This window comes from Pseudomonas sp. R1-6, from assembly GCF_051132115.1.
In the GTDB taxonomy this organism is placed as follows: domain Bacteria; phylum Pseudomonadota; class Gammaproteobacteria; order Pseudomonadales; family Pseudomonadaceae; genus Aquipseudomonas.
The window spans coordinates 744032-800481 of record NZ_CP071662.1 but is presented as its reverse complement, the minus strand read 5'-3'; the positions used below and the strand labels follow the sequence as shown (position 1 = coordinate 800481).

Here is a 56450-nt window from a genome sequence, read left to right as displayed (position 1 = left end):
CCACCGCAACTTCCTGTTACAGCTCAGTGATAATCTCGACCTTCCCATCACCGGACCCCGTCACAGATGCCCAGCCAAGCGCCCCTTCTGCTCCGTCACCATCGTCCCTTCATTGCTTTCTGGCTGGCTCGGATATTCACCGCCAGCGGTTTCCAGATGCTGACGGTGGCCATCGGCTGGAACCTCTATCAACTGACCGGCAATGTCCTGGACCTGGGGCTCGTCGGCCTCGTGGAGTTCGCCCCACGGGTGCTGTTCATGCTGCATACCGGGCACGTGGCGGATCGATACGATCGACGTAAAGTCGCGGCCATCTGCCAATCGTTGCAAGCCATGATCGCCCTCACCCTGGCGATTGGCAGCGCCAGCGACAACGTTACGCGCGAGATGATCTTCATCCTCGCGTTCCTGCTCGGCGCGGCCCGCTCCTTCGAAATGCCGACCACCCAGGCGCTGTTGCCGAGCATTGTCCCTGCAGCGTTGTTTCCCCGGGCAGTGGCCGCCGCGCAATCAGCACAACAATCGGCCACCATCGTCGCCCCGGCCCTGGGCGGTTTGCTGTACGCCTTTGGCAGCGTCTGGGTCTATGGGCCAACCGTGTTGCTTTATGTCATCGCCTGCTGCCTGATGCTCAACCTGCCCGCCCGGCAGACACCGCTGAATAAAGGCAAGGCGACCCTCGACTCGCTGTTGGCCGGTATTCGCTTCATTCGCAGCCGCCCGGACATCCTAGGGGCGATCTCTCTGGACTTGTTTGCGGTGCTGTTGGGCGGCGCCACCGCGCTGTTGCCGGTATTCGCCAAGGACATCCTGCTCACCGGCCCCTGGGGCCTGGGCCTGTTGCGTTCGGCGCCGGCGGTCGGGGCCTTGCTGATGTCGCTGTGGCTGGCGCGGTTTGCCGTGGAGCGCAAGGTCGGCCGGGTAATGTTTACCGCCGTGGGCGTGTTCGGCGTCGCCACCATTGCGTTCGGCCTTTCCACGTCGTTCTGGTTCTCCCTGGCGGTATTGGTGGTGCTGGGCGCGGCGGACATGATCAGCATGGTCATCCGCGCCTCCTTCGTGCAGTTGGAAACGCCCGACGAGATGCGCGGTCGGGTCAGCGCTGTGAATGGGTTGTTTATCGGCGCCTCGAACCAGTTGGGCGAATTCGAGTCCGGGATCACCGCCCACTGGTTCGGCACGGTACCGGCGGTGGTCATGGGCGGCGTCGGCACGCTGCTGGTGACCGGGGCCTGGATCAAACTGTTCCCGACCCTGGCCAACCGTGACCGGATGCACGAACCGGTGGACGAGGCGAAAGCCTAGAGCAACTTATCCAGGGTGATGGGGAAATCCCGCACCCGTTTGCCCGTGGCATGGTAGATCGCATTCGCCACCGCCGCGGCCACGCCGACAATGCCGATTTCGCCGACACCCTTGGACCCGAGGGCGTTGACGATCTCGTCATGCTCTTCGACAAATATCACGTCTATCTCGCCAATGTCGGCATTCACCGGCACATGGTACTCGGCCAGATTGTGGTTCATGTGGCGGCCAAGGGCATGGTCGGTCAAGGTTTCTTCGTGCAGTGCCATGCCAACGCCCCAGACCACCCCACCGAGGATCTGGCTGCGGGCAGTCTTCGGATTGACTACCCGGCCCGCCGCGATGGCGCTGACCACTCGGTTGACCTTCACCGTGCCAAGGTCTTCATCCACCAACACCTCAACGAAAACCGCCGAATGCGTGGCGGTCGCATAGGCCTGGCGTTTTTCATCCGGTCCGGTGGCGACCTCCGCCTGCAACGGCATTTCGCCGCTTTTTTGCGCCAGCTCCGCCAGGGCGACACGGGCCTCGCCCATGCGCAGTTCACCGTCGATGAAGGTTACCTGCTCAAGGGTCGCGCCGCTGAAGGCAGGACAGGACTGACGGGCCACGGCGAGCAGCTTTTCCCTGAGCGCTTCGCAGGCTTTCTGCACCGCGGTGCCCACCGACGAGACGGTAAACGAACCACCCTGCAATGGTGCCGTTGGCAGCGACGAGTCGCCCAGGACAAAGGTGACGTCCTCAAGGGAAACGCCTGACGCCTCGGCGGCAATTTGAGTCATGACGGTATAGGTGCCGGTGCCGATGTCCGTCGTTGCGCTGCTGACGGTCAACTTGCCGTTGGCGTCCAGCGAGGCGCGGGCACTGGCTTTTTGCTGCATGGCTTCCCACACGCCGCCCGCCATGCCCCAACCCACCAGTTGCCGGCCGCTGCGCATGCTGCGCGGTTCGGGGTTGCGCTTGCTCCAACCGAAACGGTCGGCGCCCTGGGCGTAACAGGCCCGCAGCTCCTTGCTGGAATAGGGCTTGCCTTCGTTTTCGTTGCGTTCGGCATAGTTGATCAGACGCAACTGCACTGGGTCGATCGCCAGGGCGCAGGCCAGCTCGTCCATGGCACACTCCAGGCCGATCAACCCGAGGGCCGCGCCCGGGGCGCGCATGTCCAGCGGTGTGTAAACGTCCAACGGCGCCAGTTTGTACGTCAGTGTCACGTTATCGCAGTGATAGAGCATGCCGCTCCACTCCACCACGTGCTCGGTAAAATCTTCGAAACGCGAGGTCTGGCCAATGGCGGTATGCGCTACCGCGAGCAATCTTCCGTTGGCCGCAGCACCCAATTGCAAGCGCTGGAATGTCCGAGGCCGATAGCCAAACGTAAACATCTGCTGGCGCGTCAGGCTGACCCGTACGGAACGCTTGAGATGCAGCGCGGCCATCACCGCGAGCGCCAATTGGTATTGCGGACGCAGGCCGGAACCAAACGCGCCGCCCACGTAGGCGGCAAATACCCGCACTTGCTCCTTTTCCAGCCCGAATACTTTTTGCACGTACGCCTGGCAGTTCTGCGCGCCTTGGGTCTTGTCGTGGATATGCAGGCTTGCGTCGGGTTGGTACAACACGGTGGAGGCATGGGGCTCCATCGGGTTGTGGTGTTCTATCGGCGTGCTGTAGGACACGTCCACACTCAGGGCTGCGCTCGCGTACTCGCCCTGAAAATTCCCACGGGGCTTGGGCAGTTCTGCAGGTGCTGGATGGGCTTCGTTTTGCAGGATTGTCAGATCGGTCTGATGCCCCTCAGCCTCGTATTCAATCTCCACCAGCGAGCCGGCATAACGGGCCAGCTCCAGGTTTTCGGCGACCACCAGGGCCAGCGGCTGGCCGCTATAGAGGATCTGGTCGTTGAACAGTGGCCGGAACGGCGAGCCCTCCGCTGCGTCGGCATCCTGATAGGGTTCGTCGTAGCTGGCGATTTTGGGCCGATTGGTATGATCGATCACAGCAACGACACCCGGCAGCGCCAGGGCGCGGGAAGCATCGATACCCACCACCCGCCCCCGGGCGATGGCACTGGATACGACACTGCCGTGCAACAAGCCATCTTCCGGATATTCCCCGGCGTAACGGGCCCGACCGGTCACCTTGAGGAGGCCATCGACCCGGTCCAGCGGCTGGCCTATGGTTTTGCTCGGTGCATTCATCGGGCGGTTCCTCCCACCAGTGCGGCATCGCTCAAGGCGCGGACAATCGCCCGGCGCGCCAACTTGACCTTGAAACCGTTGTGCTCCAACGGCTCGGCGTTTTGCAGCAGCGCATCCGCGGCGGCCGTGAACGTCTCGCGGCTGACCGCCTGACCCACCAACCAATTCTCCACGGATCGATCACGCCAAGGCTTGTGGGCCACGCCACCCAAGGCCAGGCGAGCCTGGCGAATCACCGGCCCGTCCAGCTCCAGCACGGCGGCGACCGAGACCAGAGCGAAGGCATAGGACGCGCGGTCACGGATCTTCAAGTACTGGCTGTGTTCGGCGAAGCCTGTGGGCGGCAGCTCGATATAGGTGATCAGTTCATCATCGGCCAGTTGGTTGTCCCGGTCCGGAGCGTCGCCGGGCAGGCGATGGAAGTCGGCGAATTCGATGGTCCGTGGACCACCCCGGCCCAGCACATGGACCACCGCGTCAAGCGCGGCCAGTGCCACGCACATGTCGGAGGGATGAGTCGCGACGCATTGATCGCTCGCCCCAAGAATCGCGTGAATACGGTTCAAACCGGTTCGAGCCGGGCAGCCACTGCCGGGCCGGCGTTTGTTGCACGGCACACCGGCGTCATAAAAATAGTAACAGCGGGTACGCTGCAACAGGTTGCCACCCGTGCTGGCCATGTTGCGCAGCTGTGGCGAAGCACCGGCAAGAATGGCCTGGGAGAGCAACGGATAACGGCGCTCGATCCAGGGATGCCAGGCCAAATCGGCGTTACTCACCAACGCGCCAATCATCACCCCGCCCGATGGCGTTTCGCTGAGGTCGGCCAAGGGCAGCCCGGTGATATCGATCAGGTGCTGGGGGCGGGTGAGGTTTTCCTTCATCAGGTCGAGCAGGTTGGTGCCGCCAGCGATGAAACGCGAATCGGCACTCGACAGCTCGACGGCGGCCTGCAGCGTGTCGGGCTTGCTGTAGCGAAAGGGATTCACGACTCACCTCCGGTCTGCTGGCAGAGCGGCAGGGCTTCTTCGATGGCATCGCGAATGTTGTTGTAGGCACCGCATCGGCAGAGGTTGCCGCTCATCAGCTCGCTGATTTCGGCGCCAGTGCTCGCCCGCCCCTCGTGGGCCAGCGCCACTGCCGAACAGATCTGCCCGGGAGTGCAATAGCCGCACTGGAACGCGTCATGCTTGATGAATGCCCGTTGCATCGGATGCAACTCGTCGCCATTGGCCAGGCCTTCGACGGTGGTCAACTCGGCACCGTCGCACATCACCGCGAGGGTCAGGCAGGCGTTGATCCGCTTGCCGTCGCGCAGCACCGTGCAGGCGCCGCATTGGCCGTGGTCACAGCCCTTTTTGCTGCCCACCAGGTCCAATTGTTCGCGCAGCAAATCGAGCAACGTAGTCCAGGGCAGCACCTGCAACTCGCGCACCGCGCCATTGAGTGTCAGACGTATGGGATGACGGACGAAGGACGCCTGCGTCGCTTCGGACAAGGTCGCGCTCATGGAACACCTCACGGTTGGTCGTACACGCGGCGTTTTGGAAAACCGCCGTCATAAGGGGTACGACTTCGGGGTGGGATGAGCGTTCCAAGACAATTGCCCGCCCCCAATGCACGAGTCCAGCGCGCCTGTGCGGTACATATGTATCGCACAGACTGTAATGTATCGCCTTACACTCTATTCCATGATGAAATCCTTCCAGCACAAAGGCCTCAGGGTCTTTTATGAAACGGGTTCGACGCGGGAATTCGGCAGACCACGGGAAGCGGCTGGCTCGCATGCTTCAGTTCATGGACAGGGCATGCATGCCAAGCGACCTGGACATCCCCGGGTGGCGATTGCATTCGCTCAAGGGTGATCTGGTCGATTATTGGTCGCTGAGCGTTTCAGGGAACTGGCGAATTGTCTTCCGCTTCATCGAGTCCGACATCTAACTGGTCGACTACCTCGACCATCACTGACAGGAGGCTGGAACATGCCAATGCACAATCCGCCACATCCTGGCGAAACATTGCTGGTGGACGTATTGCCCAAGCTGGGCATCACGGTGACCGAACTGGCGAGACACCTCGGTTTCGCTCGACCGCACCTTTCTCGGGTACTGCACGGCCATGCACCGGTCAGCCCAGACCTGGCAGTACGCCTGGAACGCGCAGGCATCGGCAAGGCACGCGTCTGGCTGGGCGTCCAGACCGACTATGACCTATGGCAAGCCGAGCGGCGCGAACAACCAATGATCGAACCCCTTGCCCATCACATTTGACGCTGTCACGCCAACAACTCCGCCGCCACCACGCTCCTCACCCCTTTACCGGCTAATGCTTCCACCAGCGCAAGGGCAAACACCAAGGCGGCGGCGGAACCCTGGGCGGTGATGCAATTGCCGTCCACCACCACCGGCTGGTCGACGAAGCTGCACCCGGACAGTTGCTGGCTCACGGCGGGCAGGCAGGTCATCCGGCGCTGGCGCAGCACGCCGAACGCCTGGAGCACCAACGCCGGGGCTTCGGCGATGGCGGCGAAGATGCGCCCGGCGGCCGCCTGGTCTTTGATCAACTGTTGCAAAGGCGGGTGGGCCGCCAGGTGTTGCACGCCGATGATGCCGCCCGGCAAGACGATCAAGTCGAAATCCTGCACCAGCACGTCCACCAGCATGCCGTCGGCGGTCAGGCGCGTTCCGCGTGCGCAGGTGAGCATGCGACGGCCTTCGATACTCGCCACGACGACTTCAAGCTGCGCCCGGCGCAACACGTCGATCAGCGTCACCACCTGCAAATCATCAACGCCTTCAGCCACGGCGATCAGGACTCGGGGGATCTTGGTTCCAGGCATCATGGGCACTCTCCGCTGGGTGATCCTTCAAGACTAGTCAGCTTTGCCGGGCCCTGTCAGCCGAAGGTCGTCCACGGCATGTCATTTGATGTACAACTGGGTCGACATCCGGTTACCCGGTGCGTTGATCGACACGTTGCTGAAGCTGAAGGTGCCTTCCTGCTTGCCCTTCAGATCGAAGATATACAAGTAGCCGACCGTTCGCCGGGCTCCGGTCGAACAATCATTGAGATTGCCATTGTCGTATGCACACACCGGTGAACGGGTGCCGTCGACCTCGAAGCCGTCCAGCGTGACATTCGGCTGGTGGCCTATGCCGAGCTCCAGCACGTAGACCTTGATATGCGGGCCACTGTGGTCGCAACGGGTTTGCGCCTGACCCGCAGCGATGTCCTCGAAACCACAGGCCGGCGACTCGACCTTGAGCACCTTGACCTCGCTCAGCGGTGGTGCCGACGCGGCGTGCGCGACCGGCACGGCCAGCCCCAGGCCGAACACCCAGGCCCATGCAATGTTTTTCATGCGATACATCCCGACCGTCCGAAATCGGGCGCAGTATGGCCCAACTTTTGCCTGCGCACACTTATGCGACGCACACCGAGGATCGCAGCCACATCGCCGCGCTGCTATGATGCGCGGCTTTTTCCGACCTGCAGAAAATCCCGGCGCCCCTGGCGACCTGTGCTTTGCTGTTGAGGTCGATACATTCACGGCGCCGCGCGCGCCACGGGGAGCAGACATGCTGGAAAGGCTGTTTCAACTCAAGGCACACAATACCAACGTGCGGACCGAGATCCTGGCGGGCGTCACGACGTTCCTGGCCATGGCCTACATTCTGTTCGTCAACCCGAGCATCCTCGGCGAAACCGGCATGGACAAGGGCGCGGTATTCGTCGCCACCTGTCTGGCGGCGGCCATTGGTTCCACAGTCATGGGCCTGATCGCCAACTACCCGATCGCCCTCGCGCCGGGCATGGGCCTGAACGCCTTCTTCACCTACACCGTGGTCCTGCACATGGGCCATACCTGGCAAGTGGCGCTGGGGGCGGTGTTCGTCTCCGCCGTGCTGTTCTTTCTGCTATCGATCTTCCGCATCCGGGAATGGATCATCAACAGCATCCCGCTGCCACTGCGCTCGGCCATCGCCGCCGGTATTGGCCTGTTCCTGGCGCTGATCGCCCTGAACAACGCCGGCATCGTGGTGAAAAACCCAGCAACCATGGTCGGCCTCGGCGACCTGAAGCAACCGGCGCCGATCCTGGCAACCCTGGGCTTCGTACTGATTGTCGCTCTGGAGGCGCTTAAAGTGCGCGGCGCGGTACTGATCGGCATCCTGGCGGTCACCATCGTCTCGATCCTGATGGGCTTCACGCCCTTTGGCGGCATCATTTCCGCGCCGCCATCCCTGGCCCCGACCTTCCTGCAGCTGGACATCAAGGGCGCCCTGGACATCGGCCTGGTCAGCGTGATCTTCGCGTTCCTGTTCGTCGATCTGTTCGATAACTCCGGCACCCTGATCGGCGTCGCCAAGCGCGCCGGGCTGATGGGCAAGGACGGCCACATGCCGAAAATGGGCCGTGCGCTGATTGCCGACAGCACCGCCGCCATGGCCGGTTCGCTGCTAGGCACGTCGACGACCACCAGCTACATCGAATCGGCGGCGGGCGTCAGCGCCGGCGGCCGCACCGGCCTTACGGCGATCGTGGTCGCGATCCTGTTCCTGCTGGCGCTGTTCTTCTCGCCGTTGGCCGCCAGCGTCCCGGCCTTCGCCACCGCGCCGGCCTTGCTGTTCGTCGCGGTATTGATGACCTCCGGCCTGGCTGAAATCGACTGGGACGACGTTACCGTTGCCGCTCCGGTGGTGATCACTGCCCTGGCGATGCCGTTCACCTATTCCATCGCCAACGGCATCGCCTTCGGCTTCATCGCCTGGACCGCCATCAAACTGGTGTCCGGCCGCGGACGTGAGCTGAACCCGGCGCTGGTCATCCTTTCGATCCTGTTCGTTATCAAGTTGGGTTGGTTCAACGCATGACTTTTGATTCCCAGGCCTACACCACCCAGCTGCAAGACAAGGTCGTGCGCCTGCGCGACCTGCTGGCTCCGTTCGAGGCCCCCGAGCCCGAGGTGTTCGACTCTCCGCTACAGAACTTCCGCCTGCGAGCCGAATTCCGCCTGTGGCGCGAGGCCGGCGAACGCCATTACGCGATGTTTTCCCAGGAAGACAAGCGCACGCCGATCCTCATCGAAGCGTTCCCCATCGCCAGCCTGCGCATCAACCAATTGATGCCGCAGCTCAAGGCCGCCTGGCAAGCCAGCGCGCCGTTGAGCCACAAGCTGTTCCAGGTGGAGTTCCTGACCACCCTGGCCGGCGACGCGATGATCACCCTGTGTTACCACCGTCCGCTGGATGAACACTGGCACGCCGCAGCTTCGAAACTGGCGGCCGAGCTGGGCGTAAGCATCATCGGCCGCTCCAAGGGCAAACGCGAAGTGATCGGCCACGACTACGTGGTGGAGAAACTCGACGTGGGCGGCCGCACCTTCAGCTATCGCCAACCCGAAGGCGCCTTCACCCAGCCCAACGGCACGGTGAACCAGAAGATGCTCAACTGGGCTTATAAAGCCCTGGGCGATCGCAATGACGACCTGCTGGAGTTGTACTGCGGCAACGGCAACTTCACTTTGCCGCTGGCAACCCGTGTGCGCAAAGTGCTCGCCACTGAGATCAGCAAGACTTCGGTCAACGCCGCACTGAGCAACCTCAGCGAGAACGCGGTAGACAATGTCACGCTGGTGCGCCTGTCCGCTGAAGAGCTGACCGAAGCCCTGAACGAAGTTCGGCCGTTCCGGCGCCTACAGGGCATCGACCTGAAAAGCTACGAATTCGGCAGCGTCTTCGTCGACCCGCCTCGCGCCGGCATGGACCCGGACACCTGCGAGCTGACCCGGCGCTTCGACAACATCCTCTACATCTCTTGCAACCCCGAAACCCTCGCCGCGAACATCGCGCAACTGAACGATACCCACCGCATCACGCGCTGCGCGTTGTTCGACCAATTCCCTTGGACCCACCACATGGAATCCGGGGTTTTGTTGACGCGGCGCTGACCTGCGCAATCCTTCGTGGCGAGGGAGCTTGCTCCGCTCGGTTGCGTAGCAACCGCAAATGCTTGGGGCTGCTGGCCCGATGCGTCGGACCGGCCCAGCGGTAGCAAGCTCCCTCGCCACAGTTGCCTTCCCCAACCTCCCGACTGGTGCAATGTTCGATCATCGAACACTTATTGCCCGACAACCGCTGCTTTATTTGACCAAATTAACCATCTAGTACAATTTATCTCCACCGGCTGAAACCCGCCGAGACCAACAATAAAAATGTGGAGATTGTGCGATGCCTCCGATCGTTCTGGTGCTCAACGGCCCGAACCTGAACCTGCTCGGCACCCGCGAGCCGGCGACCTATGGCCACGAAACCCTGGCCGATATTTCCGCGCTGTGCGGCCGCGCCGCCGAGGAGTTCGGCCTGGCCGTGGAATTTCGCCAGACCAACCAGGAGGGTGAATTGATCGACTGGATTCACGGCGCCCGAGGCCGGTGCGGCGGTATCGTCATCAACCCGGCGGCCTGGACCCACACCTCCGTGGCGATCCGCGATGCCCTGGTGGCGAGCGAAGTGCCGGTCATCGAAGTCCATCTTTCCAACGTCCACGCCCGCGAGACGTTTCGCCACCACTCCTTCGTCTCATCCGTCGCCATCGGCGTGATGTGCGGGTTTGGCAGCCATGGTTATCGCCTGGCCCTTGAACATTTCAGTCATCGGTTGAAGGGTTGAGCGCATGCCGAACGTCACTGTACTGGCCGGCCTGATCGGCGCGGGTATCCAGGCGTCTCGCACGCCAGCGCTGCATGAGCGCGAAGGCGATGCCCAAGGCATGCGTTACCTGTATCGACTGATCGATCTCGACGCGCTGAAACTCGACAGCAGCGCCCTGCCCGACTTGCTGATGGCCGCCGAACGCATGGATTTCACCGGCCTGAACATCACTTTTCCTTGCAAGCAGGCGGTCATCCCTCTGTTGGATGAACTTTCGGCGGAAGCGCGGGGAATCGGCGCGGTGAACACCGTGGTGCTCAAGGACGGCAAGCGCATCGGCCATAACACCGACTGCCTGGGTTTCGCCGAAGGTTTTCGTCGAGGCCTGGGCGATGTCGCGCGCAACCGCGTGGTCCAGATGGGCGCTGGCGGCGCTGGCGCAGCGGTGGCCCACGCCTTATTGGTGGAGGGCGTGGAGACGCTGAGCATTTTTGATGTCGAGGTCAGCCGTGCCGAGGCATTGGCCAACAACCTGAACCAACACTTCGGCGCCGGTCGCGCCCGCGCCGGGCATGATCTTCCCGCTGCCATGGCCGAAGCCGACGGCTTGGTGAACACCACACCCATGGGCATGGCAAAACTGCCGGGCATGCCGGTGCCGGTCGAGTTGTTGCGGGGCGACCTGTGGGTGGCGGAGATTGTGTATTTCCCGCTGGAAACCGAACTGCTGCGCAACGCCCGCGCGCTCGGCTGCCGCACACTGGACGGCGGCACCATGGCGGTGTTCCAGGCGGTGAAGGCGTTCGAACTGTTCAGCGGCGTGGCGCCGGATGCGGGGCGGATGCTGGCGCATTTTCAGAGCATGAATCCCTGAAGCCAAGCCAAAATCCCTGTGGGAGCGAGCCTGCTCGCGAAAGCGGTGTGTCAGTAAGCGAATTCGTGACTGACACACCGCCTTCGCGAGCAGGCTCGCTCCCACAAGGTATGCGTTAGGTTCACGGTCAGGCTTGCAGATATCTCAGCACCGACTCACACACCATCTGTCGGTGTCGCTGCTTGACCGCTTCGTCCGACAAGTCGATCTGAAAGATCTCACCAAACGTCTGGCGGTTCGACACCCGATAGAAGCAGAACGAACTGATCAGCAAATGTACATCCAGCGGTTCCAGGCCGGCGCGGAACACCCCTTCTTCGGCGCCGCGACGCAGGATCACGCCCAGGGAGTCGAGGATGGTATTGGTCATCGCCTTGATTGCACCAGACTGTTTCACGTACTCGGCGTTGTGGATGTTTTCAATGCAGACGATACGCACGAAATCCACGTTGCGGTCGTGGTGATCGAAGGTGAATTCCACCAGGCGCCGGATCGCCTCGACTGGCGCCAGCTCTGCCAGATGCAGGCGGCTTTCGGTGGTGCGGATATCGCCGTAGAGTTTCTCCAGCACCTCCACGTACAGCTGTTCCTTGCTGCCGAAGTAGTAATAGATCATGCGCTTGGAGGTGTGGATGCGCTCGGCGATAGCGTCGACCCGAGCGCCCGCCAGGCCTTGCTGGACAAACTCGACGATGGCTTCCTGGAGAATGTTCTCCCGGGTTTTCTCCGGGTTGTTCTTGCGACTCTTGCGCGGCGCGGCGACAGGTTCGTCGAGGGCTGCGGAAAGCTCTGGATTCATAGTCATTGCGGGCTCACGGCCGTCACTGCACAGGTTGGCGATTATGGGCCGCACCGGGCAGTGAAGGAAGCCAAGGCACTGCCCTTTACCGCCATCGTTACGATTTCCCTACAACTTGGCGTGCCGCACGCCGCCACTGCGGGACTTGGCCATGGCCGCCAGGCGCACCGCGACGTTGGCGGCGCCGTACCCCGCGTAACCGTTCTTGCGCTGGATGATTTCGAAGAAGAAACGCCCTTCGAACGGCTCGGTATAGACATGAAACAGCTCGCCACCCTGGGCATCCCGGTCGTACAGCACGTTGAAGTATGCCAGCTCGCTGAGGAACTCATCGTCGAAATCGAAACGCGCCGCCAGGTCGTCGTAGTAGTTGAGGGGGATGTCCAGCAACGGCACCCCGGCCTCCTTGGCACAACTGACCTGGGCAAAGATGTCATCGCAATCGAAGGCAATGTGATGCACGCCGGAACCGCGATAACTCGACAGCGCATGTGAGATTGCGGTGTTGCGGTTCTCGGAAATGTTCAACGGCAAGCGAATCGAGCTGCAGCGGCTGCGCAGCGCACGGCTTTTCACCAGGCCATACGGGTCCGGCAGTACCACTTCGTCGTCGGCCTCGAAGTCCAGCAGGCTCTTGTAGAACAGCACCCAGCTGTCGAGGCTGTCGGCCGGCAGCGCCATCGCCATGTGGTCGATGCGCTTGAGCCCGGCGCCGATGGCGGCAGCGGGCTGCAGATTGAAGTCGGTGCCGTAGACGTCGGCGTCCTGATCCACCAGGTAGATCAGGCTGCTGTCCGGCGCGCGTACCGCCGCCAGCTCCAGTTCATTGGGCCCGACGAGCCCGCGATACGGCTGGCCCTTGTAGGCCACGGCCCGTTTCAGGGCGCTGGTGCTGTCCTTGACGCGTACCGCCATGGCGCACAGCGAAGGGCCGTGGGCCTCGAAAAAACTATGGGCGAAGGAATACGGCTCGCAATTGAGGATCAGGTTGATATCGCCCTGGCGCAACAGGCTGACGTTCTTGGAGCGATGCTGGCCGGCCTTGACGAAGCCCAGGCGCTCCAGCCAATGGGCGAGCTTGGCGCCGAGATTGTCGTCCACGGCAAATTCAAGGAACTCGATGCCGTTGTATTCGCTGGCCGCAGGGGTCTCGAACAGAATTTCAGGCGTCTGCGCGGGCGCTTCCTCGGCCAGGCGCTGGCGCGTCTTCTCTTCCAGGTACAGCAGTGAACGCAACCCATCGGCCGCATTGGCCCTGGGCGGCGCGGCGCGAAAGCCGTCGTTGAAGATTTCCAGCGACAGCGGCCCGGTGTAGCCGCTCTTGATGATCGGCGCGAGGAATCCCGGCAAATCGAATTCGCCCTGACCCGGGAAACACCGGAAGTGCCGGCTCCATTCCAGGACGTCCATCGCCAGGATCGGCGCATCGGCCATTTGCACGAAGAAGATTTTCTCGCCTGGAATCTCGGCGATGGCGCTGGGGTCGCCCTTGAGCGACAAGGTATGGAAACTGTCGAGCAGCACGCCCAGGTTCGGGTGATCGGCTTGGCGGACGATGTTCCAGACCTGTTGATAAGTATTGACGTGCCGGCCCCAGGCCAACGCTTCATAACCGATGCGCAAGCCTCGGGCGCCGGCCCGCTCGGCCAGCAGCCGCAGGTCATCGATCAGTATCCGTTCGTCGCCGACGCTGTCGGCCGAAGCATTGCTGCACACCAGCACCAGGTCGGTGCCCAACTCCTGCATCAAGTCGAACTTACGCTCGGCTCGCTCCAGGTTACGCGCCAGGCGATCCCGGCGGCATCCTTCAAAATCTCGAAAGGGTTGGAACAGCGTGATGGCAATGCCCAGGTCGGCGCACATCTGCCTGATTTCCCGGGGGCTGCCGTCGTAGTAAAGGAGATCGTTCTCGAAAATCTCCACACCGTCAAAACCGGCGGCGGCAATGGCTTCGAGTTTTTCCGGCAGGGTACCGCTCAAGGAAACAGTGGCAATGGAACGCTGCATGACTTCGGCTCCCGGGACTGGCGTCGGCTACAAAAAATGCGCCGCTTTTTAAAAGAGTCGGGGGATTATTGAGCTGCCGGTTTCTTTGGGCAATTTAATATGTACCATCCGGTTAGTTTTTTGGGCGATTATCGAACACTATGCCCGATCAGCGAATTGACGATTTTTTGTCCACTGCCCACCATCGACATCACATTGTTGCCAAGCCTCAATGCAGACCCAGACCACACCATAAGAATTTCAAGAACGGGTGACCCTATGATTCCTTCCCAAAGTTCCCGCCTGGCCCACGGCCCGGTTGTCGCCAGCGGTGGCATCGGCGACAAGATCCGTGGCGCGATGGCCGTGGGCAAGACCCGTTGGGGCATGCTCGCCCTGGTATTTTTCGCCACGACCCTGAACTACATCGACCGCGCCGCCCTCGGAGTCATGCAGCCGATCCTGGCCAAGGAGATGAGCTGGACGGCGATGGACTACGCCAATATCAATTTCTGGTTCCAGGTCGGTTACGCGGTCGGTTTCGTGCTGCAAGGGCGGTTGATCGACAAGATCGGCGTCAAGCGCGTGTTCTTCTGCGCCGTGCTGCTCTGGAGCCTGGCGACCGGCGCCCACGGCTTGGCTACCTCGGCGGTGGGCTTCATGGTCTGCCGCTTCATCCTTGGCCTGACCGAAGCCGCCAACTACCCGGCCTGCGTGAAAACCACGCGGTTGTGGTTCCCGGCGGGCGAACGCGCCGTGGCCACCGGCATCTTCAATGCCGGGACCAACGTCGGCGCGATGTTCACCCCAATGCTCCTGCCGCTGATCCTGCACGTCTGGGGCTGGCAGGCCGCGTTCCTGTGCATGGCGGCCCTGGGCGGTATCTGGCTGGTGTTCTGGGGCCTGAAATACTTCAACCCCGAAGACCACCCGAGCGTGAAGCAGTCGGAACTGGACTACATCCAGGCCCAGGAAGAACCGGACCCGGTAAGTGTTCCGTTCTCCCGCATCCTGCGCATGCGCGGCACCTGGGCATTCGCCCTGGCCTACTCGATCACCGCGCCGGTGTTCTGGTTCTACCTTTACTGGCTGCCGCCGTTCCTGAACCAGCAATACAACCTGGGCATCAACGTGACCCAGATGGGCATCCCATTGATCATCATTTACCTGACCGCCGATTTTGGCAGTGTCGGCGGGGGGATCCTGTCGTCATTCCTGATCGGCCGCGGGGTCAATCCGATCAAGGCGCGACTGATGTCCATGCTGCTGTTCGCTTGCTGCATTGTCGGGGTGATCATGGCGGCCGGCTCCAGCAGCCTGTGGGTGGCGGTGTTTGCCATCTCCCTGGCCATCGGCGCGCACCAGGCCTGGACCGCGAACATCTGGAGCCTGGTCATGGACTACACGCCCAAGCACATGATGAGCACGGTGTTCGGCTTCGGCGGCATGTGCGCGGCCATCGGCGGGATGTTCATGACTCAGTTGGTGGGGCACATCCTCACCATCACTAACAACAACTACACCGTGCTGTTCACCCTGATCCCGGCGATGTACTTCATCGCGCTGGCCTGGATGTACTTCATGGCGCCGCGCAAAGTGCCTACCCTGGAGAATCGATAGGCTATAACGCCCCGTGGCGAGGGAGCTTGCTCCCGCTCGATTGCGCAGCGATCGCAAAAAAGCGAGGGCCGCTTCGCAGCCCAGCGGCAGCAAGCTCCCTCGCCACAAACGTCAGCGCCAACCCTCAGGGGTGTGTGCAGCCCGTTATCTGCGCCGCTGTTGCCACGCCGCCGCCAACCCGCTCAAGCAGATCAGCGTAATACCCACCACCGTCGTCAGCGTCGGCGTATGGCTGAAAAACAACCAGCCCAGCAGCCCGGCAAAGATGATCTGGCAATACCCGAACGGCGCAAGCAGCGCCGGGGCGGCGAAGCGGAAAGCCTGGGTCAGCATCAAATGCGCGGTCATCCCGCACGCCCCCAGCGCCAACATCATCAAGCCGTGGGTCACGCTCGGCACCTGCCAGAAGAACGGCACCAAGGCGCTCATCACTAGCGTATTGCACAGTCCGGCGAAAAAATTGCTGGTCGTGGGGCTGTCTATCTCGGCGAGTTTGCGCGTGAGCAGTTGATAAAAGCAGAAGAACAGCGCCGAACAGAACGGCAACAACACCGCCGGCGTGAACAAATCGCCACCGGGGTGAACAATGATCAACACCCCGATGAAACCGAAGATCACCGCGATCCACTGACCACGTGTCACATGCTCGCCCAGCAGCGGTACCGACAATGCCGTGACCAGCACGGGGGCGAGGAAGTTGACCGCCGTCGCTTCCGCCAATGGGATGAACATCAGCGAGGTGGTAAAAAACAAACTGGTGCCTAACAGGCATATAGCCCGGGCAACCTGCCACAACGGGCGCTTGGTACGCAGCACCCGCAACCCCGAACGTGGCAGGAAAATACCCGCCATCAACAAGGTGTGCACCACGTAACGGGCCCATACCACCATGATGATGGGATAGAAACCCGAGAGATATTTGGACAACGCATCGTGACTGGAGAACAAAAACGTTGCGACCAGAATAAGCACGATGCCCTTGAAAGCCTGATTGACGCCGGAGAGCGGAGTGCTGATGGTCATGAAGGAAACCTGCGTTGCTTGATATTGAGGCCGGACGCACAGTGCAGTTATTGGGCCAGCGAGGGTTCCGATAAGTTCTGGATCCCAAGTGTAATGAAAAATCCACAGCCGGACAGGATCGGCTCGCCGATGAACCAAAATCCCCGGCGGTTGCCTGACTGCTCAAGCGCGACGCGCGCCTTGAACGCCTGAGGGCTAGACTCATCGCCACGGCAGTCATTTCTTCGCAGGGCCATTCAGAGGATTTCCCACATGTTATGGAAAAAAGGTCGCCGCAGTGACAACGTGATGGATGCCCGGGGTGACGGTGGGGGCGGCGGCGGGATGCGTTTCGGCGGTGGCAAGGGGCTGAGCCTGACGGCCATCATCCTCATCGTCGGCATCGGCTGGATCACCGGCCAGGACCCGATGCAGATTCTCGGACAACTCACCGGGCAGATGGAACAAGGTTCCGCGCCCACCTCTTCGCAATCCCGCCAGGCGCCACCGGCCAACGATGAGCAGGCGGAATTCGTGCGCTCGATTTTGGGTGATACCGAGGACACATGGGGCCAGGTCTTCCAGCAGGCCGGGCGCCAGTACCAGCAACCGAAGCTGGTGTTGTTCAGCGGTCGGGTCAATTCTGCATGCGGCCTGGCATCCTCGGCCACCGGACCGTTCTATTGTCCGGCAGATCGACAGGTCTACCTGGACATGAGCTTCTTCCATGAAATGTCCCAGCGTTTCTCCGCCGCCGGGGACTTCGCCCAAGCCTACGTCATCGCCCACGAGGTCGGCCACCACGTGCAGACCCTGCTCGGCGTGTCGGCGAAAATCCAGGAGGCGCGCCAGCAAGGCCGGCAAATGGAAGGCGACGGCGGTTTGCTGGTGCGCCAGGAATTGCAGGCCGATTGCCTGGCCGGCGTCTGGGCCAATCACGCGCAGAAACGCCTCAACTGGCTTGAGCCAGGGGACATCGAGGAAGCCTTGACCGCCGCCAATGCCATCGGCGACGACCGCCTCCAGCAGCAAGGCCAGGGCCGCGTTGTGCCGGACTCCTTCACCCACGGCACTTCGGCCCAGCGGGTGCGCTGGTTCAAGACCGGTTTCGCCCAGGGCCAGGTCAGCCAGTGCGACACCTTCGCAGCGAAAAACCTGTAGATGAAGTGGGCGGCGTTGATCGGGCTGGTGCTCTGTTGCGCCGTTGCCCAGGCCGAGGAACACGGCGTCCAGGCGGTCGCCCAGGGGCGCCTGCTGCTCAAGGGCGGGATCATGGCCGTTGCCGTGAGCCCGCCGCCGGCTTCGATCGAGCGGGTGTTGATCATCCTTCACGGTCGGCTGCGCAATGCCGACACTTACCTTCACAGCGGTGAAAAGGCCGCCGCGCAGGCCGGTCAATCGACCACGACGTTGATCATCGCCCCGCAGTTTCTCAACGAACTGGATGCGGCACGTCATCAGTTGCCCGCCGACCTCCTGCGCTGGCAAGGCAACGACTGGATGGCGGGCGGCTTGTCCATCGGACCGAATCCGGTCAGTTCATTTCAAGTGCTGGACGACATCGTGGCGCGGGTCAGCGACCGACAGCAGTTTCCAGAAGTGAAGGAAATCGTCATCGCCGGCCATTCCGGTGGCGCCCAGGTGGTGCAGCGCTACGCCCTGCTCGCCCACGGCATGTATCGCATCGCGCCTCGGTTCGTCATCGCCAATCCATCGTCGTATGCCTATCTTGACGCGCAACGGCCCATGGCGTTCGACCCGGCCAGTTGCCCGGCTTTCAATCGCTGGAAATATGGCTTGGAGTACCTGCCCGCCTATGCGTCCGGACAAACCGCCACGCAGCTCGAAGATCAATACATCAAGCGCGACATCACTTATTTGCTGGGACAACAGGACATCGACCCGGAGCATCCGGCGCTGGACAAAGGCTGCGAGGCTCAGACCCAAGGGGCGTATCGCTTACTGCGCGGGCATTTCTTTTTCGACTACCTGACGCGGCGCCATCCGCAAGGACTCAATCAGCGGCTGATCGAAGTGCCAGGGGTTGGGCATGATGGGGATGGGATGTTCAATTCGCCGGAGGGGCTACAAGTATTGTTTGGGCAGTAAGTCTTGTGGCGGCGTATCGGGCCTCATCGCGAGCAAGCTCGCTCCCACAGTGGGCCTGGTGCAGACACAAATCTTGCGCTCGACGGAAATCTCCTTGTGGGAGCGAACTTGCTCGCGATGACGATCAATCAGCCAACCGACCTCTCAAGCCGACAACATCTGCCGCAACTCCTCGCAATCCCGCGCATGCCAGTCCGTCAATTCAGGCCAGGGATTGTCCGGCAGGTTCACCAACACCGTCCGCGCCCCCGCTGCACGGCCGCAGTCCAGGTCAAAGCGGTAATCCCCCACCATCACCATCGAGCCGGGCGCCACTTCCCACGCCTCGGCCAGTTTCAACAGGCCACCGGGGTGCGGTTTGGGCGGTGCCTCGTCGCGGCCCAGCACGTCTTGCACCGCAAAACAGTCAGCCAGGCCGATGGCTTCGAGGGTGATATGCGCCAGCTCGCGGGCATTGCGGGTCAGGATGCCCAGGCGGTACCCACGCCCGGCCAGCTCACGCACCAATTCGACCGCCCCCGGCGCGGGCTTGGAGCCCAGCGCCAGGTCCCGCTCGTGCTCCAGCAACCAGGCGTGCTTGGCGGCGGCTTCTTCCGCGGGCAATGCCGCCAGGTGCGTAAGGATGTCGTCTTCGGCCGGAATCGCCAGGGCGACGCGGATCGCGGCGAAATCATGCACGGCAATGGTCAGCGTGCCATCCATGTCGAACACCCAATGGCGCACATCGGACAGGCTCATGCCCAGTCCTTGCGATGGCGGATGAGGCCTTCCTGGGTCACCGATGCCACCAACAGCCCGGCGCGGTTGAACACGCTGCCTCGGGAGAATCCACGGGAATTTCCGGCCCACGGGCTGTCCATGGCATAGAGCAACCAGTCATCGGCGCGCAGGTCGGCATGGAACCACAACGCGTGGTCAAGACTGGCGACCTGCATATCCTTGTGCCACACCGACTTGCCGTGGGGCAGCAGCGAGGTGGTCAACAGGCCGAAATCCGACGCGTAGGCCAGCAGGTATTTGTGCAGGGCCGGGATGTCCGCCAAGGCGCCATCGGCACGGAACCACACGTATTTGACCGGATCGGCCGGTTGCGGGTTGTAAGGGTCTTTTTCGGTGACCGGACGCACCTCGATCGGCTTGGGGCAAAGCAGTTTTTCGCGCATGTGCTCGGGCAGCAGATGGGCGCGCTGCTGGGTCAGCTCCAGCTCGGACGGCAGGTTCTCCGGCCCGACGACTTGCGGCATGGTGCTCTGGTGCTCGAAACCCTGCTCGTCATATTGGAACGATGCGCTGCAGGTGAAGATCGGATTGCCCTTTTGAATCGCCGTGACCCGCCGGGTACTGAAACTGCCGCCGTCCCGTACGCGGTCTACCTGATAGACCACCGGCAGGGCCGCATCGCCCGGACGCAGAAAATAACCATGCATCGAATGCACGTGGCGCGCCTCTTCCACGGTCTGGCTGGCCGCCGACAACGACTGGCCCAATACCTGGCCGCCGAACAACTGGCGAAACCCCAGGTCCTGGCTACGACCGCGAAACAGGTTCTCTTCGATAGGTTCCAGGGTCAGCAGGTCGACCAGATCTTCCAACACGTGGCTCATTCAGACTTTCCTCACACAGCGCAAAAACCGCGCAGTCTACGCTGCGGCGGCGGATCGATAGTGGCCCGGGCCATTTTGGTGGGCATTGTAACGTCCGTGTCGGCTAACCGTGCAGAGTCTGCAACCACTGCTCCCGGTCAATGCGATAGAGCACATGGTGACGCAATGGATGACCGACCGCGAGCTTTGGATGTTCGAAGTCATCGGCCGGGTCGTGGTGCATGCCGATGGCCTGCATGACCTTCTGCGACGGCAGGTTGTCGGTGGCGGTAAACGCCACCACCTCGTCCAGCCCCAGGCGGTCGAAGGCGCAACGCAACGCCGTCCACGCCGCTTCGCTGGCATAGCCGAACCCCCAATGCTCGCGGGCCAGGCGCCAGCCGATTTCCACGGCCGGGGTAAAATGCGCGGCGAATCCGACCACGCCCAGCCCGGTAAAGCCAATGAAAGCGCCAGTATCCTTGCGCTCCAACGCCCACAAACCAAAACCATGCTCTGCAAAATGCCCGCGCACGCGGCCGATCAACGCAGCGCTTTCCAGGCGACTCAAGGGTGCCGGAAAATAACGCATCACTTGCGCATCGGCAGACATGGCCGCGAACGTGGGCAAATCATCGTCGCGCCATTGCCGCAGTATCAACCGTGCGCTTTCCAGTTCCAGTATCGGCTCCATCTTCACTCCCTTTCCATGCCCCAGAGTCTACATCGCTGGTAGGATCCGTGGCTCAACCACCACTGAAAACACCATGCCGCTACCGTTGATCTACCACGAAGACTACAGCCCCGAGTTCCCAGCGGAACACCGCTTCCCCATGGACAAGTTCCGCCTGCTGCGCGATCACCTGGTGGAGAGCGGCCTGGCCCAGGACACAGACCTGCTGCGTCCCGCCCTGTGCCCGCCGGAGATTCTCGCCCTGGCCCATGACCGCGCTTATATCGAACGCTACATGGGCGGCGAGTTGTCCCGCGAAGACCAACGGCGACTTGGCCTGCCCTGGAGCGAAGCCCTGGCGCGGCGAACGGTGCGCGCCGTGGGTGGCTCGCTCCTGGCCGCCGAAAAGGCGCTTGAACACGGACTGGCCTGTCATCTGGCCGGCGGCACCCATCACGCCCACTACGACCACCCGGCCGGCTTTTGCATTTTCAATGACCTGGCCGTGATCAGCCGCTACTTCCTGGCCAGCGGCCGGGTTTCGCGAGTGTTGATTTTCGACTGCGACGTGCACCAGGGTGACGGTACGGCTCGAATACTCCATGACACTCCAGACGCCGTGACAGTTTCCCTGCACTGTGAAAAGAATTTTCCCGCACGCAAGGCGCAGAGTGACTGGGACATTCCACTGCCGATGGGCATGGAAGACGCTGCGTACCTTAAAGTCGTGGACGATGCGCTAAATTATCTGCTGCCGCTCTACCAGCCGGACCTGGTGCTGTACGACGCCGGCGTCGACGTACACAAGGATGACGCCCTCGGTTACCTGAAACTTACCGACGAAGGCCTCGCCGCCCGGGACGAAAGCGTCATGCGCCATTGCCTGGGGCGGGACATTCCGGTAGTGGGCGTCATCGGCGGGGGCTACAGCAAGGACCGCAAGGCCCTGGCCCGGCGCCACGGGATCCTGCACCACAGCGCACAAAAGGTCTGGGCGTCATCAGGCTGTCATTGAAATCTGGGCGCTTTACCCACAATGCCTGTGGAGCGGCCTGTGGATAACCTGAGCGAAACGGCTTACAGCCTATGGCGCGTATAGCTTGCGTAGATGTGGTTGTTTTTTGATCACGTATTCAGAAGGCATCACATTCAAATGTGGGAGCGAGCCTGCCCCCGATAGGGGCATGTCAGTCGACATGGATGTTACTGATCCGCCGCTATCGCGAGCAGGCTCGCTCCCACAGGAGTTTGTACTGATAGAATGCCGCGCTATTCCTTGTTTCCGCAGTTCACACCATGACCTCGACCACCCAGCCCTCCTCCCCACACATAGCCATCATCGGCGGCGGCCCCGCCGGCTTGATGGCAGCCGAGGTGTTGAGCCAGGCTGGTGTCCAGGTCGACCTGTACGACAGCATGCCGTCGGTGGGCAGGAAATTTCTATTGGCGGGCGTGGGCGGCATGAACATCACCCACTCCGAAGCGTTCCCGGCGTTCCTGTCCCGCTACGGCGAACGCTCGCCAAATATCGCCCCTCTGCTGCGGGCATTCGGCGCGGATGAGTTGTGCCAATGGATACAGGGCCTGGGCATCGACACGTTTGTGGGCAGCTCGGGGCGCGTCTTTCCGACCGACATGAAAGCCGCCCCACTGCTGCGCGCCTGGCTCAAGCGCCTGCGGGACGCCGGGGTGGTGATCCACACCCGCCACCGCTGGCTTGGCTGGAGCCCCGACGGCGGCTTGCGCATCGCCAGCCCGGACGGTGAAAAAACCTTGTTCCCCGACGCAACGCTGTTGGCGCTGGGCGGCGGCAGTTGGTCGCGCCTGGGCTCCGATGGCGCCTGGATGCTGTCGCTGGAACAGCGCGGCGTGGCGTTGGCACCCTTGCAACCGAGCAATTGCGGATTCGACGTGGCCGCCTGGAGCGACTTCATGATCGGCAAGTTCGCCGGTACCCCGCTCAAGAACATCGCCATCGGCCTCAACGACGATGTGCCACGCCTGGGCGAATGCGTAATCACCGCCACCGGCCTCGAAGGCAGCTTGATCTATGCCCTGTCGGCAGCGATTCGCGAGGCCATCAACCAGCACGGCAGCGCGACCATTCATCTGGACCTGTTGCCAGGCCGGCCTGTGGATAAAATCCTCCAGGCCTTGAACAAACCACGCGGGTCACGCTCGATGGCCAAGCACTTGCACAGTCAATTGGGGCTCGACGGGGTCAAGGCAGCGCTGTTGCGCGAGCTGACGTCCGCCGATTGCTTCGCCGACATGGCGCGGCTGGCGAAAGCGATCAAGGCCTTGCCGGTCACGCTGGTGAAAACCCGTCCACTGGACGAAGCCATCAGCAGCGCCGGCGGCGTGACCTTCGAAGCGCTGGACGAACGGCTGATGCTCAAGCAATTACCCGGCGTTTTCTGCGCGGGGGAAATGCTCGACTGGGAAGCGCCGACCGGCGGCTATTTGCTCACGGCGTGCTTTGCCAGTGGCCGGGCGGCGGGGTCGGGGATGCTGGAGTGGTTACAGCGCCTGGATTGAAAACCTGGGCGCCGGCCATCGCGAGCAAGCTCGCTCCCACAGAAGATCTGTGGTGCATACAGGATCTGTGAACACCTGAGCACCACTGTGGGAGCGAGCTTGCTCGCGATAGCGGTATATATCAGGCGCAGCAATATCAAGGCTTACGCTTACGCGGCCCAGTGTTGAAGACCGGCACTTTGCGCACAGGCTTGACCGAAGGTTCCACAGGCGCAGCGTCGCCACTGTCCACCCACTTGCCCAGATTGCGCTTGCCGCCGCCACCGGAGGTCTTTGGTTTCTTCGGCTTCTTCGGTTTTTTGATGACCTGGCCGCTGGCATCGGTCTCCGGCACGCGGTGTTCAGGCTCGAAATCCTGTTCCATCTGGCGCGGCAATGTCTGACGGGTCAGGGTCTCGATGGCCGACAGCAGGTTCACTTCATCGGCGCAGACCAGGGAAATCGCCTGGCCCGTAGCACCTGCCCGGCCCGTACGGCCGATGCGGTGGATGTAGTCCTCGGCCACGATTGGCAGGTCAAAGTTCACCACCAACGGCAAGTCCTCAATGTCCAAGCCACGGGCGGCGACGTCGGTGGCTACCAGTATCTGCACTTCGCTGGCCTTGAAGCGATCCAGCGCGCGCTGGCGGGTCGCCTGGGGTTTGTCACCGTGGATGCCGTCGGCATTCACACCGAGGCCCTGGAGTTTTTCCACCAGCGCATCGACGCCGTTGCGGGTCTTGGCGAACACCAGCACCTGCTTCCACTTGTGCTTGCGCATCAGGTGAATGAACAGTTCCGGCTTGCGCTTCTTGTCCACCGTCACCACCCATTGCTTGACGGTATTGGCAGCCACGTTGCGCGGGCTCACTTCGATGCTCAGCGGGTCGTTGAGCATCTGCCCGGCCAACAGGCGGATCGCATCGGAGAAGGTCGCCGAGAACAGCAGCGTCTGGCGCTTCTTCGGCAATGCCTTGTAGATGTTCGCCAGCTCTTCGGAGAAACCCAGGTCGAGCATGCGGTCGGCTTCGTCCAGCACCAGCGTTTGCAACTGGTTGAACTTCAGCGCGTTCTGGCGGAACAGATCGAGCAAGCGGCCCGGCGTGGCCACCAGCAAGTCGACACCTTTGCGCAACTTCATCATCTGCGGGTTGATGCTGACACCGCCATATACGGCGTAGGTGCTCAAAGGCAAGTGCTGCGCATATTGGCGCACGCTTTCGTGGACCTGCTCGGCCAGCTCGCGGGTCGGCACCAAAATCAGCGCACGCACCGAGTTGGCGGCGACTTTCGGCCCTTCGGTGGTCAGCAACTGCAACAGCGGCACGGCGAAACCGGCGGTCTTGCCGGTGCCGGTCTGGGCCGCGGCCATCAGGTCGCGCCCGGCGAGCACGGCCGGCATGGCTTGGGCCTGGACCGGGGTCGGAGTCTGGTAGCCGAGCGTCTCGAGGGCGCGCAGCAGGGGTTCGATCAGGCCAAGGGTGGCGAAAGTCATGGAGGTACCGTAGGAAAAATCAGCGCAGGGTGTGCAATGCGCGGCAGTTTACCCTAAATCAGGATTCGGCCGGTGCGGGCTTGGGCTTGCGCCACTGGGGCAAACCGATCAGCACCACGGCGCTGATGATCACCAGCATCGCCAAGGCTTCCTCTATACCAATGGTCTCACCGGCGAAGACGATCCCCAGCAACACCGCCACCGCCGGGTTGACGTAGGCATAGCTGGTGGCCGCGGCCGGGCGCACATGCTTGAGCAGATACATGTAGGCGTTGAAGGCAATGATCGAACCGAAACCGATCAGGTAGACCAGCGCGAACCAGCCTTCCAGCGGCGGCATGTGGTCCAGACGTTCGCCGCTGGCAAAGCTGCCGATCAATAGCACCACGCCGGCCACCAGCATCTCCACGGCGCTGGCCATCGCTCCCGCCGGCAACGGCAGATGTTTGCTCAGTACCGAACCGAAGGCCCAGGAAGCCGCCGCGAACACCAGCAAGGCCGCCCCCAACGGGCTCGATTGCAGGTTGGAGCCCAGGTTGAGCATGGCGATGCCGATCAATCCCAACACAATACCGGCCCATTCGAGACGGGTATTACGCGCGCCCCAGAAATATCCACAGAGCAAGGTAAACAAAGGCACCGTCGCCACGGCCAACGCCGCCACCCCCGACGCCACGCCCATGTGCTCGGCGATGCTCACCGCACCATTGCCGAACGTCAGCAACAGCACGCCGATGAGCGCCCCGGCCTTCCATTGCGCCCAGGTCGGTGCCGGCGCCCCGCGCCAGCGCAGGAAGCCGTACATCAGCGATCCGGCGATTACGAAGCGAATCCCGGCCAGCAGCAACGGCGGCCAATGCTCGACGCCAATGCGAATCACCAGGTAGGTCGAACCCCAGATAACGTACAAGGCAAAAAAAGCAGCGATCAGAGGCAAGGGGAAACGGCGTGGGCCAGGCATGTTCAGCTCGAAGTCAGGACGATGAAACCTGTCATTCTAAAAAGGCGATCGACAGAAATTAAGTTACAAAATCTGTTTATCCGAGCCATACACTTTTCAAGACACGGTAGATCTCAGATCAACACGACCCATCCAGTGGGAAGGTTTCGCGGTGTATTCAGAACCCGCGATGGCGTTTGAGGTGTTCGTTGATCTTCGCTGCCGGCACTTTTTGCAAGCTGCACAGCAAGTCATGGGACAACGCCCGCAGCCCATGCTTTTCTCGCAGTTCCGAGGCCAGGTGCGCGGTGAGGTTGGCGGCCATTTCGGCGTCGGCCATGGCGCGGTGAGCCTGGCCGGTGTGGGGCAAGCCGGCGAAAGTGTTGAGGGTGCCAAGCTTGTGGTTCGGCGCCGCTGGCATCAAGCGCCGGGCCAGCAACAGCGAGCAGGCAAAGTTCTGCAAGCGGGTGCGCTTGATGCGTCCCAATTCGAAATCCCAGAACTTCTGGTCGAACGCGGCGTTGTGGGCCAGCAGCGGCGTGATGCCGACGAATTCGTTGACCTCGTTCATCACTTTTTCCGCCGGGGGTGCGCTGCGCAACATGGCGTTGCTGATGCCGGTGAGCTGTTCAATGAAGGCCGGGACGCGAACGCCCGCGTTCATCAGGCTCTGATAACGGTCGACGATCCGGCCCCGTTCAAGGATCACCACGGCGATTTCGGTGGCCCGGCAGCTGCTGCTCGGGGTGATGCCGGTGGTTTCAAAGTCGATGACTGCGATGCGTTCCAAACCTGTGGGGCTCCTTGAAGATCAGTTCTTGAGCAGCAGCGCGCCTTCAATGGGCACGTAGCGGCTGGCGGCGCGGATCAGCGAGTTGGCGGTCAGCCCCGGTACACCGTAGGCCACCGCCTGCACGCCATGCTTGCTGATGATGCGTTCGAGCAGCATGTCGAAATCGCCGTCGCCGGAGGCCAGCACCACCTCATCGACGTGATCGGCGGCGTCCATGATGTCCAGCGTGATGCCCACGTCCCAGTCGCCCTTGGCCGAGCCGTCGCTGCGCTGGATATAGGGCTTGAGCTTCACGGTGAAACCCAGGTTGCGCAGGATCTGCTGGAACTGTTGTTGCTTGCTGTCGCCGCGATCGATCGCGTAGGCATAGGCCTCGACGATCTGACCCTGTTTGCTGACATCAGCCCACAACGCCGCATAGTTGAAATGGCAGCCGTAGGCTTGGCGCACGGTGTAATAGAGGTTCTGGACATCGGCGAACACTGCGATTTTTTTCACCGCGTTTCCTCATGAGTGCACACGCGCGCAGGCCACCAGGCCCGAAAAGTCGCCCAGTATGCCAGCCTCAAGGAATGTTCCGCGAATAATCGGCCCGAGGCGGCTGGGCGCCTCGGACGAATGGCAGGTCAGACGAAGGAGTCGTCGTCGCCGAAGAAGGACGAATCGTCGCTGTAGTCCGCGTCGCTGAAACCGCCCGGGTCGTTGCCGTAGGTACTGTTGTCGGCCGTGCGCGAGTCATCGCCCCAACCGTTGCCACTGTTATCAACCGTGTCATTGACGGGTTGGGCCGGTTCTTCCTTGAGAATCTCGACGATTTCCTGAGGCTGATTGCTATGGAAGAGGCTACTGATGCCTTGCGCCAGCATCACGCCACCGGCCACGCCCGCTGCGGTTTTCAGCGCACCGCCCAGGAAGCTGCCCGCCGCTGGGGCTTGCTGCGGCGGCGCGCCATAGTTGCCGGGCGCTGCGCCGAAGCCTTGCTGTGTCGGCGCATTAAAAGATGGCCGTGCCGGTTCGCGCCAGCCGCCACCGCTGGGTGCCGGCGCGCTTGCGGGATGTGAATCTCGGTTGCTGCCGCCGAAGATGCTTGAAAGAAAGCCACCGCCACCGCTTGGCGCCGATGTCTGGTTGCGCGCCTGCTGCAACTCGGCTTGCAATTGCTCGACCTGCTGGGCGAGTTGCTTGTTCTGCTCGTCCAGTCGCTTGATCGCCGCCTCTTGCACCAGGATCGCCTGGGCCATGAAATAGCCCGCCGCAGGCTGCTTGGCCAAATGCTCCTTGATCCGCGCCTCAGCCTGGGCGTCGCGCGGGGCTGAATCCTTTTCGGCCTGTTGCAACCGTGAAAACAGTCCATCGATCAGGGTTTGTTCTTCGCTGTTCATGGCGACCTCATCAGATTGCCGGATAAAAAACCAGGCCGGTCCGCAAAAGACCGGCGCCGGTCAGTAATGGGGGCCACCGGGACGCTTTCAATGGTCTTTACCTGATGTTTACGTTTGTTTCCCCGGGCACCTGATGGGTAAAGTGTCGGACCGCTTTTCTGAACTGCGATACCGACCCATGAATCCGTTAGAAGTACTGCGTGACTCCTTGTATTTTTTCAAGCGCCATCTGGGCCGGATCGCCCAGTTGTGCCTGCCGCTGGTGATACTTGAAGCCGTGCTGCAACAAGGGGTGGACAGCGCCGTCGGGGCCGAGGGCTTTTCCGGTTACAGCGTGATCGTCGGGCTGTTGGTATACCCGCTGTACACCGCGGCGTTGATTCTGTTTCTTGACGCCCGCAGTCGTGGCGAAGCCCCCCGCCCTCGCGACCTGCTCGCGGCCTCGCTCCTGCAATGGCCACGCTTTGCCTTGCTGACCGCCCTCAATACGCTGCTGATCCTGATTGGCATCTCGTTGTATTTCCTGCCAGGGCTTTGGCTGATGGTTGTCCTCGCCTTCGGTGAGTATCTGGTTGTACTCAAAGGCTTGGCACCACTGGCCGCGATGAAGGAAAGCCTGCGCATGAGCCGCGGTCATTTCTGGCGGATCCTGCTGTGTATCCTGGCGGTGATGATCCCGCTGTGGCTGCTCAAGGGCGCCAGCGTCTCGGTGTATCCGCCGCCGCAAAACCCCTTGGTCAGTTTGCTGATCGACAGCATCCACAGCTTCCTGCAATTGTTCACTACGGTGGTGCTGTTCCGAATGTTCATGTTGATTGTAGAAAAACCTGAGCCATGACCCGCCTGCTGCGATACGCCCTGCTGGGCCTGCTGTTGATTGTCGGAATCGGCGCCTTTTCGGTTTATGGCCTGACCTGGCGTCCACAGGCCCGGGAAACGCTGCCCGTCAGCTGCGCCGCCAACGCCGCGCCGCTGATGCACGGCCAGGCCTTGAAAGTCATGACCTGGAACGTCCAGTTCCTGGCCGGCAAGCGCTATGTGTTCTGGCACGACCTGGCCCAGGGCAACGATGAAAGCCCGACTCCCGAAGACATGGCCTTCAGTCTGGACGAAGTGGCTCGGGTCATTCGCGACGAGCAACCAGACGTGGTGTTGCTCCAGGAACTGGACAACGGCGCCAAGGCCAGCGAGTACCAGGACCAGCTCAAGCTGTTGCAGGAACGCTTGGCCGACCTCTACCCGTGCGGCACCAGCGCCTTCGATTGGAAAGCCGACTTCATTCCCGATCCGCGCATCTTCGGCAGCGTCGGCCGACAACTGGCGACGCTGAGCCGCTACCGCATCGACCATGCCGAGCGGGTGCAATTGCCGGTGGCCGATGGGAACTTCATCAGCCGTCAGTTCCAGCCGAAAAACGCCTTGCTCGTGAGTTACCTGGCCCTTAACGGCGGCGGTCAACTGGCGGTGCTCAATACGCACCTGGAGCGAGCCACGCAGCCGCACGACACGGCGCGCAGGCAGGTCGAAGCCATTTCCAAGTCCCTCGACAAGCTCGAGTCCGCTGGCACGCCCTGGCTGATCGGGGGCGATTTCAACCTGTTGCCCCTGGGCCAATACCGGCGCCTTTCGATCGAACAGCGCTCGCCCTACTCCGCGGACAGCGAGCTACATTTGCTGTGGGACAAATACCCGATGATCCCCACCAACAACGAGGCCAGCGGTATCGACCGCACGCACTGGCTGACCCACTACCCCAACGACCCCGGCCTCAACGGCCCCGACCGCACCGTCGACTACCTGTTCTACAGCCCACGCCTCAAACGGGTCGAAGCCCAGGTCCGACAGGACGACACGTTGCGCATTTCCGACCATTTGCCGGTGATTGCGCGGTTTTTGTTGCCGGCGATGCCCTGATCAAACACCTTGCGGGAGCCCTCTGTGGGAGCGAGCCTGCTCGCGAAGACGGCATCAGAGTCGACGAACATGTTGAATGTGCCGACCTCTTCGCGAGCAGGCTCGCTCCCACAGGGGTAGTGTTTCAAACCTCAGGCATGGCATCAGTTCACTTGCGCGGCTTGACCCGCGCCGTTGCCTGCGCCACCAGCGGATCATCCGGCCAGTAATGCTTGGGATAGCGCCCCTTGAGGTCCTTCTTCACCTCGGCGTAGGTACTGCGCCAGAAGTTCGCCAAGTCCTGGGTCACCTGAACCGGGCGACGAGCCGGCGACAGCAGGTGCAACTTGACCACCTGCCGCCCCCCAGCAATGCGCGGGGTGTCAGACAGGCCAAAGAGTTCCTGCAAGCGCACCGCGAGGATCGGCGGGTGTTCGCTGTAGTCCAGGCGGATCGACGAGCCCGAAGGCACGCTCAAATGGTGCGGCGCCTGTTCGTCCAAGCGTTGCGGTAAAGGCCAGGGCAACAGGTTATGGACGATGCTCGACAGATCCAGGCTGGCGAAATGACTGAGTCGCGACACCCGTCCCAGGTACGGCATCAACCAGTCTTCGAGGCTGCCCAGCAACGCTGCGTCGCTGACATCCGGCCACTCGCTCTCGCCCCTGGCATCCAGGTCGAGCCGGCGCAACAGCGCCACCCGAGCCTGCCATTGGCGCAGTTCCGGCGTCCACGGCAGCAGCTCCAGGCCCTTGCGCCGCACCAGATTGACCAGCGCCTGGCTTCGGGCGGCTTCATCCAGCCCGGTCAATGGCTCGCGACTGAGCACAAGCTCGCCGACCTTGCGCTGGCGCTCGGCGCGCAGTACGCCTTCGCGCTCATCCCAGTCCAGCTGGTCGACCGTATGCACCTGCTCGGCCAGCACCGAGTCGAACAGCGTCGGGTCGAAATCCGTCGCCAGATAAATCCGCTCTTCGCGCTGGCCTTGGCGGCTGCCCAAATCGGCAATGACCAGCCAGGGTTGCTTCATCAGGCTGTCGGCCTCGGCAAACAGCGCCGCACGACCGTTGGCCAGGCGATACTCCGCGCCGCCGGGCCGGCGCTGTTGGGCGACGCGATCCGGGTAAGCCAGCGCCAGCAGCGCGCCGAGCCAACGTGGATGATCGGGATCGGCCACGGCTTCCCCAGCCTTGCCCCGCAAGTAACCGCGATATTGCCGGGCCAATTGCCGCGCCCGCTGCACGCCACCCTGGGCGCCGCGTGCCGCCCGTTCCTCGCCGGAGAGCAAGGCCAGGCGACTATGCAGGTCCGCGCCGGCGCCGCGAAGAATGTCGCGCTCGCCCAACAACGCGGCGACGTTGCAGGCCATGTCCGCCAGCCCCAGCCCCTGGCCGCGCAACAGCAAGTGGGCGATTCGCGGATGAGCCGGCAGTTCGGCCATGGCCTGGCCGTGGCGGGTCAGTTGGCCGCCATCGAGTGCGCCGAGACGTTGCAACAGGTCTTGGCCCTGGGCATACGCGGCAGTCGGCGGGACGTCGAGCCACACCAATTGCTGCGGCGTAACGCCCCAGCGCCCCAATTGCAGGGCCAGCCCGGCCAGGTCCGCCGAAAGAATTTCGGCGCTGCCATAAGCGGCCAACTGTTCGTGCTGGTCTTCGGACCACAGCCGATAGCACACCCCCGGTTCCAGGCGTCCGGCACGGCCGGCCCGCTGGGTCGCGCTGGCGCGGGAGATGCGCTGGGTGTCCAGGCGGGTCATGCCGCTGCCCGGATCGAAACGCGGGACGCGGGCGAGCCCGGCATCCACCACCACCCGCACGCCATTGATGGTCAGGCTGGTCTCGGCGATGTTGGTCGCCAGCACGACTTTGCGCAGCCCGGGCGGTGCCGGATCGATGGCGGCGCGCTGGGCCGTCAGGTCCAGTTCACCGTGCAACGGGCACAGCAACACGTTGCCGCCGTCGCCAAGGGCGTCGGCCAATTGTTGATGAACCCGGCGGATTTCGGCTTGCCCGGGCAAGAACACCAGCACGCTGCCGGTTTCGTCGTGCAGCGCTTCGAGCACGGTCTGCACCAGTCGCGGCTCGATGAATTCCCCAGGTTGGAACGGCCGGCCCCAACGCACCGTCACCGGGAACATCCGTCCTTCGCTGCGCAGGATCGGCGCGTCGTCCAGCAATCCCGCCAGGCGCTCGCCTTCCAGGGTCGCGGACATCAGCAGAACTTTCAGTGGCTGGTCTTCGCGAAACAGCTCCCGGCCATTGAGGCTCAAGGCAAGGGCGAGGTCGGCGTCGAGACTGCGCTCGTGGAATTCATCGAAGATCAGCAGCCCCACGCCTTCCAGCGCCGGATCGTCCTGCAGGCGGCGGGTGAGAATGCCTTCGGTGACCACTTCAATGCGCGTGTTGGGGCCCACCTTGCTGTCGAGGCGAATCCGGTAGCCCACGGTTTCACCGACCTTCTCCCCTAGCTCACTGGCCAGGCGCTCGGCCGCCGCCCGTGCCGCCAGGCGCCGGGGTTCGAGCATGAGGATGGTTTGCCCGGCCAGCCAAGGCTCGTTCAGCAGGGCCAAGGGAACACGGGTGGTTTTACCGGCGCCGGGGGGCGCTTCGAGCACCGCTTCGTGGCGCGAGGCCAGGGCTTGGCGCAGCGCGGGTAAAACTTCATCAATCGGCAAAGAAATCATGCTGGCTCCAAAACAGAGGGCCGAGTATAACGGCGAACTGTTTGGCGTGGTCTGGACTCCAACCAGCAACGCCCATACCTGCTCAGGAGATTGCTATGCGTATTCCCTTTCGCGTGATCGGCGGCGTCCTGGTCGCCACCCTGCTGACCCAGATCAGCGCGTGCGGCTCGATCTTCTACCCGGACCGTCGCGGCCAGATCGAAGGCAAGATCGACCCGGCCATCGCCGCGCTCGATGCCGTTGGCCTGCTGTTCTACATCATCCCCGGCCTGATCGCCTTCGCCGTGGACTTCGCCACCGGCGCGATCTATTTCGAGCCGGGCCGCAGCGTCCAGATCGAGCCAGAAAAACTCAAGCCGGCCATCAACCCCGACGGCACGGTCAATAACCACAAGCTGCAAGCGATCCTGGAAAGCGAGCTGGGCCGCAGTTTCCCGCTGGATGACCCACGTCTTATCCAGCACAAGGGCAACGTCCAGCAACTGGCCGCGTTCGGTCTCAAACCCGCCGCATAAGAGGCGCAGCCCAAGGAAGACCGCGCCATGACCACCCGTACCGAACACGCTCGCCTGCTGCGCATGGCCACCCGGGCATCGGTGGCCGTGGCGCTCGTGCTGATCGTCGCCAAGGCGCTGGGCTGGTGGCTCAGCGGCTCGGTGAGCATGCTCGCCGGCCTGACCGACTCGGCGTTGGACGGCGTCACCTCGCTGCTCAATCTGCTGGCGGTGCATTACGCGCTGCGCCCCGCCGATGACGATCACCGCTACGGGCATGGCAAGGCCGAATCCTTGGCCGGCATGGCCCAGGCGCTGTTTATCGGCGGCAGCGCGGTGTTGATCGCGTTGCAGGCTTTCGAGCGGCTGAAGGACCCGGTGCCCGTGGACGCGCCCTGGCTCAGCGTCGGCGTGATCGTGTTTTCCCTGTTGCTGACCTTGGCCCTGCTGGCGCTGCAGCATCGGGTCATCCGCGCCACCGGCTCCAATGCCGTGCGCGCCGACTCGCTGCATTACCGTTCGGATTTGTTGCTCAATGGCAGCATCCTGGTGGCGCTGGTCCTGGCCGGGTTCGGTTGGTATCAGCTCGACGCCTGGTTCGGCCTGGGGATCGCGGTATACATCCTGTGGAGCGCGATCCAGATCGCCCGGGAAAGCTTCGCGGTGCTGATGGATGAGGAGTTGCCGCCCGACGTCAGCCAACGCATGCTCGAGCTGGCCTGCGCGGTGCCCGGCGTGATCGGCGCCCATGACCTGCGCACGCGGGTCTCCGGCAACCATTGGTTCGTGCAACTGCACCTGGAACTGCCGGGGGAACTGACCCTGTCAGTGGCCCACGGTATCAGCGACCAGGCCGCCGATGCGATCCAGCGTGCTTATCCGAAGGCCGAAGTGCTGGTGCATGCCGATCCGTCGGAAGTGGTGAAGCGCGCCAGCGCCTAGCTCGTGCACACAAACTTGTGGCGAGGGGATTTATCCCCGTTGGACTGCGAAGCAGTCCCAAAGCAGCCAACTCAATCTGCCTGGCACACCGAGGCGGTGGTTCAGGGCCGCTTCGCACCCCAGCGGGGATAAATCCCCTCGCCACAAAAAGCAGCGTCCGCACGATCTTTGCCACGCCTCAGTACGTCACCTGATACCCACGGCTGCTCAAGCAATTGCCCTGCGCCTGGCGATAGGTCTGCACCACCTCCGGCGCCGGCGGGTAGGTGTAGTTGCGCGGGTCGAACCCACTCTGCTGCACCGCCCAGCGATAGCAATCGTAGCCGTCCTGGTTGACCTGTTCCCGGGACTGGCCGTTGGCCGGATAAGCTACCACATCAAAACTGTTGCCCTGCGGTTGCGGCTGCGGGTTGGCGACCGGCGCGTCGACCACGACGTAGTCCTGGGTATTGGCTTCGTAGATGTAATAGGCGCCGGCGGCGAGGAAGAACAGCGAACTGCCGATCCAGACCTCGCGGGCATAATCGGGCAGATAACGGGTGCGAATGCCCCGTGGCGGCTGGACCACGACATAACGCGGCCCTTGAGGGCGATACCAGTAGCCACCGGAGTAGAAATAATCGTGGCCGCGATAAGGCACACGATAATTGCGATCCGGGAAGCGATCGATCACATAACCCGGGCGATATTGCGGCCCCGGCCCCCAGCCGTTGCCATGGCCGTCTGGCCGGCCGGGCCAGTGCTGCTCGGGACGCCCCTCATGACCGGGACGAGGCCCGCCATTGGGGTAGCCATCGTTGCGGCGCGGGATGTCGCGGTAGTAGCCCGGTTGCGGTTCACGGGTCTGGTTCACGCTGTCGGGCCGGCCCTGGATCGGCAGGTTGTTGCCCGGCTGTTGCGGTGGGCGGCCGTGACTGTTGGGGTCCTGCGGTGGACGCTCATATTGCTGTCCACCCGGGTTTTGCGGCCTGACCTCGAACTGTCGGCTGTTATCGCCCCGGATGATCTCGTTGCTTTGCTGCCTGGGTTGCCCTGAATAACCCTGGCCGTTGCCGCCTCGTCCGTTCTGCCCGCGGTCACCGTCCGGGCCGCCACGGTTTTGCTGATCGTCGGCCACCCCCTGCGCACTGACACTTGCCCACAACAGACCAACACCTGCCAAACGCCAGATGCGCGACTTCATGAAATTCCTCACAACGGTTCGGGGCCTGGACGTAAGACTGGAAAAGCCCAGGCCGGTTCGGCGATAGGTTATCAGCCGCGGGGTTTATTTCGCAGGCATAAAAAAGGGAGGCCCGTCGGCCTCCCCTTGAGAATCTAGTCCGTGCTCGACGCTTTTGACGTCGGCTCACCTCACGCCGTCTTCTGGACAGTGTGCAGCTCGGGGGTCTGCCAGTACCGGTGGGTACTGCGACCGCAGCCGGCCGGATTGGGCGGGCTGCACTGGACTGTTTGTCCGAGCAGTGATCTTGGTGATAAGCATAGGCCCGAGGCATCGGCAGGCGATTGCGAAGATTGCTCGAATAAACTCCACTTGCGCAATTTTTACCTCAGGATGGATAATCCAACGCAATTAACCGAATAAAGGCCCGCTCGATGAGCAAACTTGACCGTTACGACCTGAGTATTCTGGCGGAATTGCAGCGCGACGCACGTATCTCCAACCAGGAACTGGCCGAACGCATCGGCCTCTCGCCCTCACCGTGCTCGCGGCGGGTCAAGCAGTTGGAAGACGACGGCTATATCACCCGCCAGGTTGCCCTGCTCGATCGCAAGATGCTGGGCCTGAGCCTCACCGCCTACGTGCTGATCGGCATGGATCGCCACACCCCCGATCGCTTCGAGACCTTCGAAGCCGCGATCCGCAACCTGCCGCAAGTACAGGAATGCAGCCTGGTCACCGGCATCGATGCAGACTACCAGCTCAAGGTGGTGGTGCCGGACATGGACCACTATCAGAAATTGCTGTTGGGGCATCTGACCCGAATCGAAGGGGTCACCAGCGTGCGGTCGAGTTTCGTGTTGAACCAGGTGCTCAACAGCACCGAACTGCCGTTGACACATCTGCGCAGTTGACCGCTTTTGTGGCGAGGGAGCTTGCTCGCGCTCGACTGCGCAGCAGTCGCAAACCGGCCCACTGGCAATCAGGAACCGGTCAGATCTTTTTGGGGTCGCTGCGCAACCCAGCGCGAGCAAGCTCCCTCGCCACAAAAGCTCTGGCTTGCGATGAATAGCTGCGACACACCGCCGCAGCCCAATCCTGCGCCCCGCCCCCATGCCGTATACTCGCCGCGCCTTTACAACCCCGCCAATGCCGGAGTGCCCCGATGGATCCTGCTGTTTTCGAAGAGTGGATGATGACCGGCCTGGTCAGCATCCTGATCATTTTCATGGGTTTCATCGTCTGGGACCTGGCGAAGAAGTCCAAGGCCGGGCGCTTTGGTTCGTTCATCCTGTTTTTTGTGCTGGGCCTGGGCGTCGCGGCGTTCATCATCAAGAGCGTGGTGATCGGCCTGATCGAATCCGGCGCGTTATAAGCGCGCCGGCACTTCCTTCCACTGGCCCTGGTCGAGCCCTTCGATCGTCCAATCGCCGATCCTGACCCGCACCAGCCGCAGAGTCGGCAATCCCACGGCGGCAGTCATGCGGCGTACCTGGCGGTTGCGCCCTTCGCGGATCACCAGTTCCAACCAGCTCGTCGGCACGCTTTTACGAAAACGCACCGGCGGGTTGCGCGGCCACAACTGCGGTTCGTCCAGTAGGCGGGCCTCGGCCGGCAGCGTCATGCCGTCGTTCAATTCCACGCCATCGCGCAAGCGCTGCAGCTGTTCGTCGCTCGGCTCCCCCTCGACTTGTACCCAATACGTCTTGGCCAGTTTGTGCTTGGGGTCGGCGATTCGCGCCTGCAATTGACCGTCGTTGGTGAGTAACAACAGCCCTTCGCTGTCACGGTCCAGCCGACCGGCGGGGTAGATGCCGGGCACGTCGATAAAATCCTTGAGCGTGGCGCGCCCTTCGCCGTCGCTGAACTGCGTCAGCACGTCAAAGGGTTTGTTGAACAGGATCAGCTTCGGCTCGGCCGGCGGCGCCTTGGCCACGCGGCGCGGGGCGGAGGCTGAGGGCTTTGCGCCAGGGCGGCGGGAAACGGGACGGGGCGGTCGGGGCATGGCAGTGAAACATCTAACGGTCTGGGCCGACCATGCTAGTGGCCCGACCGTTAAATGACCACCACCTGATCAGCGGAACGGCGGCTCATCGAAACTGCGCAGTTTGCGCGAGTGCAACGAGTTGAGTTCGTTGCGCAGCAGGTCCAGCGCCGCGATGCCGATCTTCAAATGCTGGTTGACCGCCCGCTCATAAAACGCGTTGGCCGAGCCCGGCAGCTTGATCTCGCTGTGCAGCGGTTTGTCCGAAACGCAAAGCAACGTGCCATAAGGCACCCGCAGGCGATAACCCTGGGCAGCGATGGTGCCGCTTTCCATGTCCACCGCGACGGCGCGGGAGAGGTTGATCAACGGTCTCTCCTGGGCCCAGCGCAGCTCCCAGTTGCGATCGTCGTAAGTCAGCACGGTGCCGGTGCGCAGGCGCTTTTTCAGCTCGTCGCCTTTCTCGCCGGTGATGTTCGCCGCCGCCTGCTGAAGCGCCAGTTGCACTTCGGCCAGGGCCGGGATCGGGATGTTCGGCGGCACGACGCGGTCGAGGATGCCATCGCGGCGCATATAGGCGTGGGCCAGCACGTAGTCGCCGATAGTCTGGGATTGTCGCAGGCCGCCGCAGTGGCCGATCATCAGCCAGCAATGCGGACGCAGCACGGCCAGGTGGTCGGTGATGTTCTTGGCGTTGGACGGCCCGACGCCAATGTTCACCAGGGTTACGCCATGGCCATCGCTGGCCTGCAAATGATAGGCCGGCATCTGGTAGCGGTGCCAGACCACACCCGCGGCGATGGCCGAGGCTTCGCCGTGGTCCATGTTCTTGTCGATGATCACGTTGCCCGGCAGCACCATGCGCACGAAGCGCGGGTCGCTGCGCAATTGCTCCAGGCCATGGACGATGAATTGGTCGACATAACGGTGGTAGTTGGTCAGCAGGATCCACGGCTGCACATGGCGCCAGTCACTGCCGGTGTAATGCACCAGCCGACGCAGGGAAAAGTCCACCCGCGCGGCGTCGAACAGCGCCAGGGGCAGCGGGTCGGTGTTTTCCCAATCGTAGAGGCCGTCGGCGATGCCATCGGTGGCGGCCGACAGGTCGGTACTGGGGAAAACCCGCGCCAGCACGGCGGCGGTCACACCGGAGCCGGCCAGCTCATCGCCCTGCTCCACCACGTACGGGTACGGAATGTTCTGCTCGCTGACGCCCACTTCGACGGTGACAGTGAAGTCGTGCATCAACGGAACGAGTTGTTCCAGCAGGTACTTACGGAACGCGGCCGGGTGGGTGACGGTGACGCTGTAGGTGCCGGGCAACTGGACCTTGGCGTAGGCGCGGGTGGTTTGCGGGACCTCGCCGTGGCAATGGTAGGTCAGGCGCAGGGCCGGATAGCGAAACAAGGCCCGTTGCTCGGCATCCGGCTCGATGCGGTCCTTGAGATACCGCTTGAGCGCCTGGTTCAGCGCAGTGGTCGCACGCTCGTGCAGGGCCGCCAGCCGATCCACGGCTTGCTCGGCGGTTTGAACGACAATAAACGCTTCGGTCACGATCAGCTTCCTGTGTTCTGACTTGCAGGCCTTCATCTTGCCTGCATCGTGGTCCGACGGGAACAGTGGCGTATGGGTATTGCGAGAGCGAGCCTGCTCGCGATAGCGGTGTGTCAGGCACTGGGAAGGTTGGTTGTGCCGACGCTATCGCGAGCAGGCTCGCTCCCACAGGGTCATGTGCCGAACTGAGCCCTTTTTAGAAACCCCGTGGGGTCGAGCGAGCGACGATGGCCTCCACGTTCAAGCCTCGGGGCAATGCGCCGTAGACCCTGGCGCCGGCCCCAAGGCGACTGGCAATGAACCCATCGCTGACGTCGCTGTTGCCCGCTTCAAGCAGCAATCGCGCCTGCAGCCCAACAGCGATGTCTTCGGTCAATTGCCGGGCGCGGTATTGGATGTCGTCGGTGTCTTTGAATGCCGCGTGCAATTGGTCGATGTGGCGGGCCAGGCGTTTATCGCCATGGCCATCGCCCAGTTCGTTGAACAGCACTTCCAGTACGCCCGGTTCCTTGGACAGGGCCCGCAACACATCGAGGCATTGCACATTGCCGGAGCCTTCCCAGGTCGAATTGACCGGCGCCTCACGATACAGGCGAGGCAGGATGCTGTCTTCGACGTAGCCGGCGCCGCCCATGCACTCGGCGGCTTCGTTGATCATCGCGGGGGCGCGCTTGCAGATCCAGTATTTGCCCACCGCCGTCACCAGTCGGGCGAACTTGGCCTCGTGGTCGTCGCTCAAGTGGTCCAGCGCCCGCCCCATGCGCAGGCTCAGGGCCAGCGCGGCTTCGCTTTCCAGCGCCAGGTCGGCCAGCACGTTTTGCATCAATGGCTGTTCGCTCAATACTCTGCCGCCGACCTTGCGGTGCGCGCAGTGATGACTGGCCTGGGTCAGCGCCTGGCGCATCAGCGCGCTGGAGCCGACCATGCAATCGAAGCGAGTCATGGCAACCATCTCGATGATCGTCGGCACGCCTCGGCCCTCCTCCCCGACCATCCAGGCCAGCGCACCGCGAAACTCCACTTCGCTGGATGCATTGGAACAGTTGCCCAGCTTGTTTTTCAGTCGCTGGATATAGAACTGGTTGCGCGTGTCGTCCGGGCGATGGCGCGGCAGCAGGAAACAGGTGAGGCCCTTGTCGGTCTGGGCCAGGGTGAGGAAAGCGTCGCACATCGGCGCCGAACAGAACCATTTGTGCCCCACCAGTTCGTAGGCCTGGCCAGGCCCGCTGGCGCCTACCGGATACGCCTTGGTGGTGTTGGCCCGCACGTCGGTGCCGCCTTGTTTTTCGGTCATCGCCATGCCAATCGTGACCCCGGCCTTGTGGGCGATGCCGACGTTGCGCGGGTCGTACTCGGTGGCGAGCACCTTCGGCACCCAGCGCTCGGCCAAGTCCGGTTGTAGGCGCAGGGCCGGCACGCTGGCGAAAGTCATGGTCAACGGGCAACCGGTGCCGGCTTCGGCCTGGCTGTGCAGGTAGGTCATCGACGCACGGGCGACATGGGCGCCGGGTTGCGGATGAGCCCACGGCAGGCTGGGCAAGCCGTGCTCGACGGCGGTGCGCATCAACTCGTGATACGCGGGATGAAACTCCACCAGGTCGATGCGATGGCCATACCGGTCATGACTGGAAAACACCGGCGTGTTCTGGTTGGCCAGGAACCCCGCTTCCATCAACGGCCCGCCGGCCAACGCACCGTAGGCATCGATCCGCGCCTGCGCCCAACCGGCACCGAAACGCTGGGACCATTGTTGCAACGGCAGATCGATGCGGTACAGGTTGGCGCCGTCCAAGGACGGCGGCTGATTGGTGACGTCGTGGGTTTCGGCGAACTGATGCAAGTTCATGACGGGGCTCCTCGGTCGGCCAGCAGAGGATCAGTTAAGCACCGCCTCCAGGTCGATCAAAGTGGCATATCCGCCTAAATATCGGCGCTTTCACCCTGTTTCGGACAAAGCACTCGTCGCTGCAGAATCGCCTGGAGCACCTCGAACTTCACCGGTTTGCTCAAATAGTCGATCAACGCTCCAGACGGGCATCGCTCCTGTTCGAGGTTCGGACTGACTACCAGCACGGGCAGATCCTCACAACCGGACAGCGCTCGGATCTGGCAGCAGAGCGACACCCCGTCCAATGGCGCCGAATGGCAATCGAGGAGCACCGCGTCAACACTCTCGCCCTGTAGCAGGTCCAGGGCCGCCCGACCGTTGTCGGCGGTGCGCACCCGATAGCCCAGCTTGAGCAACATGCCTCGCATGACTAATTGATCGACGGGGTTGTCGTCCGCCAGGAGTACCGTGCAGTCCTGGGGCTGGCGGGAATCCCGGCGCCCACCGAACGAAAAAGGCGTCGGGACCTCCACTGGCAAGGCGATTTCGAATTCCACGTCCAGCTGGAAACGGCTGCCGCGCCCCGGCTCGGAAATATGAGTCAGACGCCCGTCGAGCAATTCGACCAGTTGGCGGCAGATCGCCAAGCCTACGCCGAGCCCCCCGTACTCGCGCGTCATCGAGCCATCGAGCTGGAAGAAACGCTGGTACAACGTCGCCTCGCCAAGATCGGTGAAACCGATGCCGGTGTCGATCACCGCGAATGACAGCACCAGGCGATCGAGCTCCGACGGTCGTCCACTGACCCGCAGGGCGATGCCACCCGAGCGGGTGAACTTGATAGCGTTGTCCAGCAGGCATTCCAGGCACTGGGCCAATTTAGCGCTGTCGCCCACCAACCGATCCGCCAGGCTGGGGCTTATGTCGACCTTGAAGTCCAAGCCCTTTGCCGCCGCGTTGGCACCGAACTGCACCTGCAGGGCATCAATCACACCACGCAGGCTGAACGGCGTCGGGTAGACCTTGAGCTTGCCGGCCTGCAACTCGGTAAGGGTGAGGATGCCGTTGACCATGCGCATCATGTCCCGCGCCGAACCGGCGGCGGTCTGTTGATACTGGGTCAGCTCCTCGTCCATCTCGACGGTTTCCATCAGCTCCAGGGAGCCGATCACACCGTTCATCGGGGTGCGCAATTCATGGGTGAGGGTGGCGAGGAATTCATCCTTGAGTTTGTTGCCGTGGGCCAATTGCTGGTTGAGCACTTCCAGTTTCTGTCCGGCGTCGAACAGCGTCTGGGCCTGCTGCTCGCGCATGGCGTTGATGCGGTCCGCCAGGGCCAGGGACAACAATGCCACCTCGATGGCAGAGCCGATCTGGCTGGCATACATGGTCAGGAAGATGTTCGGCAGGTAACCGAGCACCATCATCGTGTTGACGATGCCCCCCAGCAGGAACGCCGACCAGGCGATGATGAAATAACGCGCCACCCGCAGGCCACGCCACCAGGCGAACAGCCCGGCGGCGAAAATCACCACGGTAAATACCAGGGCCAACGCCGTCGCCAGGCGCAGGGCCAAGGCGTAGCTGGTCATCAGCGACAGCCCTACCACCACGGCACTGTAGGCGATCAGCGCCAGCAGCAGTCGATCGAGCCAGCGACTGTGTTGTGAGGTCTGCAGGAAGCTGCGGGCGAATTGACTGCCGAACAGCCCCGCGCAGCCGATGAAGAACGGCGTTGCGGCATTGGCCCACCAGGGATTGTCCGGCCAGAAATATTCCACCGCCGCGCCATTGACCGACAACTGATACAGGCCGAACGAGGCGATATAGAAGATGTAGTACAAATAACTGGTGTCGCGCACGCTCAGGTAAATGAACAGGTTGTAGACCAGCATCCCCAGCAGCACGCCATAGATGATCCCCAACACATACAGGCGCACCGGCTGCTGCTCCAGGTACGCCGTGCTCGACCACAGCGTCAACGGCGCCTGGATCGAACCCTGGCTTTGCAGACGCAAGTACACGACCTGGCGTTGATCCGGCTGGAAGTCCAGGCTGAACAGGTAATTGTTCTGGCGGACCTCGCGACTGGCAAAAGGCAGAGCATCGCCCGTCTGGCGGACCAGGCGATAGGCTCCGCTGCCGTCGGCCAGGTACAGGTCCAGATGATCCAGCGGCGGATACGCCAGCTCCAGCAACCAGGTCCGCTGGGCGTCGGGATTGGCAGGACGATAGTGCAGGTCCACTTTCAACCAGAACGCCGAACGTGAGTAACCGGCGTTCAGCGTGGCTTTGTCATGGGGCTTGAAACGACCGGCCGCGGCCTGGGCCAGAATCTCATCGATGGAGGCCGTGCCACTGGGGTCTTCCAACACTTGCAAAGCGTGGCCCAAAGGCAGGCTTTGGGTTGATTCATCGAATTCGAGCGCACTTGCCAAGGGGGACAAGCACAGCAGCAACATCAGCAAATAGCGCATTTAAGCCCCAGCGTGGCCTGTCCGGTTGAGTCAGGAAGCCCCCCATTCCCTGAGTAGACGTAAAACCGGCATTACCTGTTATTGGTTGGATCCATCTCTAGCATAGCCGTTGATGGCCAATTTGCACCACGGAAATTTTTCCGACAAAAGGCTCTAGCACGGGCGTCTCAGCGCCAACCATTGAGATAGAGCTGTTGCTTTGGTCAGGTTGCCAATTGGTGAAGCACAAAAGTGGTCGCCAACAAAACCCTCTGAGGCCAATCACCGATAAAAGAGGTTTGGTGATAAGCTCGCGCACCATGAATATCTACAGCTCTCGCCCCGTTGTCCTCTGTCTCTCCGGCCACGACCCCAGTGGTGGCGCCGGCTTGCAGGCAGATATCGAAGCCCTGCTTGCCCAGGGATGTCATGCCGCCCCGGCCGTTACTGCGTTGACCGTGCAAGACACGGTCAACGTCAGCGATTTCCGCGTGCTGGATCGCGAGTGGGTGCTGGCGCAAGCCAATGCCGTGCTCAACGACTCCCCCGTCGCGGCGGTCAAGCTGGGCATGCTCGGCTCGCTGGAAATGGTCGACACCGTGGTCGAGCTGCTCCAGACACACCCGCAGTTGCCGATGGTCTGCGACCCGGTGCTGCGCGCCGGCGGTGGCGGACGGCTGGGCAAGGATGAAGTCGGCTACGCCATGCGCGAGCGCCTGCTGCCCCTGGCCACCATCGCCACGCCCAACCTGCCTGAAGCACGCATCCTCGCCGAACTGCCCGAAGGCAGCGCCGATGAATGCGCCGAAAAACTGCTGCCCTTCGTCAAGCACCTGCTGATCACCGGCGGCCATGGCGACGAGCATGAAGTCCACAATCGCCTGTACAGCCGCGACGGACACCGCGAAACGTTCACCTGCCAGCGCTTGCCCGGCAGTTATCACGGCTCCGGCTGCACCCTCGCCAGCGCCATCGCCGGCCGACTGGCCCAGGGCGAACAACTCTCCAGCGCGGTCAAGACAGCCCTGGACTACACGTGGCGCACGCTGCGCGATGCCGAACAACTGGGCAAAGGCCAGTTCGTACCGCGTCGCCTACCGCTGGATTTCTGCTCGTAGCACAGGAGCCGTGGAATGAAATTACGTGGCCTTTATGCCGTGACCGACAGCCAACTGCTGGCCGGCAAGTTCCTTGCCTATGTGCAAGCCGCGCTGGAAGGCGGCGTGACCTTGCTGCAATACCGCGACAAAAGCAACGACGAGGCCCGCCGCCTTCGTGAGGCCGAGGCCCTGCGCAACCTGTGCGAGCGCTACAAGACCCAACTGATCATCAATGATGACGCCGAATTGGCCGCGCGCCTGGGCGTCGGCGTGCACCTGGGCCAGACCGATGGCCCGTTGGCGCCGGTGCGGGCGTTGCTGGGCCACAAGGCAATCGTCGGCTCAACCTGCCACGCCAGCCTGGAGTTGGCCGAACAGGCCGTCAACGAAGGCGCCAGCTACGTCGCGTTCGGGCGCTTCTTCAACTCCAGCACCAAGCCTGGGGCACCCAGCGCAAACCTTGAACTGCTCGAACAGGCCCGCATCAAACTGCATATACCCGTTTGCGCCATCGGCGGCATCACCCTGGAAAACGCCGCCCCGCTGGTGGCCCATGGGGTCGACCTGCTTGCGGTGGTCCACGGCCTGTTCGGCGCCGACAGCACCGCTGAAGTGACGCGCCGCGCCCGCGCCTTCAACGATCTGCTGCACATCAAATAGTCATTTCCGTTTTCGAGAGCCCTACCATGTCCCGTTCCGAAACCCTGTTTGCCAACGCCCAGAAACATATCCCCGGCGGCGTGAACTCGCCTGTTCGCGCGTTCAAGAGCGTCGGCGGCACACCGCTGTTCTTCAAGCACGCCGAAGGCGCGTATGTCACCGATGAAGACGACAAGCGCTACGTTGACTACGTCGGCTCGTGGGGGCCGATGATTCTCGGCCATAGCCATCCGGACGTGCTGGATGCGGTGCGCAAGCAGCTGGAGCACGGGCTGTCCTATGGCGCGCCGACGGCGATGGAAACCGAGATGGCGGACCTGGTCTGCTCCATCGTGCCGTCGATGGAAATGGTGCGCATGGTCAGCTCCGGCACCGAAGCGACCATGAGCGCGATCCGCCTGGCCCGTGGCTACACCGGCCGCGACAGCATCATCAAATTCGAAGGCTGCTACCACGGCCACTCCGACAGCCTGCTGGTCAAGGCCGGTTCCGGCGCCCTGACCCAAGGCGTTCCGAGCTCGGCGGGCGTGCCAGCGGCATTTGCCAAGCACACCCTGACCCTGCCGTTCAACGACCTTGAAGAAGTCGAGAAGATGCTCGGCGAAGTCGGTCAGGAGGTGGCATGCATCATCGTCGAGCCGGTGGCCGGCAACATGAACTGCGTGCCGCCGGCGCCAGGCTTTCTCGAAGGTCTGCGCAGCCTGTGCGACCAGCATGGCGTGGTGCTGATTTTCGATGAAGTGATGACCGGCTTCCGTGTCGCCCTTGGTGGCGCCCAGGCCCACTATGGCGTGACGCCGGATTTGAGCACCTTCGGCAAGATCATCGGTGGCGGCATGCCCGTGGGCTGCTTCGGCGGCAAACGCGCCATCATGGAATGCATCGCGCCGCTGGGCCCGGTCTATCAGGCCGGCACGCTGTCGGGCAACCCGTTGGCGATGGCTGCTGGCCTGACCACCCTGCGCCTGATCAGCCGCCCGGGCTTCCACGCCGAACTGACCGAATTCACCACGCGCCTGCTCGATGGCCTGCAAGTGCGCGCCGACGCGGCTGGCATTCCGTTTGTGACCACCCAGGCCGGCGGCATGTTCGGCCTGTATTTCAGCGGCGCCGATGACATCGTGACCTTCGACGACGTGATGGCCAGCGACGCCGACCGCTTCAAGCGCTTCTTCCACCTGATGCTCGAAGGCGGCGTCTACCTGGCGCCAAGCGCCTTTGAAGCCGGCTTCACCTCCATCGCCCATGGCGAGGCGGAACTGAAGATTACCCTCGACGCGGCTGAACGAGCCTTCGCGGCACTGAAATAAGCCTGTGGATAACTGACGCTGGCTGACACCAGCGTCAGTTATTGCCCATAACCCACCGTGCCTTTTCCTACATATCTGCCCAACAAACCGTCGTTGCGGTTCCTTTGCAGCAGAAAAACGAGTAAAGACTTTGTAAGGATGGCCCCGCTTATTTCATAATGCGCGCTTATTGGATCCCCCGAAGGGTCCACGCGCCCCTCAGAGGTAAGTCGATTCCCATGAACCGCACCGGCCGCACCCTTGCCTTGGGCTGCCTGTTGCTCCTTCAGCCCCTGCTCGCTCATGCACAGGCAGGCGGTAACTCGTTGTTGATCCCGGCGATGGGCCGTTGCACCCTCAACACCCAGCCACAAGATCTCGCACCGGCACTCGACGCCTGTCGAAAAGCGGCCGACGAGGGCGATGCCCAAGCGCAATATGAATTGGGCGAGTTCTACTACGACGGCAAGGCCGCGCCCCGCGACCTCAAGCTGGCCCTCAACTATTTCGAAAAAGCCTCGCTACAAGGCCACGCCCAGGCGCAGTTCAAGCTTGGCGGCATGTTCTTCCATGGCGAAGGCGTACCGGCCAACAATGTCCAGGCGTATATCGTCTTGAAGATGGCGGCGGTTAACGGCGCCGAAGAGGCATTGGACACCGCCGACGAAGTCGCCGAGCAGATGCCCCGCGACGAGCTGGAAGTGGCCACCCAGGTGCTGGGGCAGATCTTTCGCAAATACCTGATGGAATTGCAGAACGCCGACGGACGCACGCCGTTCTCGCCACTGCCCTGATTAATGTTCTGGCCTTGAAGGCCTCATCGCGAGCAAGCTCGCTCCCACAGTTGGCTCTCTGGCGACACAGGATTTGCGCTCACCGGCGATTTACTGTGGGAGCGAGCCTGCTCGCGATTGGGAGCAACCCGGTCTTGAACCCTACTTCTCAGGCATCGGCATCGGAAACGGCATCACATTGCCGACCGCGCCGCGGGCTTCGCTGATTTTCGGAGTGCCAAGGCGCTCGACCTCATCGATGCGCACGATCGAATGCATCGGCACGAAGCTGCGCACCACGCCTTCGAATTGCGCCTTGAGCTTTTCTTCGCTTGGGTCGACGACCACTTGTGTACGCTCGCCAAAGACGAACTCTTCCACTTCCAGAAAGCCCCACAGATCACTCTGATAGATCTGCTTGGCGTACATCTCGAACACCTGGCCCTGGTTGAGGAAAATCACCTTGTAGATTGGAGCTTCACGTTTGGTCATGGCTGGCGAAACACATCGGCGGGTAAAAATGAGGGCGCGAACTATAGCATAGCCACTGCTCGCGCAGCGGTAGGAACCGGGGGACTTGTTGCCTATAATGCGCGGTTCTTTGAATCACGTGATGATCCGTCCATGGCCAAGAAGCTTTACATCGAAACCCACGGTTGCCAGATGAACGAGTACGACAGCTCGCGCATGGTCGATCTGCTGGGTGAACACCAGGCCCTGGAAGTCACCGCCCGCGCCGAAGACGCAGACGTGATCCTGCTCAACACCTGCTCGATCCGCGAGCGCGCCCAGGACCGGGTGTATTCCCAACTGGGCCGCTGGCGTGAACTGAAGCTGGCCAACCCGGAAATGGTCATCGCGGTCGGCGGCTGCGTCGCCAGCCAGGAAGGCGCGGCCATTCGTGACCGCGCGCCGTACGTGGACGTGGTCTTCGGCCCCCAGACCCTGCACCGCCTGCCGGAAATGATCGACGCGGCGCGCGTGACCAAATTGCCCCAAGTCGACGTTTCGTTCCCCGAAATCGAGAAGTTCGACCACCTGCCCGAGCCGCGCATCGACGGCCCCAGCGCTTATGTGTCGGTGATGGAAGGCTGCAGCAAATACTGCACGTTCTGCGTGGTCCCCTATACCCGCGGCGAAGAGGTCAGCCGGCCGTTCGACGACGTGATCGCCGAGATCATCCACCTGGCGGAAAACGGCGTGCGTGAAGTGACCTTGCTGGGGCAGAACGTCAACGGCTATCGCGGCCTGACCCACGACGGTCGCCTGGCGGACCTCGCCGAGTTGATCCGCGTCGTGGCGGCGGTGGACGGTATCGACCGGATCCGCTACACCACGTCCCATCCGTTGGAGTTTTCCGACAGCCTGATCCAGGCCCACGCCGAAGTTCCCGAGCTGGTCAAGCACCTGCACCTGCCGGTGCAATCGGGTTCGGACAGAATCCTCGCAGCGATGAAGCGCAACCACACGGCGCTGGAGTACAAATCCAAACTGCGCAAGTTGCGCGCCGCAGTGCCGGGGATCTGCATCAGCTCGGACTTTATCGTCGGATTCCCTGGCGAAACCGAGAAAGATTTCCAGCAGACCATGAAGCTGATCGAAGACGTGGGCTTCGACTTCTCCTATTCCTTTGTCTACAGCCAGCGCCCCGGCACGCCGGCGGCCGACCTGGCGGATGAGACGCCCGAGGAAGTGAAGAAGGAGCGGCTCAATGCTTTGCAGCACCGCTTGAACCAGCAGGGCTTTGAAATCAGCCGACAGATGGTCGGTTCGATCCAGCGGATCCTGGTCACCGACTACTCGAAAAAAGACCCGGGCGAATTGCAGGGCCGTACGGAAAACAACCGTATCGTCAACTTCCGCTGCGACACGCCAGCCCTGATCGGCCAGTTCGCCGACGTACACATCGACGCCGCGCAACCGCACTCGCTGCGGGGTTCGCTGGTGCAGTAACTGTACAGATCCCTGTGGGAGCGAGCCTGCTCGCGAAAGCGGTCTATCGGCCAACACATGCGCTGAATACAAGACCGTTTTCGCGAGCAGGCTCGCTCCCACAATGGGCTGTGTAGGTCCTGTTGTCAGATTGCGCCGCTTAAGACCTTTCGCACCCAGCCTACTGGCGTTATCCTTGATTTCACCTTAATTGCCCCTGGGCGGCTAAAAACGACCTTGAACGCACCCATCGAACCTCATCGTTTCATTCTCGAGCCCTTTGAGGCTCGCCGCTTCGCCAATCTGTGCGGGCAATTCGACGAGCATCTTCGCTTGATCGAACAGCGCCTGACCATCGAGATCCGCAATCGCGGGAACCAGTTCGAACTGATCGGCGATCCCAAGCACACCACCTCCGCGGAAAACCTGCTGCGCCGTCTCTACCGAGAAACCAAGGCGAGCGAGCTGTCTCCGGGCATGGTCCACCTGTTCCTGCAAGAGTCGGCGGTCGAAGAACTCGACAATCACGCCCCGTCGGAACCTGCCGTGGCCCTGCGCACGAAAAAAGGCATGATTCGCCCTCGCGGCTTGAATCAGCAGCGCTACGTGAAGGAAATCCTGGCCAACGACATCAACTTCGGCATCGGCCCGGCTGGTACTGGCAAGACCTACCTGGCCGTTGCCTGTGCGGTCGACGCGTTGGAGCGCGAACAGGTGCGCCGCATCCTGCTGGTGCGTCCCGCCGTCGAAGCAGGGGAAAAACTCGGTTTCCTGCCCGGCGACCTGACCCAGAAGATCGACCCGTATCTGCGCCCGCTCTATGACGCGCTGTACGAAATGCTCGGCTTCGAATACGTCGCCAAGCTGATCGAGCGACAGGTCATCGAGGTCGCGCCGCTGGCCTACATGCGTGGTCGGACCCTGAACAACAGCTTCATCATCCTCGACGAAAGCCAGAACACCACCGTCGAACAGATGAAGATGTTCCTGACCCGGATCGGTTTCGGCTCCACCGCCGTCATCACCGGGGACATCACCCAGGTCGACCTGCCCCGAGGCACCAAGTCCGGGCTGAACCACGTGATCCAGGTGCTCAAGGACGTCCCGGGCATCAGCTTCACGCACTTCATGCCCAAGGACGTCGTACGCCATCCGTTGGTGCAGCGCATCGTCGAAGCCTACGAGCGTTTCGAGAACCGCGCCGATGAAGATTCGGCCGAAAGCAAAGGCAATCGCCACAATGCTTGAACTCGACCTGCAAGAGGCCAGTGAACACCCCGCCCCCAGCGAAGCCCAGTTCCGCCAATGGTGCGAACTGGCGCTGCGCCAGCGCAGCGCCGACTCGGAACTGACGATCCGCCTGGTGGACGAAGCCGAAGGCCGCGAGCTGAACCACACCTGGCGGCAGAAAGACTACGCCACCAACGTGCTGTCGTTTCCCGCCGACGTGCCCGACGAAATGCTCGACATCCCGTTGCTGGGGGACCTGGTGATCTGCGTCCCGGTCGTCGAGCGCGAGGCCGCCGAACAAGGCAAGTCACCCGAAGCCCACTGGGCCCACCTGGTGATCCATGGCTGCTTGCATTTGCTTGGTTACGACCATATGGAAGAGGACGAAGCCGAGGAAATGGAAGCGCTGGAACGAACGTTGCTTGCCGAGCTGGGTCATCCCGACCCGTATGCCGGCGACGAACACTGAAACATCAACCTGTAACGACAAAGGATTCAGAGTAATCGCTATGAGCGAAGATCGATCGACCAACGGGCAGAAGTCATGGCTGGGCAAGCTCACCCAGGCTTTTGCCCATGAGCCGAAAAACCGCCAGGAGCTGTTGGAGCTGCTGCGCGATGCACACCAGAACAAATTGCTGGACAGCGAAGCGCTGGCCATCGTCGAAGGCGCCATCCAGGTGGCTGACCTGCAAGTTCGGGACATCATGGTCCCGCGCTCGCAGATGATCAGCATCAAGGCAACCCAGACTCCCCGCGAATTCCTGCCCGCCGTGGTCGACTCCGCTCACTCGCGCTACCCGGTCGTCGGCGAGAGCCATGACGACGTCATGGGCGTGCTGCTGGCCAAGGACCTGCTGCCGCTGATCCTCCAGGAGAACGGCGACAGTTTCAATATCAAGGACCTGCTGCGCCCGGCCACGTTCGTGCCCGAGTCCAAGCGCCTGAACGTACTGCTGCGTGAATTCCGCGCCAACCACAACCACATGGCCATCGTCATCGACGAATACGGCGGCGTGGCCGGGCTGGTCACCATCGAAGACGTGCTTGAACAGATTGTCGGCGACATCGAGGATGAGCACGACGTCGAGGAAGACAGCTACATCAAGCCCTTGCCCAGCGGCGACTTCCTGATCAAGGCCCTGACGCCGATCGAGAACTTCAACGAGTTCTTCGACAGCGAATTCTCCGACGATGAGTTCGACACCGTCGGCGGCCTGGTGATGAGTGCCTTCGGCCACCTGCCCAAGCGCAACGAAACCACCGAGATCGGCTCCTGGCGCTTCCGCATCCTGAATGCCGACAGCCGCCGGATTCATCTGCTGCGCCTGTCACCCATTGCCCGTTAAACCCTGCAAGAGCCGCTAAGGAAACACATGCGCTGGATAAACCGCCCCGGCTGGCCCGGTAACCTGCTGGCCGTGGCGGCCGGTGCGATCACCACCCTGGCCCTGGCGCCGTTCGATATCTGGCCGCTGGCATTGCTGGCGGTCGGGCTGTTCTATGCTGGCCTGCGCGAGCTCTCGCCGCGCCAGGCCCTGGGGCGCGGCTGGTGTTTCGGTTTCGGCCTGTTTGGCGCCGGCACCAGTTGGATCTACGTCAGCATCCATAACTTCGGTGGCGCCTCGGTGCTGCTGGCCGGGCTTTTGATGCTGCTGTTCATTGCCGCGATCGCTTGGTTCTTCGCCCTGCCCGCCTGGCTCTGGGCGCGCTGGCTGCGGCGCAACGAGGCACCGTTGGCCGATGCCCTGGCCTTCGCCGCGCTCTGGCTGGGCCAGGAAGCCTTTCGGGGCTGGTTCCTGACCGGATTCCCCTGGCTTTACTCCGGCTACAGTCAACTGGACGGCCCGCTGGCCGGCCTTGCACCGCTGGGTGGCATGTGGCTGATCTCCTTCACCCTGGCCCAGACCGCCGCGCTGTTGTACAACGCGCCCCGATTGCTGCGTTCCGGGCGCAAAGGCTTCGTCGTCGCGGGTGTGGCCTTGCTCATCGGCCCCTGGGCGGCCGGCTTTGCGCTCAAGGGGCATGCCTGGACCAGCCCCTCGGGCGAGCCGCTGAGTGTCGCGGCCATCCAGGGCAACATCGAACAAAGCATGAAGTGGGACCCCGAGCAGCTCAACGCGCAACTGGCGCTGTACCGTGACATGAGCTTCACGTCCAAGCGCGTCGACCTGCTGGTCTGGCCGGAAACGGCCGTGCCGGTACTCAAGGAGTCCGCCCAGGGCTACCTGGACATGATGGGCAGTTTCGCCGCCGAGCGGCATTCGGCACTGATCACCGGCGTACCGATCCGCCAGGAAGTACGTCATGAGAAGCGCTATTTCAACGGCATCACCGTGACCGGCGAAGGCGACGGCACTTACCTGAAGCAGAAACTGGTGCCCTTCGGCGAGTACGTGCCATTGCAGGATATCCTGCGCGGCCTGATCGCATTTTTCGACCTGCCAATGTCGGATTTCGCCCGAGGCCCGGCTGATCAGCCATTGCTGCAGGCCAAGGGTTACCAGATCGCGCCATTCATTTGCTACGAAGTGGTCTACCCGGAATTCGCTGCCAACCTTTCAGCGCGAAGCGACCTGTTGCTGACGATCAGCAACGACACTTGGTTCGGTACGTCGATCGGCCCGTTGCAACACTTGCAAATGGCCCAGATGCGCGCGCTGGAGGCCGGGCGCTGGATGATTCGCGCCACCAACAATGGCGTGACCGGCCTGATCAACCCCTTCGGCCAGATCACCGTCCAGATTCCGCAGTTCCAACGCGGCATCCTCTACGGTGAAGTGGTGCCGATGCACGACCTGACGCCGTACCTTCAATGGCGCTCGTGGCCGCTGATCATTTTGTGTGTATTGCTTTTGGGTTGGGCGCTGGTGGCGGGGCGGATGGCCAAGACGGTTTAACTCGCTCCCCCATCCCTGTGGCGAGGGAGCTTGCTCCCGCTGGACCGGTCCGACGCTTCGGGCGCAGCAGGCCCCGCTTTTTGGGGCCGCTGCGCGCCCCAGCGGGAGCAAGCTCCCTCGCCACAATAAGCGTTCACTTCAATGATTCAGCGATAAAACAACCAATACCCCACCAACCCCACCGCCTCGTTCATCAACTGCCCCGATTGCCACACCGATTTGAATTCCGGCATCCAGCCACCCAACGGCCGGGCGTTATCCTGACCCAGGAAACCGACAGGCGCAGGCACCACTTCAAATCCAGAACGTTCAAAACTCCAGACCGCTCGTGGCATGTGCCAGGCCTGGGTCACCACCACCACGCGCTTCGCCCCTTCGGGCAGCAGGATCTGCGCGCTCATCTGGGCGTTCTCCCACGTGGTGCGGCTGTGGCCCTCCTGCCAGCGCACGTCGACGCCGAAATCCTCACGCATCGAGTCAGCCATCAGCTTGGCCTCGCTGGGCGGGGTGCCGTAATGCAAGCCGCCGGTTGTCAACACGGGCAAGCCCGAAGCCCTGGCCAACCGCGCCGCATAACGCTGGCGCTCCAGGCCCACCCCGGTGGGCTGGTCGGTGCCCCAGGCCAGGTCACCGCGCTCGCGCCCCGAGCCCAGCACCACAATGGCGTCGGCGCGCTGGGCCAGGGTCGCCCATTCACTGCGCAGCAGCGGCGGTTCGCGCTCCAATGCCTTCGCGCTCCACTGCACCACTATCGGCAGGCTCATCAGCCAGAAACCACCCAGCCCCAGGATAAAACACACGCGGGCCAGGCGCGGCCGGGAATCACGCCACCACCAGGCAAGCGCCAGCAAAAGCAAAAGAATGCCAGGCGGCAATAGAAGCTGTTTGATGAAATAGCGAAACGGCATCGGGCATCTCCATAGATGCCCGAAGCCTAGGTGGGTTGACGCAAAGCGACAACAGATTCCAAGAACCTCGAATCAAAAAAAGCGACACGCGTGAATCTGGCCTTTACTTGAACTGCAGGGACCGGACCTTTACAGCATCCTTGTCGGGCGTCCGATCCTTGAGCCAGACAATCTTGGCCGATCGGGGCGCTTCGAGACGCTTGTTTGCCTGGCCCCCATTTGCTGAGGCCTGGTGCCCGGCCTGTTCAAGGTAAGCCTTGACCAGCTCGAACTCTGCGGGGCTCAGGCCTCGCAGTTCCAGCTCTGCCGGGCGTTCATCACGCAAGCGACCGGCGGTTCTTGCGGCGTCCAAGGCCATCCCCAGGCGATCGATCAGTTTTTCATACAACTCAGGTGTAGCGACTTTTCGTTGTGATTCAACCATCCCTCACCTCATTGAAGATAAGACTCACTCCCCATTCAGAAGCTTAGCTTCGCTGGGCAAACCGGCTGGACGCCGCGACCAACGGCCCAGAACCCCGGTCGTCGCCAATGGTCGGCAAAAGGCTCGGCAATGGTTGAGCAGCAATCAGGGTTTCCCTCGGCGGAGCGCGGTCATGTATGCTACGGCGCTTCCTGTAACTCCACTTCCAGCTTGGCTGGGCATCGAAAACGCCGCATTCGGCGTCATCTGCGTCCAGCATGGCAATGAAGAGGATTGGGCCACCCCATTCAGTACAAAAGTAGCCATGCACGAACACTACCAGCCCCGTGAAATCGAAGCCGCCGCCCAGTCGTTCTGGGACGAGCAAAAGTCCTTTGAAGTCAGTGAACAGCCAGGCAAGGAGACGTACTACTGCCTGTCGATGTTCCCTTACCCCAGCGGCAAGCTACACATGGGGCACGTGCGCAACTACACCATCGGCGACGTGATCTCCCGCTATCAGCGCATGCAAGGCAAGAACGTCCTGCAACCCATGGGTTGGGACGCCTTCGGCATGCCGGCGGAAAACGCCGCGATGAAGAACAACGTCGCCCCCGCCAAGTGGACCTACGAAAACATCGCGTACATGAAGACCCAGCTGCGCAGCCTGGGCCTGGCGGTGGACTGGTCCCGCGAGGTGACCACCTGCAAGCCCGACTACTATCGCTGGGAACAATGGCTGTTCACCCGCCTGTTCGAGAAAGGCGTGATCTACCGCAAGAACGGCACCGTGAATTGGGACCCGGTGGACCAGACCGTACTGGCCAACGAGCAAGTGATCGACGGTCGCGGCTGGCGCTCCGGCGCGCTGATCGAAAAGCGCGAGATCCCGATGTACTACTTCAAGATCACCGCCTACGCGGATGAACTCCTGGAGAGCCTCGACGAGCTGACCGGCTGGCCCGAGCAAGTCAAGACCATGCAGCGCAACTGGATCGGCAAGTCCCGGGGCATGGAAGTGCAGTTCCCCTACGACGTCGCCTCCATTGGCGAAGCCGGCACCCTGAAGGTCTTCACCACCCGTCCGGACACCTTGATGGGCGCCACTTACGTGGCCGTGGCCGCCGAGCATCCGCTGGCGACTCTGGCAGCGCGGAACAACCCCGAGCTGCAGGCGTTCATCGTCGAATGCAAAGGCGGCAGCGTCGCCGAAGCCGACGTCGCCACCCAAGAGAAGAAAGGCCTGCCGACTTCGTTGTTCGTCGAGCACCCGCTCACCGGCGAGAAACTGCCGGTGTGGGTCGCCAACTACGTGCTGATGCACTACGGCGACGGCGCGGTCATGGCGGTGCCCGCCCACGACGAGCGTGATTTCGAGTTCGCCCACAAATACAACCTGCCGGTCAAGCCGGTCGTGCGCACCAGCGCCGGCGACCAGGCACCAGCGCCTTGGCAGGACGCCTACGGCGAACACGGCGAGCTGATCAATTCCGGTGAGTTCGACGGCCTGGATTTCGCTGGCGCCTTCGATGCCATCGAAGTGGCCCTGATCAAGAAGAACCTCGGTGCCTCGCGCACCCAGTTCCGCCTGCGCGACTGGGGCATCAGCCGCCAGCGCTACTGGGGTTGCCCGATCCCCATCGTGCATTGCGACACCTGCGGTGACGTACCGGTGCCGGAAGATCAGCTGCCGGTGGTCCTGCCGGAAGACGTCGTACCCGACGGCGCCGGTTCGCCCCTGGCGCGCATGCCCGAATTCTACGAGTGCAGCTGCCCGAAATGCGGCGCACCGGCCAAGCGTGAAACCGACACCATGGACACCTTCGTCGAGTCCTCGTGGTACTACGCCCGCTACGCCTCGCCGCACTTTGAAGGCGGCCTGGTGGAAAAATCCGCGGCTGACCACTGGTTGCCGGTGGATCAATACATCGGCGGCATCGAACACGCCATTCTTCACCTGCTTTACGCGCGCTTCTTCCACAAGCTGATGCGTGACGAAGGCCTGGTGAGCTCAAACGAGCCGTTCAAGAACCTGCTGACCCAGGGCATGGTGATCGCCGAGACGTACTATCGTCGCGAAGCCAACGGTGCCTACACGTGGTTCAACCCGAGCGACGTCGAACTCGAACGCGACAGCAAGGCCAAGGTCATCAGCGCCAAGCTGATCGCCGACGGCCTGCCGGTGGAAATCGGCGGCACCGAGAAAATGGCCAAGTCGAAGAACAACGGCGTCGACCCTCAGTCGATGATCGACCAGTTCGGCGCGGACACCTGCCGCCTGTTCATGATGTTCGCCTCGCCACCGGACATGAGCGCCGAATGGTCCG

The 56450-nt window shown here is 62.4% G+C and carries 52 protein-coding genes and 1 pseudogene (1 of these 53 cut by a window edge); 28 read left to right on the top strand and 25 right to left on the bottom strand.

Translation table 11 applies throughout. The features are described 5' to 3' along the window. Nucleotides 1-66: 66 nt before the first annotated feature. Complete coding sequence (locus tag J3P81_RS03700) at nt 67-1305, top strand: MFS transporter (protein ID WP_434562208.1); 1239 nt, start codon at nt 67-69, stop codon at nt 1303-1305. On the opposite strand, the gene J3P81_RS03695 is transcribed toward J3P81_RS03700, so the two are convergent. From J3P81_RS03695 to J3P81_RS03685, 3 genes are read right to left on the bottom strand one after another with little or no spacing between them, the layout of a single operon-like run. Then, nucleotides 1302-3503: a xanthine dehydrogenase family protein molybdopterin-binding subunit gene (locus J3P81_RS03695; protein WP_434562206.1), complete on the bottom strand. Its 2202-nt coding sequence runs from the start codon at nt 3501-3503 to the stop codon at nt 1302-1304. The two genes, J3P81_RS03700 and J3P81_RS03695, sit on opposite strands and share 4 nt — an antisense overlap. Continuing rightward, the gene (locus J3P81_RS03690; protein ID WP_434562204.1) at nt 3500-4492 is read right to left on the bottom strand and encodes an FAD binding domain-containing protein; all 993 of its coding nucleotides are present in this window, start codon (nt 4490-4492) and stop codon (nt 3500-3502) included. Before J3P81_RS03690 ends, J3P81_RS03695 begins: the two co-directional genes overlap by 4 nt. After that, a complete protein-coding gene (locus J3P81_RS03685; protein ID WP_434562202.1) occupies nt 4489-5013 on the bottom strand; it encodes a (2Fe-2S)-binding protein in 525 nt (174 codons plus the stop codon). The genes J3P81_RS03690 and J3P81_RS03685 overlap by 4 nt, the downstream gene beginning before the upstream one ends. A 181-nt stretch (nt 5014-5194) precedes the next feature. Between J3P81_RS03685 and J3P81_RS03680 the strand changes: the two are divergent. After that, nucleotides 5195-5444, top strand: a pseudogene (locus J3P81_RS03680) (type II toxin-antitoxin system RelE/ParE family toxin). Between the two features lie 41 nt (nt 5445-5485). Further along, nucleotides 5486-5773: a HigA family addiction module antitoxin gene (locus J3P81_RS03675; protein ID WP_420767285.1), complete on the top strand. Its 288-nt coding sequence runs from the start codon at nt 5486-5488 to the stop codon at nt 5771-5773. A gap of 5 nt (nt 5774-5778) precedes the next feature. Here the strand turns inward: J3P81_RS03675 and J3P81_RS03670 are convergent, their stop codons facing one another. Both J3P81_RS03670 and J3P81_RS03665 read right to left on the bottom strand, forming a co-directional pair. Further along, nucleotides 5779-6345: a DJ-1 family glyoxalase III gene (locus J3P81_RS03670; protein WP_420767286.1), complete on the bottom strand. Its 567-nt coding sequence runs from the start codon at nt 6343-6345 to the stop codon at nt 5779-5781. Nucleotides 6346-6423: 78 nt separating this feature from the next. Further along, a complete protein-coding gene (locus J3P81_RS03665) occupies nt 6424-6864 on the bottom strand; it encodes a DUF4879 domain-containing protein (RefSeq protein ID WP_434562200.1) in 441 nt (146 codons plus the stop codon). 217 nt (nt 6865-7081) lie between these two features. Between J3P81_RS03665 and J3P81_RS03660 the strand changes: the two genes are divergently transcribed. From J3P81_RS03660 to J3P81_RS03645, 4 genes are all read left to right on the top strand, one after another. Continuing rightward, on the top strand, nt 7082-8377 hold the full coding sequence (locus J3P81_RS03660) for an NCS2 family permease (protein WP_420767288.1): 1296 nt from the start codon (nt 7082-7084) through the stop codon (nt 8375-8377). Then, entirely contained in the window at nt 8374-9453 is a 1080-nt protein-coding gene (gene trmA / locus J3P81_RS03655) for a tRNA (uridine(54)-C5)-methyltransferase TrmA (protein ID WP_434562198.1), read from the top strand. The genes J3P81_RS03660 and trmA overlap by 4 nt, the downstream gene beginning before the upstream one ends. Nucleotides 9454-9733: 280 nt before the next feature. Next, on the top strand, nt 9734-10174 hold the full coding sequence (gene aroQ, locus J3P81_RS03650; protein ID WP_434562196.1) for a type II 3-dehydroquinate dehydratase: 441 nt from the start codon (nt 9734-9736) through the stop codon (nt 10172-10174). A gap of 4 nt (nt 10175-10178) precedes the next feature. Next, nucleotides 10179-11030, top strand: coding sequence for a shikimate dehydrogenase (locus J3P81_RS03645; protein WP_434562194.1), 852 nt, complete (start codon nt 10179-10181; stop codon nt 11028-11030). Between the two features lie 127 nt (nt 11031-11157). Here the strand turns inward: J3P81_RS03645 and J3P81_RS03640 are convergent, their stop codons facing one another. Both J3P81_RS03640 and quiC read right to left on the bottom strand, forming a co-directional pair. After that, a complete protein-coding gene (locus tag J3P81_RS03640) occupies nt 11158-11835 on the bottom strand; it encodes a TetR/AcrR family transcriptional regulator (RefSeq protein ID WP_420767292.1) in 678 nt (225 codons plus the stop codon). A gap of 102 nt (nt 11836-11937) precedes the next feature. Then, nucleotides 11938-13836, bottom strand: coding sequence for a 3-dehydroshikimate dehydratase QuiC (quiC, locus tag J3P81_RS03635; protein WP_434562192.1), 1899 nt, complete (start codon nt 13834-13836; stop codon nt 11938-11940). Between the two features lie 258 nt (nt 13837-14094). Here quiC and J3P81_RS03630 point away from each other — a divergent pair, with 258 nt between their 5' ends. After that, nucleotides 14095-15435 carry an MFS transporter gene (locus tag J3P81_RS03630; RefSeq protein ID WP_434562190.1) on the top strand — a complete coding sequence of 447 codons (1341 nt, stop codon included), beginning with the start codon at nt 14095-14097 and terminating at the stop codon, nt 15433-15435. Between the two features lie 144 nt (nt 15436-15579). Here J3P81_RS03630 and J3P81_RS03625 read toward each other — a convergent pair whose 3' ends face one another. Continuing rightward, nucleotides 15580-16458 (bottom strand): DMT family transporter, encoded by an 879-nt coding sequence (locus J3P81_RS03625; protein ID WP_434562188.1) that lies wholly within the window; start codon nt 16456-16458, stop codon nt 15580-15582. A 252-nt stretch (nt 16459-16710) separates the two neighbouring features. On the opposite strand from J3P81_RS03625, the gene ypfJ reads away from it, so the two are divergent. After that, complete coding sequence (ypfJ, locus tag J3P81_RS03620) at nt 16711-17598, top strand: KPN_02809 family neutral zinc metallopeptidase (RefSeq protein ID WP_434562186.1); 888 nt, start codon at nt 16711-16713, stop codon at nt 17596-17598. Beyond that, on the top strand, nt 17599-18546 hold the full coding sequence (locus tag J3P81_RS03615; protein ID WP_434562184.1) for an alpha/beta hydrolase: 948 nt from the start codon (nt 17599-17601) through the stop codon (nt 18544-18546). It begins immediately after the preceding gene. 144 nt (nt 18547-18690) lie between these two features. Here the strand turns inward: J3P81_RS03615 and J3P81_RS03610 are convergent, their stop codons facing one another. The 3 genes from J3P81_RS03610 to J3P81_RS03600 form a co-directional block, all read right to left on the bottom strand. Beyond that, complete coding sequence (locus J3P81_RS03610; protein ID WP_434562182.1) at nt 18691-19284, bottom strand: HAD family hydrolase; 594 nt, start codon at nt 19282-19284, stop codon at nt 18691-18693. Further along, entirely contained in the window at nt 19281-20150 is an 870-nt protein-coding gene (gene tesB, locus J3P81_RS03605) for an acyl-CoA thioesterase II (protein WP_434562180.1), read from the bottom strand. Before tesB ends, J3P81_RS03610 begins: the two co-directional genes overlap by 4 nt. 103 nt (nt 20151-20253) lie before the next feature. After that, nucleotides 20254-20823 (bottom strand): GNAT family N-acetyltransferase, encoded by a 570-nt coding sequence (locus J3P81_RS03600; RefSeq protein ID WP_434562178.1) that lies wholly within the window; start codon nt 20821-20823, stop codon nt 20254-20256. Nucleotides 20824-20896: 73 nt separating this feature from the next. Between J3P81_RS03600 and J3P81_RS03595 the strand changes: the two genes are divergently transcribed. Together J3P81_RS03595 and J3P81_RS03590 are read left to right on the top strand one after the other, a co-directional pair. Then, nucleotides 20897-21817, top strand: a complete 921-nt coding sequence (locus tag J3P81_RS03595; RefSeq protein ID WP_434562176.1) for a histone deacetylase family protein — start codon at nt 20897-20899, stop codon at nt 21815-21817. Nucleotides 21818-22098: 281 nt separating this feature from the next. Beyond that, nucleotides 22099-23340: a TIGR03862 family flavoprotein gene (locus J3P81_RS03590; protein ID WP_434562174.1), complete on the top strand. Its 1242-nt coding sequence runs from the start codon at nt 22099-22101 to the stop codon at nt 23338-23340. Between the two features lie 136 nt (nt 23341-23476). Here J3P81_RS03590 and J3P81_RS03585 read toward each other — a convergent pair whose 3' ends face one another. The 5 genes from J3P81_RS03585 to J3P81_RS03565 form a co-directional block, all read right to left on the bottom strand. Continuing rightward, nucleotides 23477-24814, bottom strand: a complete 1338-nt coding sequence (locus J3P81_RS03585) for a DEAD/DEAH box helicase (protein ID WP_434562172.1) — start codon at nt 24812-24814, stop codon at nt 23477-23479. 58 nt (nt 24815-24872) lie between these two features. Then, nucleotides 24873-25775, bottom strand: coding sequence for a drug/metabolite exporter YedA (yedA, locus tag J3P81_RS03580; RefSeq protein ID WP_420767303.1), 903 nt, complete (start codon nt 25773-25775; stop codon nt 24873-24875). Nucleotides 25776-25932: 157 nt separating this feature from the next. Then, nucleotides 25933-26544, bottom strand: coding sequence for a 3'-5' exonuclease (locus J3P81_RS03575; RefSeq protein WP_420767304.1), 612 nt, complete (start codon nt 26542-26544; stop codon nt 25933-25935). Nucleotides 26545-26565: 21 nt separating this feature from the next. Then, nucleotides 26566-27045 carry an NYN domain-containing protein gene (locus tag J3P81_RS03570; RefSeq protein ID WP_030140338.1) on the bottom strand — a complete coding sequence of 160 codons (480 nt, stop codon included), beginning with the start codon at nt 27043-27045 and terminating at the stop codon, nt 26566-26568. 128 nt (nt 27046-27173) lie between these two features. Next, nucleotides 27174-27929 carry a DUF2076 domain-containing protein gene (locus tag J3P81_RS03565; protein ID WP_434562170.1) on the bottom strand — a complete coding sequence of 252 codons (756 nt, stop codon included), beginning with the start codon at nt 27927-27929 and terminating at the stop codon, nt 27174-27176. 178 nt (nt 27930-28107) lie between these two features. Here J3P81_RS03565 and J3P81_RS03560 point away from each other — a divergent pair, with 178 nt between their 5' ends. Together J3P81_RS03560 and J3P81_RS03555 are read left to right on the top strand one after the other, a co-directional pair. Further along, nucleotides 28108-28767 (top strand): hypothetical protein, encoded by a 660-nt coding sequence (locus J3P81_RS03560; protein WP_434562168.1) that lies wholly within the window; start codon nt 28108-28110, stop codon nt 28765-28767. Next, the gene (locus J3P81_RS03555; RefSeq protein ID WP_434562166.1) at nt 28764-29843 is read left to right on the top strand and encodes an endonuclease/exonuclease/phosphatase family protein; all 1080 of its coding nucleotides are present in this window, start codon (nt 28764-28766) and stop codon (nt 29841-29843) included. Before J3P81_RS03560 ends, J3P81_RS03555 begins: the two co-directional genes overlap by 4 nt. A gap of 148 nt (nt 29844-29991) precedes the next feature. Here J3P81_RS03555 and hrpB read toward each other — a convergent pair whose 3' ends face one another. Beyond that, nucleotides 29992-32508, bottom strand: coding sequence for an ATP-dependent helicase HrpB (gene hrpB / locus J3P81_RS03550; protein WP_434562164.1), 2517 nt, complete (start codon nt 32506-32508; stop codon nt 29992-29994). A gap of 95 nt (nt 32509-32603) precedes the next feature. On the opposite strand from hrpB, the gene J3P81_RS03545 reads away from it, so the two are divergent. Both J3P81_RS03545 and J3P81_RS03540 read left to right on the top strand, forming a co-directional pair. Next, complete coding sequence (locus J3P81_RS03545; RefSeq protein ID WP_420767309.1) at nt 32604-33023, top strand: polyribonucleotide nucleotidyltransferase; 420 nt, start codon at nt 32604-32606, stop codon at nt 33021-33023. Nucleotides 33024-33050: 27 nt separating this feature from the next. Beyond that, nucleotides 33051-33944 (top strand): cation diffusion facilitator family transporter, encoded by an 894-nt coding sequence (locus J3P81_RS03540; protein WP_434562162.1) that lies wholly within the window; start codon nt 33051-33053, stop codon nt 33942-33944. 178 nt (nt 33945-34122) lie between these two features. Here the strand turns inward: J3P81_RS03540 and J3P81_RS03535 are convergent, their stop codons facing one another. Then, nucleotides 34123-35127, bottom strand: a complete 1005-nt coding sequence (locus J3P81_RS03535) for a DUF6515 family protein (RefSeq protein WP_434562160.1) — start codon at nt 35125-35127, stop codon at nt 34123-34125. 413 nt (nt 35128-35540) lie between these two features. On the opposite strand from J3P81_RS03535, the gene J3P81_RS03530 reads away from it, so the two are divergent. Then, complete coding sequence (locus J3P81_RS03530; RefSeq protein WP_039594083.1) at nt 35541-36020, top strand: Lrp/AsnC family transcriptional regulator; 480 nt, start codon at nt 35541-35543, stop codon at nt 36018-36020. A 251-nt stretch (nt 36021-36271) separates the two neighbouring features. Continuing rightward, nucleotides 36272-36481, top strand: a complete 210-nt coding sequence (locus J3P81_RS03525; protein WP_003228500.1) for a DUF2788 domain-containing protein — start codon at nt 36272-36274, stop codon at nt 36479-36481. Here J3P81_RS03525 and J3P81_RS03520 read toward each other — a convergent pair. The 4 genes from J3P81_RS03520 to J3P81_RS03505 form a co-directional block, all read right to left on the bottom strand. Continuing rightward, the gene (locus J3P81_RS03520) at nt 36476-37042 is read right to left on the bottom strand and encodes a pseudouridine synthase (RefSeq protein WP_434564075.1); all 567 of its coding nucleotides are present in this window, start codon (nt 37040-37042) and stop codon (nt 36476-36478) included. The genes J3P81_RS03525 and J3P81_RS03520 overlap by 6 nt on opposite strands. Nucleotides 37043-37180: 138 nt before the next feature. Next, nucleotides 37181-38680 carry an AMP nucleosidase gene (gene amn, locus J3P81_RS03515; protein ID WP_305501175.1) on the bottom strand — a complete coding sequence of 500 codons (1500 nt, stop codon included), beginning with the start codon at nt 38678-38680 and terminating at the stop codon, nt 37181-37183. 160 nt (nt 38681-38840) lie between these two features. Beyond that, nucleotides 38841-40490: an acyl-CoA dehydrogenase family protein gene (locus J3P81_RS03510; protein ID WP_434562158.1), complete on the bottom strand. Its 1650-nt coding sequence runs from the start codon at nt 40488-40490 to the stop codon at nt 38841-38843. 74 nt (nt 40491-40564) lie between these two features. Continuing rightward, on the bottom strand, nt 40565-42949 hold the full coding sequence (locus J3P81_RS03505) for a 7TM diverse intracellular signaling domain-containing protein (RefSeq protein WP_434562156.1): 2385 nt from the start codon (nt 42947-42949) through the stop codon (nt 40565-40567). Between the two features lie 299 nt (nt 42950-43248). Between J3P81_RS03505 and J3P81_RS03500 the strand changes: the two genes are divergently transcribed. From J3P81_RS03500 to J3P81_RS03485, 4 genes are all read left to right on the top strand, one after another. Beyond that, a complete protein-coding gene (locus tag J3P81_RS03500) occupies nt 43249-44046 on the top strand; it encodes a hydroxymethylpyrimidine/phosphomethylpyrimidine kinase (RefSeq protein ID WP_434562154.1) in 798 nt (265 codons plus the stop codon). A gap of 15 nt (nt 44047-44061) precedes the next feature. Then, nucleotides 44062-44688 carry a thiamine phosphate synthase gene (gene thiE / locus J3P81_RS03495; protein WP_434562152.1) on the top strand — a complete coding sequence of 209 codons (627 nt, stop codon included), beginning with the start codon at nt 44062-44064 and terminating at the stop codon, nt 44686-44688. Nucleotides 44689-44714: 26 nt separating this feature from the next. After that, on the top strand, nt 44715-45998 hold the full coding sequence (gene hemL / locus J3P81_RS03490) for a glutamate-1-semialdehyde 2,1-aminomutase (protein ID WP_420767316.1): 1284 nt from the start codon (nt 44715-44717) through the stop codon (nt 45996-45998). Nucleotides 45999-46216: 218 nt separating this feature from the next. Next, on the top strand, nt 46217-46771 hold the full coding sequence (locus tag J3P81_RS03485) for a tetratricopeptide repeat protein (RefSeq protein ID WP_420767317.1): 555 nt from the start codon (nt 46217-46219) through the stop codon (nt 46769-46771). A 141-nt stretch (nt 46772-46912) separates the two neighbouring features. On the opposite strand, the gene J3P81_RS03480 is transcribed toward J3P81_RS03485, so the two are convergent. Further along, nucleotides 46913-47242, bottom strand: coding sequence for a DUF1820 family protein (locus J3P81_RS03480; protein WP_003185742.1), 330 nt, complete (start codon nt 47240-47242; stop codon nt 46913-46915). Nucleotides 47243-47374: 132 nt separating this feature from the next. Here J3P81_RS03480 and miaB point away from each other — a divergent pair, with 132 nt between their 5' ends. The 5 genes from miaB (at nt 47375) to lnt (ending at nt 52812) form a co-directional block, all read left to right on the top strand. Next, entirely contained in the window at nt 47375-48703 is a 1329-nt protein-coding gene (gene miaB / locus J3P81_RS03475) for a tRNA (N6-isopentenyl adenosine(37)-C2)-methylthiotransferase MiaB (RefSeq protein WP_420767318.1), read from the top strand. A gap of 216 nt (nt 48704-48919) precedes the next feature. Then, nucleotides 48920-49930, top strand: coding sequence for a PhoH family protein (locus J3P81_RS03470; protein ID WP_434562150.1), 1011 nt, complete (start codon nt 48920-48922; stop codon nt 49928-49930). Continuing rightward, complete coding sequence (gene ybeY / locus J3P81_RS03465) at nt 49923-50381, top strand: rRNA maturation RNase YbeY (protein WP_434562148.1); 459 nt, start codon at nt 49923-49925, stop codon at nt 50379-50381. Before J3P81_RS03470 ends, ybeY begins: the two co-directional genes overlap by 8 nt. A 40-nt stretch (nt 50382-50421) precedes the next feature. Further along, the gene (locus tag J3P81_RS03460) at nt 50422-51261 is read left to right on the top strand and encodes an HlyC/CorC family transporter (protein WP_420767321.1); all 840 of its coding nucleotides are present in this window, start codon (nt 50422-50424) and stop codon (nt 51259-51261) included. A 27-nt stretch (nt 51262-51288) separates the two neighbouring features. Further along, a complete protein-coding gene (gene lnt, locus J3P81_RS03455; protein ID WP_434562146.1) occupies nt 51289-52812 on the top strand; it encodes an apolipoprotein N-acyltransferase in 1524 nt (507 codons plus the stop codon). 146 nt (nt 52813-52958) lie between these two features. Here the strand turns inward: lnt and J3P81_RS03450 are convergent, their stop codons facing one another. Further along, nucleotides 52959-53720, bottom strand: coding sequence for a YdcF family protein (locus J3P81_RS03450; RefSeq protein WP_434562144.1), 762 nt, complete (start codon nt 53718-53720; stop codon nt 52959-52961). 103 nt (nt 53721-53823) lie between these two features. Then, nucleotides 53824-54144, bottom strand: coding sequence for a hypothetical protein (locus tag J3P81_RS03445; RefSeq protein ID WP_434562142.1), 321 nt, complete (start codon nt 54142-54144; stop codon nt 53824-53826). Nucleotides 54145-54448: 304 nt separating this feature from the next. Between J3P81_RS03445 and leuS the strand changes: the two genes are divergently transcribed. Further along, nucleotides 54449-56450: the 5' portion of a leucine--tRNA ligase gene (gene leuS / locus J3P81_RS03440; RefSeq protein ID WP_434562140.1), read on the top strand. Its footprint extends 605 nt past the window's final position; the window shows 2002 of its 2607 coding nt (coding positions 1-2002); the start codon lies at nt 54449-54451; the stop codon falls past the right edge of the window.

Bases quoted from the DNA above. Each gene is read 5' to 3' on its own strand.
- J3P81_RS03700 (WP_434562208.1), top strand. From the start codon at position 67: ATGCCCAGCCAAGCGCCCCTTCTGCTCCGTCACCATCGTCCCTTCATT.
- J3P81_RS03695 (WP_434562206.1), bottom strand. From the start codon at position 3,503: ATGAATGCACCGAGCAAAACCATAGGCCAGCCGCTGGACCGGGTCGAT.
- J3P81_RS03685 (WP_434562202.1), bottom strand. From the start codon at position 5,013: ATGAGCGCGACCTTGTCCGAAGCGACGCAGGCGTCCTTCGTCCGTCAT.
- J3P81_RS03675 (WP_420767285.1), top strand. From the start codon at position 5,486: ATGCCAATGCACAATCCGCCACATCCTGGCGAAACATTGCTGGTGGAC.
- J3P81_RS03670 (WP_420767286.1), bottom strand. From the start codon at position 6,345: ATGATGCCTGGAACCAAGATCCCCCGAGTCCTGATCGCCGTGGCTGAA.
- J3P81_RS03665 (WP_434562200.1), bottom strand. From the start codon at position 6,864: ATGAAAAACATTGCATGGGCCTGGGTGTTCGGCCTGGGGCTGGCCGTG.
- J3P81_RS03660 (WP_420767288.1), top strand. From the start codon at position 7,082: ATGCTGGAAAGGCTGTTTCAACTCAAGGCACACAATACCAACGTGCGG.
- trmA (WP_434562198.1), top strand. From the start codon at position 8,374: ATGACTTTTGATTCCCAGGCCTACACCACCCAGCTGCAAGACAAGGTC.
- aroQ (WP_434562196.1), top strand. From the start codon at position 9,734: ATGCCTCCGATCGTTCTGGTGCTCAACGGCCCGAACCTGAACCTGCTC.
- J3P81_RS03645 (WP_434562194.1), top strand. From the start codon at position 10,179: ATGCCGAACGTCACTGTACTGGCCGGCCTGATCGGCGCGGGTATCCAG.
- J3P81_RS03640 (WP_420767292.1), bottom strand. From the start codon at position 11,835: ATGACTATGAATCCAGAGCTTTCCGCAGCCCTCGACGAACCTGTCGCC.
- quiC (WP_434562192.1), bottom strand. From the start codon at position 13,836: ATGCAGCGTTCCATTGCCACTGTTTCCTTGAGCGGTACCCTGCCGGAA.
- J3P81_RS03630 (WP_434562190.1), top strand. From the start codon at position 14,095: ATGATTCCTTCCCAAAGTTCCCGCCTGGCCCACGGCCCGGTTGTCGCC.
- J3P81_RS03625 (WP_434562188.1), bottom strand. From the start codon at position 16,458: ATGACCATCAGCACTCCGCTCTCCGGCGTCAATCAGGCTTTCAAGGGC.
- ypfJ (WP_434562186.1), top strand. From the start codon at position 16,711: ATGTTATGGAAAAAAGGTCGCCGCAGTGACAACGTGATGGATGCCCGG.
- J3P81_RS03615 (WP_434562184.1), top strand. From the start codon at position 17,599: ATGAAGTGGGCGGCGTTGATCGGGCTGGTGCTCTGTTGCGCCGTTGCC.
- J3P81_RS03610 (WP_434562182.1), bottom strand. From the start codon at position 19,284: ATGAGCCTGTCCGATGTGCGCCATTGGGTGTTCGACATGGATGGCACG.
- tesB (WP_434562180.1), bottom strand. From the start codon at position 20,150: ATGAGCCACGTGTTGGAAGATCTGGTCGACCTGCTGACCCTGGAACCT.
- J3P81_RS03600 (WP_434562178.1), bottom strand. From the start codon at position 20,823: ATGGAGCCGATACTGGAACTGGAAAGCGCACGGTTGATACTGCGGCAA.
- J3P81_RS03595 (WP_434562176.1), top strand. From the start codon at position 20,897: ATGCCGCTACCGTTGATCTACCACGAAGACTACAGCCCCGAGTTCCCA.
- J3P81_RS03590 (WP_434562174.1), top strand. From the start codon at position 22,099: ATGACCTCGACCACCCAGCCCTCCTCCCCACACATAGCCATCATCGGC.
- J3P81_RS03585 (WP_434562172.1), bottom strand. From the start codon at position 24,814: ATGACTTTCGCCACCCTTGGCCTGATCGAACCCCTGCTGCGCGCCCTC.
- yedA (WP_420767303.1), bottom strand. From the start codon at position 25,775: ATGCCTGGCCCACGCCGTTTCCCCTTGCCTCTGATCGCTGCTTTTTTT.
- J3P81_RS03565 (WP_434562170.1), bottom strand. From the start codon at position 27,929: ATGAACAGCGAAGAACAAACCCTGATCGATGGACTGTTTTCACGGTTG.
- J3P81_RS03560 (WP_434562168.1), top strand. From the start codon at position 28,108: ATGAATCCGTTAGAAGTACTGCGTGACTCCTTGTATTTTTTCAAGCGC.
- J3P81_RS03555 (WP_434562166.1), top strand. From the start codon at position 28,764: ATGACCCGCCTGCTGCGATACGCCCTGCTGGGCCTGCTGTTGATTGTC.
- hrpB (WP_434562164.1), bottom strand. From the start codon at position 32,508: ATGATTTCTTTGCCGATTGATGAAGTTTTACCCGCGCTGCGCCAAGCC.
- J3P81_RS03545 (WP_420767309.1), top strand. From the start codon at position 32,604: ATGCGTATTCCCTTTCGCGTGATCGGCGGCGTCCTGGTCGCCACCCTG.
- J3P81_RS03540 (WP_434562162.1), top strand. From the start codon at position 33,051: ATGACCACCCGTACCGAACACGCTCGCCTGCTGCGCATGGCCACCCGG.
- J3P81_RS03535 (WP_434562160.1), bottom strand. From the start codon at position 35,127: ATGAAGTCGCGCATCTGGCGTTTGGCAGGTGTTGGTCTGTTGTGGGCA.
- J3P81_RS03530 (WP_039594083.1), top strand. From the start codon at position 35,541: ATGAGCAAACTTGACCGTTACGACCTGAGTATTCTGGCGGAATTGCAG.
- J3P81_RS03525 (WP_003228500.1), top strand. From the start codon at position 36,272: ATGGATCCTGCTGTTTTCGAAGAGTGGATGATGACCGGCCTGGTCAGC.
- amn (WP_305501175.1), bottom strand. From the start codon at position 38,680: ATGAAGGCCTGCAAGTCAGAACACAGGAAGCTGATCGTGACCGAAGCG.
- J3P81_RS03510 (WP_434562158.1), bottom strand. From the start codon at position 40,490: ATGAACTTGCATCAGTTCGCCGAAACCCACGACGTCACCAATCAGCCG.
- J3P81_RS03505 (WP_434562156.1), bottom strand. From the start codon at position 42,949: ATGCGCTATTTGCTGATGTTGCTGCTGTGCTTGTCCCCCTTGGCAAGT.
- J3P81_RS03500 (WP_434562154.1), top strand. From the start codon at position 43,249: ATGAATATCTACAGCTCTCGCCCCGTTGTCCTCTGTCTCTCCGGCCAC.
- thiE (WP_434562152.1), top strand. From the start codon at position 44,062: ATGAAATTACGTGGCCTTTATGCCGTGACCGACAGCCAACTGCTGGCC.
- hemL (WP_420767316.1), top strand. From the start codon at position 44,715: ATGTCCCGTTCCGAAACCCTGTTTGCCAACGCCCAGAAACATATCCCC.
- J3P81_RS03485 (WP_420767317.1), top strand. From the start codon at position 46,217: ATGAACCGCACCGGCCGCACCCTTGCCTTGGGCTGCCTGTTGCTCCTT.
- J3P81_RS03480 (WP_003185742.1), bottom strand. From the start codon at position 47,242: ATGACCAAACGTGAAGCTCCAATCTACAAGGTGATTTTCCTCAACCAG.
- miaB (WP_420767318.1), top strand. From the start codon at position 47,375: ATGGCCAAGAAGCTTTACATCGAAACCCACGGTTGCCAGATGAACGAG.
- ybeY (WP_434562148.1), top strand. From the start codon at position 49,923: ATGCTTGAACTCGACCTGCAAGAGGCCAGTGAACACCCCGCCCCCAGC.
- J3P81_RS03460 (WP_420767321.1), top strand. From the start codon at position 50,422: ATGAGCGAAGATCGATCGACCAACGGGCAGAAGTCATGGCTGGGCAAG.
- lnt (WP_434562146.1), top strand. From the start codon at position 51,289: ATGCGCTGGATAAACCGCCCCGGCTGGCCCGGTAACCTGCTGGCCGTG.
- J3P81_RS03450 (WP_434562144.1), bottom strand. From the start codon at position 53,720: ATGCCGTTTCGCTATTTCATCAAACAGCTTCTATTGCCGCCTGGCATT.
- J3P81_RS03445 (WP_434562142.1), bottom strand. From the start codon at position 54,144: ATGGTTGAATCACAACGAAAAGTCGCTACACCTGAGTTGTATGAAAAA.